This is a genomic window from Vagococcus bubulae, from assembly GCF_003950315.1.
GTDB classification, from domain to species: Bacteria; Bacillota; Bacilli; order Lactobacillales; family Vagococcaceae; genus Vagococcus; species Vagococcus bubulae.
In genome coordinates this window covers 1-57671 of record NZ_NGJT01000012.1, presented here as the reverse complement: position 1 = coordinate 57671, position 57671 = coordinate 1, and the positions used below count along the sequence as shown (strand labels likewise).

65 protein-coding genes, 2 tRNA genes and 1 riboswitch (1 of these 68 running past the window's edge) are annotated in these 57671 nt (G+C 33.9%); of the genes, 10 read left to right on the top strand and 57 right to left on the bottom strand.

What is annotated here, in order from left to right:
- The 6 genes from der to CBF36_RS07660 all read right to left on the bottom strand — a co-directional run.
- Positions 1 to 1282 carry the 5' portion of a ribosome biogenesis GTPase Der gene (gene der / locus CBF36_RS07685; protein ID WP_125957872.1) on the bottom strand. Its footprint begins 29 nt before the window's first position, so 1282 of the gene's 1311 nt are visible here — the first part of the coding sequence; the start codon lies at positions 1280 to 1282; the stop codon falls past the left edge of the window.
- Positions 1283 to 1404: 122 nt separating this feature from the next.
- Entirely contained in the window at positions 1405 to 2574 is a 1170-nt protein-coding gene (rpsA, locus tag CBF36_RS07680; protein ID WP_125957871.1) for a 30S ribosomal protein S1, read from the bottom strand.
- A gap of 102 nt (positions 2575 to 2676) precedes the next feature.
- Positions 2677 to 3348: a (d)CMP kinase gene (cmk, locus tag CBF36_RS07675; RefSeq protein WP_125957870.1), complete on the bottom strand. Its 672-nt coding sequence runs from the start codon at positions 3346 to 3348 to the stop codon at positions 2677 to 2679.
- A 63-nt stretch (positions 3349 to 3411) separates the two neighbouring features.
- Positions 3412 to 4038, bottom strand: a complete 627-nt coding sequence (locus CBF36_RS07670; protein WP_125957869.1) for a LysM peptidoglycan-binding domain-containing protein — start codon at positions 4036 to 4038, stop codon at positions 3412 to 3414.
- 62 nt (positions 4039 to 4100) lie between these two features.
- On the bottom strand, positions 4101 to 5537 hold the full coding sequence (locus CBF36_RS07665) for a RecQ family ATP-dependent DNA helicase (RefSeq protein ID WP_165865421.1): 1437 nt from the start codon (positions 5535 to 5537) through the stop codon (positions 4101 to 4103).
- Position 5538: 1 nt separating this feature from the next.
- Positions 5539 to 6582, bottom strand: a complete 1044-nt coding sequence (locus tag CBF36_RS07660) for a YpbB family protein (RefSeq protein ID WP_125957867.1) — start codon at positions 6580 to 6582, stop codon at positions 5539 to 5541.
- 27 nt (positions 6583 to 6609) lie between these two features.
- Between CBF36_RS07660 and CBF36_RS07655 the strand changes: the two genes are divergently transcribed.
- A complete protein-coding gene (locus CBF36_RS07655; RefSeq protein WP_125957866.1) occupies positions 6610 to 6816 on the top strand; it encodes a ferredoxin in 207 nt (68 codons plus the stop codon).
- A 38-nt stretch (positions 6817 to 6854) separates the two neighbouring features.
- Here CBF36_RS07655 and CBF36_RS07650 read toward each other — a convergent pair whose 3' ends face one another.
- From CBF36_RS07650 to xerD, 6 genes are all read right to left on the bottom strand, one after another.
- Complete coding sequence (locus CBF36_RS07650; protein WP_165865420.1) at positions 6855 to 8717, bottom strand: acyltransferase family protein; 1863 nt, start codon at positions 8715 to 8717, stop codon at positions 6855 to 6857.
- 148 nt (positions 8718 to 8865) lie between these two features.
- Positions 8866 to 9444: an ECF transporter S component gene (locus tag CBF36_RS07645; RefSeq protein ID WP_125957864.1), complete on the bottom strand. Its 579-nt coding sequence runs from the start codon at positions 9442 to 9444 to the stop codon at positions 8866 to 8868.
- Positions 9445 to 9570: 126 nt separating this feature from the next.
- Positions 9571 to 9701: riboswitch (FMN riboswitch) on the bottom strand.
- A gap of 55 nt (positions 9702 to 9756) precedes the next feature.
- Entirely contained in the window at positions 9757 to 10479 is a 723-nt protein-coding gene (locus tag CBF36_RS07640) for a pseudouridine synthase (RefSeq protein ID WP_125957863.1), read from the bottom strand.
- Between the two features lie 5 nt (positions 10480 to 10484).
- A complete protein-coding gene (gene scpB / locus CBF36_RS07635) occupies positions 10485 to 11075 on the bottom strand; it encodes an SMC-Scp complex subunit ScpB (RefSeq protein ID WP_125957862.1) in 591 nt (196 codons plus the stop codon).
- Positions 11056 to 11826, bottom strand: a complete 771-nt coding sequence (locus CBF36_RS07630) for a segregation/condensation protein A (protein ID WP_125957861.1) — start codon at positions 11824 to 11826, stop codon at positions 11056 to 11058. The genes scpB and CBF36_RS07630 overlap by 20 nt, the downstream gene beginning before the upstream one ends.
- 9 nt (positions 11827 to 11835) lie before the next feature.
- The gene (gene xerD, locus CBF36_RS07625; RefSeq protein ID WP_125957860.1) at positions 11836 to 12735 is read right to left on the bottom strand and encodes a site-specific tyrosine recombinase XerD; all 900 of its coding nucleotides are present in this window, start codon (positions 12733 to 12735) and stop codon (positions 11836 to 11838) included.
- Between the two features lie 151 nt (positions 12736 to 12886).
- Here xerD and CBF36_RS07620 point away from each other — a divergent pair, with 151 nt between their 5' ends.
- Positions 12887 to 13684, top strand: a complete 798-nt coding sequence (locus CBF36_RS07620) for a hypothetical protein (protein WP_125957859.1) — start codon at positions 12887 to 12889, stop codon at positions 13682 to 13684.
- 44 nt (positions 13685 to 13728) lie between these two features.
- Here the strand turns inward: CBF36_RS07620 and CBF36_RS07615 are convergent, their stop codons facing one another.
- From CBF36_RS07615 to CBF36_RS07605, 3 genes are all read right to left on the bottom strand, one after another.
- Positions 13729 to 14616, bottom strand: coding sequence for a hypothetical protein (locus CBF36_RS07615; protein ID WP_125957858.1), 888 nt, complete (start codon positions 14614 to 14616; stop codon positions 13729 to 13731).
- A 179-nt stretch (positions 14617 to 14795) separates the two neighbouring features.
- Positions 14796 to 15254, bottom strand: a complete 459-nt coding sequence (gene fur, locus CBF36_RS07610; RefSeq protein WP_125957857.1) for a ferric iron uptake transcriptional regulator — start codon at positions 15252 to 15254, stop codon at positions 14796 to 14798.
- A 98-nt stretch (positions 15255 to 15352) separates the two neighbouring features.
- Complete coding sequence (locus tag CBF36_RS07605) at positions 15353 to 16225, bottom strand: CvfB family protein (protein WP_125957856.1); 873 nt, start codon at positions 16223 to 16225, stop codon at positions 15353 to 15355.
- Between the two features lie 164 nt (positions 16226 to 16389).
- Between CBF36_RS07605 and CBF36_RS07600 the strand changes: the two genes are divergently transcribed.
- Genes CBF36_RS07600 through CBF36_RS07585 form a run of 4 tightly spaced genes read left to right on the top strand, consistent with a single transcriptional unit; the run spans position 16390 to position 18983 of the window.
- A complete protein-coding gene (locus tag CBF36_RS07600) occupies positions 16390 to 17262 on the top strand; it encodes an ABC transporter ATP-binding protein (protein WP_125957855.1) in 873 nt (290 codons plus the stop codon).
- Entirely contained in the window at positions 17259 to 18125 is an 867-nt protein-coding gene (locus CBF36_RS07595) for an ABC transporter permease (protein ID WP_125957854.1), read from the top strand. Before CBF36_RS07600 ends, CBF36_RS07595 begins: the two co-directional genes overlap by 4 nt.
- 5 nt (positions 18126 to 18130) lie before the next feature.
- Positions 18131 to 18583 carry a LytR/AlgR family response regulator transcription factor gene (locus tag CBF36_RS07590; protein WP_125957853.1) on the top strand — a complete coding sequence of 151 codons (453 nt, stop codon included), beginning with the start codon at positions 18131 to 18133 and terminating at the stop codon, positions 18581 to 18583.
- On the top strand, positions 18576 to 18983 hold the full coding sequence (locus CBF36_RS07585; protein ID WP_125957852.1) for a DUF3021 family protein: 408 nt from the start codon (positions 18576 to 18578) through the stop codon (positions 18981 to 18983). Before CBF36_RS07590 ends, CBF36_RS07585 begins: the two co-directional genes overlap by 8 nt.
- A 99-nt stretch (positions 18984 to 19082) precedes the next feature.
- On the opposite strand, the gene CBF36_RS07580 is transcribed toward CBF36_RS07585, so the two are convergent.
- From CBF36_RS07580 to CBF36_RS07525, 12 genes are all read right to left on the bottom strand, one after another.
- Positions 19083 to 20300, bottom strand: a complete 1218-nt coding sequence (locus CBF36_RS07580; protein WP_125957851.1) for a multidrug efflux MFS transporter — start codon at positions 20298 to 20300, stop codon at positions 19083 to 19085.
- A 312-nt stretch (positions 20301 to 20612) separates the two neighbouring features.
- A complete protein-coding gene (locus CBF36_RS07575) occupies positions 20613 to 21974 on the bottom strand; it encodes an MFS transporter (protein WP_125957850.1) in 1362 nt (453 codons plus the stop codon).
- A gap of 162 nt (positions 21975 to 22136) precedes the next feature.
- Positions 22137 to 22853, bottom strand: a complete 717-nt coding sequence (locus CBF36_RS07570) for a gamma-glutamyl-gamma-aminobutyrate hydrolase family protein (RefSeq protein ID WP_125957849.1) — start codon at positions 22851 to 22853, stop codon at positions 22137 to 22139.
- 55 nt (positions 22854 to 22908) lie between these two features.
- Complete coding sequence (locus tag CBF36_RS07565) at positions 22909 to 23289, bottom strand: hypothetical protein (RefSeq protein ID WP_125957848.1); 381 nt, start codon at positions 23287 to 23289, stop codon at positions 22909 to 22911.
- Between the two features lie 713 nt (positions 23290 to 24002).
- The gene (gene rpmG, locus CBF36_RS07560; RefSeq protein WP_071457069.1) at positions 24003 to 24152 is read right to left on the bottom strand and encodes a 50S ribosomal protein L33; all 150 of its coding nucleotides are present in this window, start codon (positions 24150 to 24152) and stop codon (positions 24003 to 24005) included.
- Positions 24153 to 24295: 143 nt separating this feature from the next.
- Positions 24296 to 26413, bottom strand: coding sequence for a penicillin-binding transpeptidase domain-containing protein (locus tag CBF36_RS07555; RefSeq protein ID WP_125957847.1), 2118 nt, complete (start codon positions 26411 to 26413; stop codon positions 24296 to 24298).
- Positions 26414 to 26598: 185 nt separating this feature from the next.
- Complete coding sequence (locus CBF36_RS07550; protein ID WP_125957846.1) at positions 26599 to 27093, bottom strand: dihydrofolate reductase; 495 nt, start codon at positions 27091 to 27093, stop codon at positions 26599 to 26601.
- A 27-nt stretch (positions 27094 to 27120) separates the two neighbouring features.
- Positions 27121 to 28068: a thymidylate synthase gene (locus tag CBF36_RS07545; RefSeq protein ID WP_125957845.1), complete on the bottom strand. Its 948-nt coding sequence runs from the start codon at positions 28066 to 28068 to the stop codon at positions 27121 to 27123.
- 24 nt (positions 28069 to 28092) lie between these two features.
- A complete protein-coding gene (locus CBF36_RS07540) occupies positions 28093 to 29982 on the bottom strand; it encodes an ABC-F family ATP-binding cassette domain-containing protein (RefSeq protein WP_125957844.1) in 1890 nt (629 codons plus the stop codon).
- Between the two features lie 148 nt (positions 29983 to 30130).
- Positions 30131 to 30685: a ribosome hibernation-promoting factor, HPF/YfiA family gene (gene hpf / locus CBF36_RS07535; protein WP_125957843.1), complete on the bottom strand. Its 555-nt coding sequence runs from the start codon at positions 30683 to 30685 to the stop codon at positions 30131 to 30133.
- 144 nt (positions 30686 to 30829) lie between these two features.
- Positions 30830 to 31516 carry a ComF family protein gene (locus CBF36_RS07530; protein ID WP_125957842.1) on the bottom strand — a complete coding sequence of 229 codons (687 nt, stop codon included), beginning with the start codon at positions 31514 to 31516 and terminating at the stop codon, positions 30830 to 30832.
- Complete coding sequence (locus tag CBF36_RS07525) at positions 31513 to 32817, bottom strand: ATP-dependent helicase ComFA (RefSeq protein ID WP_165865419.1); 1305 nt, start codon at positions 32815 to 32817, stop codon at positions 31513 to 31515. Before CBF36_RS07525 ends, CBF36_RS07530 begins: the two co-directional genes overlap by 4 nt.
- 98 nt (positions 32818 to 32915) lie before the next feature.
- On the opposite strand from CBF36_RS07525, the gene CBF36_RS07520 reads away from it, so the two are divergent.
- Positions 32916 to 33839 (top strand): alpha/beta fold hydrolase, encoded by a 924-nt coding sequence (locus CBF36_RS07520; RefSeq protein WP_125957840.1) that lies wholly within the window; start codon positions 32916 to 32918, stop codon positions 33837 to 33839.
- Positions 33840 to 33881: 42 nt separating this feature from the next.
- Here CBF36_RS07520 and CBF36_RS07515 read toward each other — a convergent pair whose 3' ends face one another.
- Entirely contained in the window at positions 33882 to 34451 is a 570-nt protein-coding gene (locus CBF36_RS07515) for a hypothetical protein (RefSeq protein ID WP_125957839.1), read from the bottom strand.
- Positions 34452 to 34501: 50 nt separating this feature from the next.
- On the opposite strand from CBF36_RS07515, the gene CBF36_RS07510 reads away from it, so the two are divergent.
- On the top strand, positions 34502 to 35146 hold the full coding sequence (locus CBF36_RS07510; RefSeq protein ID WP_125957838.1) for a YigZ family protein: 645 nt from the start codon (positions 34502 to 34504) through the stop codon (positions 35144 to 35146).
- Between the two features lie 26 nt (positions 35147 to 35172).
- Here CBF36_RS07510 and CBF36_RS07505 read toward each other — a convergent pair whose 3' ends face one another.
- The 28 genes from CBF36_RS07505 to CBF36_RS07370 form a co-directional block, all read right to left on the bottom strand.
- Entirely contained in the window at positions 35173 to 35880 is a 708-nt protein-coding gene (locus tag CBF36_RS07505) for a GntR family transcriptional regulator (RefSeq protein WP_125957837.1), read from the bottom strand.
- A gap of 131 nt (positions 35881 to 36011) precedes the next feature.
- Positions 36012 to 36203, bottom strand: coding sequence for a hypothetical protein (locus CBF36_RS07500; RefSeq protein WP_125957836.1), 192 nt, complete (start codon positions 36201 to 36203; stop codon positions 36012 to 36014).
- 97 nt (positions 36204 to 36300) lie between these two features.
- Positions 36301 to 36372: transfer RNA gene (locus CBF36_RS07495), tRNA-Gln, on the bottom strand.
- 8 nt (positions 36373 to 36380) lie between these two features.
- A tRNA-Tyr gene (locus tag CBF36_RS07490) sits at positions 36381 to 36461 on the bottom strand.
- Positions 36462 to 36542: 81 nt separating this feature from the next.
- Entirely contained in the window at positions 36543 to 36749 is a 207-nt protein-coding gene (locus tag CBF36_RS07485; protein ID WP_165865418.1) for a DUF2969 family protein, read from the bottom strand.
- An 85-nt stretch (positions 36750 to 36834) separates the two neighbouring features.
- On the bottom strand, positions 36835 to 37485 hold the full coding sequence (locus CBF36_RS07480) for a CBS domain-containing protein (RefSeq protein ID WP_125957834.1): 651 nt from the start codon (positions 37483 to 37485) through the stop codon (positions 36835 to 36837).
- Between the two features lie 4 nt (positions 37486 to 37489).
- Positions 37490 to 38194 (bottom strand): ABC transporter ATP-binding protein, encoded by a 705-nt coding sequence (locus tag CBF36_RS07475; protein WP_125957833.1) that lies wholly within the window; start codon positions 38192 to 38194, stop codon positions 37490 to 37492.
- The gene (locus tag CBF36_RS07470; RefSeq protein WP_125957832.1) at positions 38194 to 38970 is read right to left on the bottom strand and encodes an ABC transporter ATP-binding protein; all 777 of its coding nucleotides are present in this window, start codon (positions 38968 to 38970) and stop codon (positions 38194 to 38196) included. Before CBF36_RS07470 ends, CBF36_RS07475 begins: the two co-directional genes overlap by 1 nt.
- Complete coding sequence (locus tag CBF36_RS07465; protein WP_125957831.1) at positions 38963 to 39916, bottom strand: branched-chain amino acid ABC transporter permease; 954 nt, start codon at positions 39914 to 39916, stop codon at positions 38963 to 38965. The genes CBF36_RS07470 and CBF36_RS07465 overlap by 8 nt, the downstream gene beginning before the upstream one ends.
- Positions 39917 to 39925: 9 nt before the next feature.
- The gene (locus tag CBF36_RS07460) at positions 39926 to 40801 is read right to left on the bottom strand and encodes a branched-chain amino acid ABC transporter permease (RefSeq protein ID WP_125957830.1); all 876 of its coding nucleotides are present in this window, start codon (positions 40799 to 40801) and stop codon (positions 39926 to 39928) included.
- 61 nt (positions 40802 to 40862) lie between these two features.
- Positions 40863 to 42032 carry an ABC transporter substrate-binding protein gene (locus tag CBF36_RS07455; protein WP_125957829.1) on the bottom strand — a complete coding sequence of 390 codons (1170 nt, stop codon included), beginning with the start codon at positions 42030 to 42032 and terminating at the stop codon, positions 40863 to 40865.
- A gap of 143 nt (positions 42033 to 42175) precedes the next feature.
- Complete coding sequence (gene yidD, locus CBF36_RS07450; RefSeq protein ID WP_125957828.1) at positions 42176 to 42463, bottom strand: membrane protein insertion efficiency factor YidD; 288 nt, start codon at positions 42461 to 42463, stop codon at positions 42176 to 42178.
- A 57-nt stretch (positions 42464 to 42520) separates the two neighbouring features.
- Entirely contained in the window at positions 42521 to 42700 is a 180-nt protein-coding gene (locus CBF36_RS07445) for a DNA-directed RNA polymerase subunit beta (RefSeq protein ID WP_125957827.1), read from the bottom strand.
- A 26-nt stretch (positions 42701 to 42726) separates the two neighbouring features.
- Positions 42727 to 44025 (bottom strand): UDP-N-acetylglucosamine 1-carboxyvinyltransferase, encoded by a 1299-nt coding sequence (gene murA, locus CBF36_RS07440; RefSeq protein WP_125957826.1) that lies wholly within the window; start codon positions 44023 to 44025, stop codon positions 42727 to 42729.
- A 103-nt stretch (positions 44026 to 44128) separates the two neighbouring features.
- Positions 44129 to 44371 carry a DUF1146 family protein gene (locus CBF36_RS07435; protein ID WP_125957825.1) on the bottom strand — a complete coding sequence of 81 codons (243 nt, stop codon included), beginning with the start codon at positions 44369 to 44371 and terminating at the stop codon, positions 44129 to 44131.
- 56 nt (positions 44372 to 44427) lie between these two features.
- Complete coding sequence (locus CBF36_RS07430) at positions 44428 to 44847, bottom strand: F0F1 ATP synthase subunit epsilon (protein WP_125957824.1); 420 nt, start codon at positions 44845 to 44847, stop codon at positions 44428 to 44430.
- An 18-nt stretch (positions 44848 to 44865) separates the two neighbouring features.
- Complete coding sequence (gene atpD / locus CBF36_RS07425) at positions 44866 to 46269, bottom strand: F0F1 ATP synthase subunit beta (RefSeq protein ID WP_125957823.1); 1404 nt, start codon at positions 46267 to 46269, stop codon at positions 44866 to 44868.
- Between the two features lie 21 nt (positions 46270 to 46290).
- Complete coding sequence (locus tag CBF36_RS07420; RefSeq protein WP_125957822.1) at positions 46291 to 47205, bottom strand: F0F1 ATP synthase subunit gamma; 915 nt, start codon at positions 47203 to 47205, stop codon at positions 46291 to 46293.
- A 16-nt stretch (positions 47206 to 47221) separates the two neighbouring features.
- Entirely contained in the window at positions 47222 to 48760 is a 1539-nt protein-coding gene (gene atpA, locus CBF36_RS07415) for a F0F1 ATP synthase subunit alpha (RefSeq protein WP_125957821.1), read from the bottom strand.
- A 35-nt stretch (positions 48761 to 48795) separates the two neighbouring features.
- Positions 48796 to 49335, bottom strand: coding sequence for an ATP synthase F1 subunit delta (gene atpH, locus CBF36_RS07410; RefSeq protein ID WP_165865417.1), 540 nt, complete (start codon positions 49333 to 49335; stop codon positions 48796 to 48798).
- Complete coding sequence (gene atpF / locus CBF36_RS07405) at positions 49328 to 49849, bottom strand: F0F1 ATP synthase subunit B (protein WP_165865416.1); 522 nt, start codon at positions 49847 to 49849, stop codon at positions 49328 to 49330. The genes atpH and atpF overlap by 8 nt, the downstream gene beginning before the upstream one ends.
- A 65-nt stretch (positions 49850 to 49914) precedes the next feature.
- Complete coding sequence (gene atpE, locus CBF36_RS07400) at positions 49915 to 50127, bottom strand: ATP synthase F0 subunit C (protein ID WP_071456694.1); 213 nt, start codon at positions 50125 to 50127, stop codon at positions 49915 to 49917.
- A 37-nt stretch (positions 50128 to 50164) separates the two neighbouring features.
- Complete coding sequence (atpB, locus tag CBF36_RS07395) at positions 50165 to 50887, bottom strand: F0F1 ATP synthase subunit A (protein WP_125957818.1); 723 nt, start codon at positions 50885 to 50887, stop codon at positions 50165 to 50167.
- Positions 50888 to 51391: 504 nt separating this feature from the next.
- Positions 51392 to 51862 (bottom strand): SsrA-binding protein SmpB, encoded by a 471-nt coding sequence (gene smpB / locus CBF36_RS07390; RefSeq protein ID WP_125957817.1) that lies wholly within the window; start codon positions 51860 to 51862, stop codon positions 51392 to 51394.
- Between the two features lie 10 nt (positions 51863 to 51872).
- On the bottom strand, positions 51873 to 54218 hold the full coding sequence (gene rnr / locus CBF36_RS07385; protein WP_125957816.1) for a ribonuclease R: 2346 nt from the start codon (positions 54216 to 54218) through the stop codon (positions 51873 to 51875).
- An 8-nt stretch (positions 54219 to 54226) separates the two neighbouring features.
- A complete protein-coding gene (locus CBF36_RS07380) occupies positions 54227 to 54970 on the bottom strand; it encodes an alpha/beta hydrolase (protein ID WP_125957815.1) in 744 nt (247 codons plus the stop codon).
- A gap of 82 nt (positions 54971 to 55052) precedes the next feature.
- The gene (gene secG, locus CBF36_RS07375) at positions 55053 to 55289 is read right to left on the bottom strand and encodes a preprotein translocase subunit SecG (protein ID WP_125957814.1); all 237 of its coding nucleotides are present in this window, start codon (positions 55287 to 55289) and stop codon (positions 55053 to 55055) included.
- Between the two features lie 86 nt (positions 55290 to 55375).
- Positions 55376 to 55552: a 2-hydroxymuconate tautomerase gene (locus tag CBF36_RS07370; protein ID WP_125957813.1), complete on the bottom strand. Its 177-nt coding sequence runs from the start codon at positions 55550 to 55552 to the stop codon at positions 55376 to 55378.
- A gap of 206 nt (positions 55553 to 55758) precedes the next feature.
- Here CBF36_RS07370 and CBF36_RS07365 point away from each other — a divergent pair, with 206 nt between their 5' ends.
- Positions 55759 to 56583, top strand: a complete 825-nt coding sequence (locus CBF36_RS07365) for a transporter substrate-binding domain-containing protein (protein ID WP_125957812.1) — start codon at positions 55759 to 55761, stop codon at positions 56581 to 56583.
- A gap of 2 nt (positions 56584 to 56585) precedes the next feature.
- Complete coding sequence (locus tag CBF36_RS07360; RefSeq protein WP_125957811.1) at positions 56586 to 57233, top strand: amino acid ABC transporter permease; 648 nt, start codon at positions 56586 to 56588, stop codon at positions 57231 to 57233.
- Between the two features lie 52 nt (positions 57234 to 57285).
- On the opposite strand, the gene CBF36_RS07355 is transcribed toward CBF36_RS07360, so the two are convergent.
- Positions 57286 to 57671 (bottom strand): LPXTG cell wall anchor domain-containing protein (locus tag CBF36_RS07355; protein ID WP_125957810.1); only part of this gene is annotated, 386 nt, incomplete at its 5' end.

Genomic DNA, 57671 nt, shown 5'->3' with positions numbered 1-57671 from the left:
TTGGCGTTCCTTCAAACTCAAAGGCACGTCTTATTTGGTTTTCTAAGAATCTTGAGTATGAAAAATGCATTAATTCTTCTTCATTAACAAACACAACAAAAGTTGGTGGTTTGATGGCAACTTGTGTCGCATAAAATATCTTCAAACGTTTTCCTTTATCTGTTGGTGTTGGGTTAATTGCCACCGCATCCATGATAACATCGTTTAAAATAGATGATGGGATACGTAGTGTTTGGTTTTGACTCACTGTTTCAATTATTTCTGGTAATTGATGCAAACGTTGTTTTGTCTTAGCTGATACATACACTATTGGAGCATAATCAAGATATCTAAATTCAGAGCGAATGTCTTCTTCAAACTCTTTCATCGTATGATTATCTTTTTCTAGTGTATCCCATTTATTTACGACAATCACAATACCTTTCCCTGCATCATGAGCAAATCCAGCAATACGCTTATCGTACTCACGGATTCCTTCTTCAGCGTTCAATACGACTAATACCACATCAGAGCGATCAATCGCACGCATTGCACGCATTGCACTATATTTTTCCGTATTTTCGTAGACTTTACCTTTTTTTCTCATACCGGCAGTATCAATCATGATAAACTCTTGGCCTGTATTTGATACAAAAGAGGTATCAATCGCGTCACGAGTTGTTCCGGCAACGTTAGAAACGATTACTCTATCTTCGCCTAACATCGCATTAATAAGAGAAGATTTCCCAACATTTGGTCGACCAATTAAACTAAAACGAATAATGTCGTCTTCTTCTTCCACTTCAACTGGACTAAAATGTTTAATGGCTTCATCTAACACGTCTCCTAAACCGATACCATGACTTCCTGAAACAGGAATTGGTTCGCCTAATCCAAGTGAATAAAATTCATAAATATCACTACGCATTTCAGGATTATCTACTTTATTTACTGCTAAAATGACTGGTTTATCACTTTTATATAATATTTTAGCGACATATTCATCTGCATCAGTCACGCCTTCACGACCACTTGTCACTAAAATAATCACATCTGCTTCTTCAATAGCTATTTGAGCTTGGTGTTTAATTTGATCCATAAAAGGCTCATCACTCATCTCGATTCCACCAGTATCAATAATGCTAAATTCACGTCCCAACCATTCAGAATGGGCATAAATTCTATCACGAGTGACACCAGGAACATCTTCCACGATAGAAATTCTCTCTCCAGCCATACGATTGAACAGGGTTGATTTTCCAACGTTTGGACGTCCAACAATCGCTAGTGTAGGGATTGACATAGTCATTCCTCCTTTATCCTTTTACTTTTTTATCCTTATGTAGTTTAACCCGAAGCCACGGTTGGCGCAAGGTAAATGTCAAATAATTCATAAAAAAAGTCAGCTCGCAAGCTGACGTTTTTTTATTTACCTGTTAAATCTTCACCTAACACATCACCTAATGTAAAGCCTGTTGACTCTTCGGGCATCACATAATCGTCTTCTTCTACGACTACTTCATCTTCTTTTTCTTGTAAGGCTTTAATGCTTAAACCAATACGTTTGTTTTCTTCAGACACGTCTAGAACTTTCACTTGAACGACGTCACCTTCATTTAATTCTTCATGAGGGGTTGCAATGTGTTTATGTGAAATTTGAGAAATATGAACCAATCCTTCAACACCTGGTAATACTTCAACAAATGCGCCAAATGTTGTTAATCGTTTCACTGTTCCTTCTAAAACTGATCCAACACTTGCTTTTGATTCAATATCATCCCATGGACCTGCTAATGTTTCTTTAATTGACAATGACACGCGTTCTTTTTCTGGATCAATGCTTAATACTTTAACAGTTACTTCATCTCCTGAATTTAATACATCAGAAGGTTTAGACACATGGGCATGAGAGATTTCAGAAACGTGAACTAATCCATCCACACCACCTAAATCAACAAACGCACCAAAGTCAGTTAAACGAGCTACTTTACCAGTTACCACGTCACCTGCAACTAATTTACCAAAGACTTCTTCTTTTGCTTTTGCTTTTTCTGCTTCTAATACGGCTCTATGAGAAAGAATCAAACGATTTTCTGATGGTTCAATTTCAACAATTTTGAATGTTAATGTTTGACCTTTATATTCAGAAAAATCGGATACGAAGTGATCAGATACCATTGATGCTGGAACAAATCCTCTAACACCCACATCAACAACCAATCCGCCTTTAACCACATCTGTTACAGGTCCTTCGATTAATTCGCCTGCTTTGAATTTATCTTCAATTTCTTGCCATACTTTACGTGCATCTAGGCGACGTTTAGATAATAAGTAGCTACCATTTTCTTTATCTTTTCCGATTTCAGAAATAACAACTAAATCAATAATATCACCAATTGAGACAACGTCTGTCACGTTTTCTACTGGAATAGTTGATAATTCTTTTAAAGGGATAACCCCTTCAACACCAGCACCGATAATTCCAACAACTGCTTGTTTATTATCGTCAACGGCTAAAATCTCACCTTGTACTAAATCACCAACTTTTACATCTTGAACACTTTCAATTGCATCTAACATTGTTTCATCTGCCATAATATCCTTATCCTCCTAAGCAACACTTACTTGATTTTTACTACATACTTATATTCTACATAAAATAAAAAGACTTTACTAGTATTATCTATTATTTTGAGATTAAATTACCTTTTTTAGTTCATTTTCTATGACTTTTACAACTTCTTCTATAGATAATCCTGTTGTATCCACTTTTATTGCATCTTTTGCTTGAATTAATGGTGATTCTTTTCGATGTGAATCATAGTAATCTCTATCTTCTATCTCTTTTTGTAACACTTCTAAACTGGTCATAATTCCTTTTGAGACATTTTCTTTATAGCGTCTTTCGGCCCGTTCTTTCACACTTGCGACTAAAAATATTTTTAAATCAGCATCAGGTAAGACAACTGTTCCAATATCTCGTCCATCCATTACAATACTTTGTGATGCGGATATTGCTTTTTGACGATTGACTAATTCGTGTCTGATTTCTTTAATAGCTGCTACTTCAGATACATGATTGGTTACATCAGGCATGCGAATATCTGTTGTCACGTCCACTCCATTGGCGTAAACATGTTGTACTCCCTCGACATAATCAAACGAAATATCTAAATGATTTAAAGCGTTCATTAATTCTTCAACATTTTTTAAATCAATCTTATTTTCTAAAGCATGAAATGTTACCACTCGATACATCGCACCTGTATCACAATAAATATATCCCATTTTTTTTGCTAAAATTTTTGCTACAGTACTTTTTCCAGCAGAAGCTGGCCCGTCAATTGCCACTTGAATCTGTTTACTCATCTACGTCTTGCCTCTTTCTATTCACTATAATTAAAAAGCCGCCCTAGGACGACTTTTAATTATTTATCTTACTCTAATTGGTTGACCTGGTTGAACGTTACTTGCTGTCACACCTGGATTTAGTTGATACAATTGATCCAATGAAATCCCCGCTTCTTGTGAGATTTTCCATAATGATCTTGAGCTATCACCTTGTCCATAAGCAACCGTATCGCCACCTGTTGTTTGTGCTGCTTGGTTTTGTTGTGTTGTATTATTTTGTTCTGTTTCGTTTTGTGCCACTTGACCTCTTGTTGCTGGATCATCTTTTGGCACTTCTACATCAGCAAACGTCTCAGATGTACTGGCTACTGTTGATGAAGATGTTGTTGTTTGAGTACTTGACTCAGTTGATTTGGTTTCTGATTCTTTTGTTGAACTGCTAACAACAGTTGTTGAACTAGAAACAGATGCCGTTTTACCATTATTTAAATTGCCACTCATTTGAGAATAAATGATTGCTCCAGTAGGAATTAATACGATTAAAAATAGGATGACAATAATACTGACAACAAACCATGTTCTCTTTTCAGATTTAGTTCGACGATTCGTTCTAGAGCCATCTTCTTCATAAATCTCTTGATCCCAATTTTCCTTTTCGTTTAATTCTTGTTTTTTATCTTCATTATTTACATTATTTTCCTTACTCAAAAATAAAACCTCCTAAAAAAATATCTTTAATTATTTTATCATAATTAATACAAGATGTCGCTCTAAATCCCTAAAAAAAACATTTTTTCTAATTTTTCTTGTGACGTCAATTGGTTGTTTTGTTGTTTTTCCTCTACCGGTTCACTATTAATATCCGGTTGTTCATGACAACAATTATCACAACAAATCGTTTGTTTCTTAATACTTTGCTCATTAAAATAATGTTGAATCATCTCACGCCGACAAGCACTGGTTTGGCAATAATCCATCATTTTAAAAATATTTAATTCTTGCTGTCTTTTCTTTTTGGTGAGCGTTTGCTTATAGCCATTCCATCCTTCTTGACTTGTTTCAATCTGATTTAGCCATTTTTTTTGACTGTCTGTCATGGCCGACAAAAATGTTTGTCTATCAACAGCAGATTTGTTTTCTAAAAACAATAAGTCTTGTTTTTCTTGATATGTCTGTTCTTGTAAGAAAAAATGAATTTGTTCATCACCTGGTTGGTATAAAACAAGTGATAAGCTTTGTTTTCCATCTCGTCCAGCTCGCCCAGATTCTTGGACAAAATTTTCTAAACTGTTTGGCACGTGATAATGTACAACAAATCGAATGTTTCCTTTATTTATTCCCATACCAAATGCACTTGTCGCACACAACACTCGAATGTCATCGTGGATAAACTGTTCTTGAATTCTAATCCGGTCATCATTAGACATATCTGCGTGATAACTTTGAACTAAATACGGCAAACGAGCATTTAACCAATCCGACACGCGGTCCGCTTCTTTTTTACTTGAAAAATAAATAATGCCAGGCACTTTTTTATCTTGTAAAAACGTTTCTAAGTAATCCAATTTGTCCTCTGTCTCCACCACTTCATAATAAATATTTTCACGATTAACAGACTGGCACACCTCGGCGACTTCTTCCACATCAAATAGTTGGTGATAAATATCCTCTTTCACTTCAGGTGTTGCGGTGGCAGTTAGTGCCAAGGTCAAAGGATGAGATAATTGAGCTTTAATTTCTTTTAAAGCAAGGTAGCTTGGTCTAAAATCGTGACCCCATTGAGAAATACAATGAGCTTCATCCACAACAAATAATCCAATCTGTAATTCTTTAAAATAACTTAATATCTCAGGTTGGCTTAATGACTCAGGACTAATGAAAATGAAACGATAGTGATTTAAGCGACTCATCACATACTTCTTAGACCTTTTTTCTAAAAGGCTGTTAATTGCTACAACTGATTTTTCCCCATTTTTTCTAAGTAATGATACCTGGTCTTCCATAAGTGAAATGAGTGGTGAAACAATCACTGTTTGACCTGTCTGCTGATAATAGCTTGGAAACTGATAACAAAGTGATTTACCAGCACCCGTTGGTAAGATGGATAATGTAGATTTACCTCTTAACAAATTCTCTATCGTTTCTTTTTGCCCCTCATGAAAACGTGTAAAATGAAACGTCTTCTCCAAAAATGCTTCAAGTGTCATGTTAGTTGTCACCTTCTTCCAACAAATAAAATTGATAAAATTTAAATTCATAAAACGTTAATGATGGCATTATTTTTATAACATCAGAAAATTTCCATGATTTATATACAGGATTATCAGCCAAGTACGCTTTTAGTTTGGTTTGATGATCTATTGTGACGTAATCAATTAAATCCATTCCCTTTTTAGATAGACTCATTTCGATAAAATGATCTGTAATCGTGCTTTCTTTTAATCGTCTCATATGAGAAATTTGATCAATCGAATAACCTTTTTCTATTAAAGAAGAAGTTACATCAACTGTATCATTTTCCCTTTCTTCTTCAATAGATGCCAAAATAGAAAAGATTAAGGGAAAATCATTTACTCCTAATAACAGTTGCTCAATCATTTTATGTAGCGAACTTTTATACAACAGATAAACATATAACACATCATGATTGGTCTGTTTAGCAAATTGAGACAAGGTGTATCCCACCACGTCATGTCCTACTAATTGGGAAACCAACACGTCTTGTTCTTCCTGGGTTAATGACCCCATCAACTGTTTCCATTCATTAAAAAAATCTATAACCAATGTATCGCTAGTATGTTGGCGTAGCCACTGCTTTATTTTTAATTGATGGATAGGGTCATTATCAATCGGAAGATAATCTGCGTTCTGATAACTTTTATAAGAAATAACCTGTGATATAAATAATAAACGTTGCCAGAACAAGTCATCAAATTTATAATAATCAAATCCCTTTATAGAAAATTGATTTAAGGCACTATTTTGGGACCTAGCTTTTCCTTTATCTGTTAGTTTAACAAACTGATCATCCAGTTGGTGTAAATCACCTGATTCAACCAAAAAATGAATACTTGAATCAAATAACGTTTTGGATAGTTTTGGAAACAAATAAAAATAATCTAAAATGGCATACAATTTACCATAACTCAAAACAGAGGTTGTTTTCTTACCTTTTAAAAGATGATACAATGTAGAATAGCGCATCACATCACCTGATTTAAAACAATATAATATCACATCTTCTATGAACAAAAACTATCACCTCAAAGGAGTTTTTTTATGCTATGTAAAATTATACCAGAAAAATGCATTGCTTGTGGTCTATGCCAACTAAAAGCACCAGACGTCTTTGATTATTATGATAACGGTATCGTAAGATTTAAAGACAGCGAACAATTGGAAGTTAACTTTAAAGATCCTTTACCTGAAGAAATCTTAACGGCTTATCAGAAGTGTCCTACACGAGCGATTGAATTAAAAAAATAAATCTATCAGCTTTCTAAATCGAAGGCTGATAGATTTTTTTAATTCGGTAATACTTTTAATACTTCTGTTGCAACTAATTCACTAAATTTTTCGCCACCATCTGGAACAAGATGAATCCCATCTTCATCAAACCACTCTCTATGACCTTCTGCATAAGATTTCCAATCAATCAAATGGGCATTATCATATTTGTTTGTTGACTTAACTAATGTCTCATTCACAGATGCTTGCCATGGTCTATCAACTAATGTATTTACAAAAAAGGTTTGTCTATTACCAATTCGTTGCATAATTTTATCAATGTCACTTTCTTTAAAGCTACCATTTGTCCCTAAAACAACTAAGACGACATCACCAAGTTGTTTGTTTTTATCTAATTCATCAAACACTTTTTGACTATCAACTAACTGACGTCCCACTTCTGCATCAATGTGACTATTTGGAAAATAAGTTTGCAATTCAGGAGCAGCACTTAACAACACAGAATCTCCCACAGCGCCAAGAGCCACTTTCGCAACTCTTTCTTTTTGAGCTTGACTAAGTCCTTCTGATGACTCTTTTGTTGAAGTATCAGACGTTTCTGTTGTGCTTGTCTTTGTATCACTAGACGTTTTTGTGGACGATTCTGTCGGTTTATCACTTGCTTTAGAGAGCTCTTTATTATGTTGCTCGATTGCTTGTTTATTTTGCTCCAATTTCTTTTGAAGAGCCACAGCGGAATCCATCTTTCCTGATGGAGAAACGGCTACTCCGTAAATAAATGTCCCTAAAAACAACGATAAAATAACTAAAACAGGAATATTCTTTTTGAAAAGTGACTTGATTAACTCAAATAATTCTTTCATATTCGCTACACGTCTTAAACGACTAATTAAGCGATACGTCAATTCAGATAACACACCAATCAGGACAAGTTGAATAACACCATGCATTAAAGCATTTGTCCCATCCCATTTTAATTGATCTGTATAAACCACCATAACTGGTAATTGCCATAAATAGATTTCATAACTTCTAGAACCTATCCAACGAATAATGGGATTAGTTAATTCACTACTAAATTTTTCTACTTCAACAATTAAACCTAAAACGATTGTGGCAATGATACTAAACAGCAACATACCACCACGATAAACAAAAGCATTACTATCAGAAAAAATGACCATTGATCCAATCATTAACATTAAACCAGTAATAAAGACAAATAATTTCTTCCAAAAATGAATGGTCTCAATTTTTTCTGCATGTGTTCTCAATATAAAGGCTAATGATGCTCCTAACATCACTGAGAATAATCTAGTATCCGTTCCATAGTAAATACGATTAATCGATTCAGGTGTATAAAAGGCCATCATCAACACAGCTGATAGAGCCGTAATAAACAAAATAACTTGATTTATTTTTTTATAATCTTTTAATTTATATAATAAAATCGCCAAAATAATCGGCCAAAATATGTAAAACTGACCTTCAATTGATAAAGACCATAGATGAGTAAAGGGTGATTCATTCGCAAAACGATCAAAATAAGAGAAACCATTTGCTATTTGCCACCAGTTATTAACATTAAACAAACTTGATGCCATGATGGCTTTAAAGTTCAATAGGTATTTGCGAGAAATAAACGCAAACACACTTCCTGTCACAATAAATAAGACAATGAGCGAGGGATAAATCCGCTTGACTCGCCTAAAATAAAAATCTCTAATTTTAATTTTTTGTCTGTTTTCCCACTCAAATAGGAGTATGTCTGTCATTAAATAGCCCGAAATGACAAAAAATAAAGGAACCCCTAAAAACCCTCCCGATACCGATTGGGGCATCAAATGGTATAGGATTACCCCGATGACTGCAATCGCCCTTAAGCCATCAATCCCTTTGATATATTTTCTTTTGTGCATGTTCATACTCCTCTATAATAAAACAATATATATCATATATTAAATTAAGTTTACAAATATTTCAAACATATTTGTCTAATTTTTACGATTTCTTATAAATTATTTTATTAAAAATAAAAAAACAACCATCATCTGGTTGTTTTATGTTTTAATTACTAACCTTTTTTGCTATTCTCTTTTCAAGTACTGGAATAACTTTTTTATAAACAACAAAGAATGCTACTCCAACTGCTGTTCCTTTAATTAGGTTAAATGGTATAATTCCGTAAAGAATCATTGTCGCAATTGACATACCAAAATCCATACCTAGTACATTTAAATAAAATGGTGTAATAACAAAATAATTTGCTACACTCATGAAAATGGTCATCAAAACTGTTGCATAAATAATGCCTTTAACTAAATTTTTATTTGTATGTTGTTTTTTCATTAAACCATAAATTGGTAACAAATAACATACTGTTGCTAAGAATCCTGCACCATTTCCGATTAGCGCACCAAGATTCCCTCCGCTTGTCACAAAATTTAATGTCGAACGAATAAATGCAACCAAAATACCACTAATTGGGCCATATAAAAAAGTACCAATTAAAATAGGTATATCACTAAAATCTAGTTTTAGCCAACCAAATACTGGTAAAATTGGTATTTCAATAAACATTAATAAATACGCAATCCCCGCTAGTAGTGACAATGTCACCATTTTTTCTGTCTTACCTGTGTTCATAAGAAAATCCCCCTATACAGGACCATCCCCGGAAAAGACTTGCATTAAGCACACAAAAAAACTGCTTTTTTGCCGTTTTACGCGCACAAAAAAACAGTGGTTTACTTGATTGTATACTCAAATAAGCCCTATCTTCTTTACTCCAGACTCTAACTGTCGGTATTGGAATTTCACCAAATCGGCTATTTATCATAGGATAAACAGTTCGTGGACTTTAACCACCGGTCGGGAATTACACCCTGCCCGTGAAGACGACCTTTAATATTTTTATAAGTTTATTATATCCTATTTATTTAAAAAATCAATAAAAACTTACTCTTTATTAGCCAAAACATATAACTGACTAACTTCTTTTTTTGTCAACTCTCTATAATCACCTGGATTTAACCCGATTAAGTCAAGTGTCCCAACTTTTTCACGTTTCAATTTCATTACTGGAAATCCAACAGCAGCCAACATATTTTTCACTTGATGATTGCGTCCTTCGTGAATAATCAGTTCAACCACAGATGTTCCTTTTCTATGATCAGTTGATAGCACTTTAAATCTTGCAGGAGAGGTTTTGCGTCCATCAATACGAACACCATTACGCAATGGTTTTAACTCTTCTTTTGTTGCAATACCTTTTACTTTTGCCACATAAACTTTATCAATCTCATGTTTTGGATGAGTCAGTAAATTGGCAAATTCACCATCGTTAGTCATTAATAATAAACCAGATGTATCATAGTCCAAACGACCTACTGGAAAAATACGTTCTGGTACTCTAGTAAAGTAATCATTCACTACTGGACGATCCTTATCATCTGATACTGCTGAAATCACATTTTTTGGTTTATAAAATAGATAATAAACAGGTTGTTCTTGATAAATTGGGACACCATCGACTTCAATTTTATCTGATGGGTTCACTTTAACACCTAGTTCTGTTACTTTCTTTCCATTAACCGTCACACGTCCTGCTTGAATTAATTCTTCTGATTTTCTTCTTGACGCCACACCACAATGTGCCATCACTTTTTGTAATCGTTCCATTTATTTCACTCTTCTTTCTTATCATCAAACTGCTCTTTAAATCGGTCAAAAAATAAATCAGTTGACTCCACTTCTGCATCTAATTCTTCATCCAACTCGTGAATGTCTGGTAAATCATCCATACTTTTTAACCCAAAGTAATCAAAAAAGTAAGCCGTTGTCCCATATAAAATCGCTCGGCCAGGTCCATCGACTCGGCCCTTTTCTTCGATTAATTGTTTATGTACTAATCGTTGAATGGATCCTGAACTTTGAACGCCCCTAATTTGTTCAATCTCTGAACGCGTAATCGGTTGTTTATAGGCAATAATCGCCAAAGTTTCTAAGGCAATTTTGGATAATTTTTGATTAATGGAAGATTGTGCATAGTTTTTTAATAACTCTGCCATCTCTTTTTTAGTTGTCATCATAAATCGATCGCCGACTTCTAAAATAGTCAACGCGCTACCCATATCGCTATTATATTTTTCTTTTAACTCTTCAATTACCTGATAAATATTTGCGGTTGTTTCTTGCGTTAAATGGCTTACCTCACTAATGCTAATGCCTTCTTCACCTGAAACAAACAATAATGCTTCAATTTTCTGAACTAACATCTGTTGTACCTTCTTTTTTATAAATCTTAATCATCTCATCACTACTTGATTGCTTAACAATTAATTGTCGATTCTTTATTAACTCTAACATAGCTAGAAACGTCATGACAATCTCTGAACGGGTATAACTCGTAAATAAATCTGTAAATAACACAGACTCTCCACTAGATAACTTCTTTATCTTAGACATCACAAAACCAATTCGATCATCAATCGTATAATCTTCCATTACCACACTTGTTTCTAGTGGCTCCATCTCTTTAGCTCGCATCATCACATCATGTATCGCTAAAAATAAATCAATCGTGGTAATTTCATTTGGTTCAAGTGGGGTTGCTTCTTTTTGATACATCGATAAATCAGTGGCTTCTTTTGTAAAGTAGTCACCGCGTTCTGTTTCCATTTCTTTTAGAACAGTTGCGACAAACTTAAATTTTTTATAATCAAGTAACTGCTGAACTAAAGCCTCTCTGGGGTCAACTGCTTCAAACTCATTGTCTTCAGCTAATTCAATGACCTCTTGTGGTAACAGCATTTTACTTTTTATTGACATCAAAGTAGCCGCCATCACTAAAAATTCTCCCGCGACTTCTAAATCAAGTGTCCGCATGGTTTGAATGTACGTCATATACTGTTCTGTAATCTCAGCAATTGGAATATCATAAATATCAATTTCCAATGTCTTGATTAAGTGAAGCAATAAATCAAGCGGCCCTTCAAAAATATCTAATTTTACCTGTAATTCTTCCATTTCTTTCCCTCACGCTCTTGGAAAATGCTCTTTATAGACATCAGCCAAACGTTGTTTACTTATATGTGTGTAAATTTGTGTTGTTGAAATATCAGCATGACCCAACAACTCTTGTACAATACGCAAGTCAGCCCCATTTTCTAATAAGTGAGTGGCAAAACTATGACGCAATGTATGTGGTGTCACATCTTTGTTTATCCCAGCTTGACTCACATAGACTTTTAAATTTTTCCAAATCCCTTGTCTTGAAAAACCTTTCCCTTGATAATTTAAAAATAAATAATCATTTGCGACATCGGTTTTATTTTTAATCACAAGTTCTGGTCTAGATTCTTCTAAATATTTATTAATCCAATAAATCGCTTGATCGCCTAAAGGAACGATTCGTTCTTTATCCCCTTTTCCAAGCGTTTTTAACAACCCAATAGATAAATGCAAATCATTTAAAGTTAAGGTAATTAATTCCGTCACACGAAGTCCTGTGGCATACATCACTTCTAAAATCGCCCGGTCACGTATACCTAATACACTAGTTGTATCAGGTGCTTCTATAATTTTTTCAACTTCTTCTATAGATAATGTTTTAGGCAACGTTTGTCTTTTTTTCGGTGTATCAATATATTGCATAGGATCTGACTCTGTATAACGTTCTTGACGAAGAAACTGATGAAATTTTCTCAGACTAGATACCATTCGAATGATGGTTGTAGATGATTTCCCCGACTCTTTTAGGTAAGTCAAAAAATCCATAATCACAAACCGATCAACCTCATCTATCGAAGAGATATTTTGTTCAAGTAAATACGCTTGATATTGATTTAAATCTCGTTGATAACTAACAATGGTATTCTGCGACAAGCCACGTTCTATCTTTAAAAAATGCAAATATTCTTCAATATATGTCTTCATAACGAGCCTCCAGTCAATAGTAATTATTTTAACAGTTTTTAAGGGCAAATACTATCTTTAAAATATCACATGAATTTTTTTATTTTACATAGACATTTCAATCGTTAAATTATACAATAAACATATTGGTCTAAAGGAAGGAGGAACATATGTGTTTCCAAAAAAAGAAACATATAAAAACATCGAGCTATTAGATTTTTTAAAGATAAATAGTCAAAATTATACAGATGAATTTGATGCAATCTATCAACAAAAAAAGAATTATTTTTATCTGTCATTAATTTTTTTCATACCTGTTTCTCTCATCCTGACATTTTTTGTGATAATTGATTTATCCATGCCATGGTGGTCTCTACCACTTTTTTTAATTATTTTTTCATTGATGGGATTTTTCTTCATATCATTGCCTCTTTATCAATCATTTATTAAAGAGTGCTTAATTGCTGAAAAATACGTGTGTGAACGAGTTGATGCACATTTATCTGAACTAGCTAAACAAGAATTTTTTAGCAAAGACGCTAAAATTAAACGATTACTAAATCAAGAATTTGAACTCATCGCCCTAACAAGTGCGACAAGAGAAGACTTAAATGTCATTTTAGATAACCAATCACTGACAACTGCTAATTGCCCCATCATCAATATAAACAATCCTGATTATAGACAAACAAAGCGTATCTTTTTTGAGAAACGCCCACTTAGTCCAGTGATTGTCATAAAAATTAATTTAATTAATCGAACAACCAAAAAATTATCCAAACAAATTATTTTGCCGATAGAATTTGAGTTAGTTAGAGGATTGGTTAGTGAACAAATTATCTTTTTTGAAAAAGACAATTATTTAGTTAATCCATACATTCATATTGATGCAGATAACTTTAAGTTACTTTATGTGGCAGACCGAGATGAATTTCTAAAAAGAGAACATGCCCCACTTTATATCACATAAAAAAACAAGTGATCTATTAATCAGACTCACTTGTTTTTATTTTCTTATTTTTCATTGTTTAATAAAATTAATAGGTAGTTAACAATCCAGTAAATAACTAAAAGCATGCTAATCACTGTAGTTGTTAAAGAAAAGCCGTTACCATATACAACGTACGTAATAATTGGTAATTCCACTGAGCAGATAAATAAATAGGTAAATAATAACCCTATTCTCTTGATTTTTTTTTCATGACCACCAAAATAATAAATACCTAAAATCATAGTCCCTGTCAATCCGAACAACAGGGTAATCACATTAATAATACCATTTAATGATAGATTATCAATGGATACTTTAATAAAGTCATAATTCAAGATAATAATAAAAAATGAAATAATCGAATTGATAATAAATAATGAAAATTTCAACGAATTAATTCGTTCTTTTTTCGATACCCCTTGGATAGCTTGAACGTCCTCTTGATTATCTCTTTCCATAATAAGGAGAACATAGCTGACAACATTATCTACATTCTTTTTAACTCCTGCTATATCCACATCTTTTTTCAAATATCTTTCTAGTTTATGAATCTTACTCCACAATTTAAAATCATTTTTGTATCGAGATTTGTCTTTCGTCTTAATTTGAGGGTATTTATCCATATAACCCAAATCATTTAAATCCATTTTTAATTTGTCTATTTTTTTCATTAAATAAAATTTGACTTCAACATTGGTCATATAACGAACTTTATCATTACCAAGCTTTATTTGACATTGAGAGATATCACACATAATCTCGCACGTGTCTTTAATACTTTGTCTGGTGCTTTTGTTTTCTTCAATTAGTTTTAAATTTTGATTTTTTTTATTATAATTCATTCTAGCAACTATAAAGATTAGAATAAGAAGTATTAATAAAACTATTGTCATAAATATAATATCTGTCATATAAATCTCCTTTTAACCATACATCTCTTTCTTGTTAGTACTAGTTTAAAACAATTTCAATAAAAAAGATAGGTTAAAAATAAAAATGAAATAAATTTAATATGACTTTTTTAGGAAAATGAAAAAAACATATTCCACTAAATTCAAATTTCTTGAACTTAAGAGAACATGTTTCTTTCTTATTCTTCTAATTTTTCTTGACAAGATTGACAAATACCATGAAACGTTAGACGATGATCGGTTACTTTAAAGAAATAGTTATTTTCCACTATCCTCTCAACATCGCCTAATAAATCTTCTTCGATTTCATCAATGTTTCCACATTCTAAACACAAAAGATGGTGGTGAAAATGTTTGGCTCCTTCTTTTCGCATATCATATCTTGCTAAGCCATCATTAAAATTCACTTTATCTAAAATACTTAATTCTGTTAACATTTCAAGCGTACGATAGACAGTCGCCAAGCCAATATCTGGTGTTTTTAATTTTACGAGCATATAGATTTCCTCAGCAGATAAATGATCTTTTTCATTTTCTAACAACACCAATACTGTGGCTTCACGCTGTGGTGTTAACTTATAGTTAGCTTCATGCAATTGATCCTTTATCCGTTGCAAAGCAAGACCTTGCTGTTCCATAGTAGCTTGCACATCCTTATTTATAATTATTATCATCAAGATACTTTAATGACTTCATATAAATTATAATTTATCTAATGTACAAAATCAACCTATTCTCAATTAGATGAGTCATCTTTTACTAAATACGTTTTACCATCTTTTTGAGTGATGCGTTTTTCTTTCATTAATGAGCCTAATGCTCGTTTAAATTGCCCTTTACTAATCGCAAAAGTTTGTTTAATTTCCTCTGGTGTTGATTTATCACTAAATGGAATCATTCCATCTTTAGAACGCTCTAAAAATGTTAAAATCATTTGTGCATCAGATGAGATGACTTCATACGCTCTTGGTTTTAATGACATATTTAACATGCCATCAGGACGAACGCCAATCACTCGGCCTTCAACAATTTGTCCAAGTCTAGGTTCTTCGTATCTCTCAGATGGATGGATAAAGGCCACATAATGCTCATCAGTAAACACAAACGTTCCCACCATCTTCAAACGATAGACAACACCTGTAATATTTTTATTTTTCATTGTTTCTTCGTCCGCTGCTTTTGACATAGCTAAAAACGTCATATCATCCGCCAAGTTAGCCCAAAGTCTCGCTTTTTCATCTACTGACAATCTCACCAATAATTTATCACCTTTTTTAGGCCATAATGGCTTCATCTCTGGTAATTCATCTAGTGACACAACCACTTCTTTATCTGGCAAACCAATATCAACAAACACACCTAAATCACGTCTTGAATCAACCACTTCGGCAAATCCAAATTTATGCTGTTGAATCTCTGGAATATTTGTTGTAAAAATGCGGTCATGTTTTTGATTTTCATAACCAAATCCTTCTACGATATCTCCTATTTTAAAGTCACCTTCAGATTTATTTAAATGAAACGTCACACCATTTTTTTGAACAAAAAATAACTGGTCGTTCTCATCAATAATCAATCCACTCCACACGCTACCTATTAAATCTTTCATGTATTCTGCCCATCCTTTCGTTGTTCTCACATTATATCACAGTTTATTCTTCTGTTTATTAAAAATTAATAGCAAACCTCTTGTCGCATTTTTTCGACCTGTTGTCTTAAATCTATTCACTTCTGTTTATCTACACATTATCATAAGTATCAGAGGTGATAACAATGAAACTTATTGAAGTTAAAGATTTAACTAAAACATATGGGGACTTTACTGCCTTAAGGCACTTATCAATGGATATTTATGCCGGACAATTAACAGCATTTTTAGGAACAAATGGAGCTGGAAAATCGACCACTATCAGTTTATTAACTGGCATTCAGCAAGCAACATCTGGAACAATTCACTACAATACAGCATTACATCCATCTATCGGTGTTGTCTTTCAAAATAGTGTCTTAGATGACCAATTGACAGTTTGGCAAAATCTCTACATACGTGCTTCTTTGTATAAAAACGTAACTAAAAAAACCATCATGCTATTAATGAACCAAACAGGAGTATCTGAATTCGCTCAAAAACGTTATGGTGATTTATCTGGTGGAATGAAGCGTAAAGTCGATATTACAAGAGCATTGCTCAATCAACCAACACTTTTATTTTTAGATGAACCAACTGCCGGCTTGGATGCACAATCCAGAATAGATATCTGGCAACTCCTGAAAGAGTTACAACAAACTAAAAATCTTGCTATTTTTTTGACTACCCACTATTTAGAAGAGGCAGAATACGCTGATAATATTTACATTATACAAAAAGGAAAGCTTATCGCACATGGTTCTGCTAATTCATTAAAAGAAACATATGGTCAACAATACTTATGGATAACACCTTCTTCGCGTTCCTTATTCTTACAAAGTGTATCCTCAACGCAGTATCTACTAGATAACAATAAAGGTATTGGTATCCCTGTTAAAAACTACGATGAGGCTATTCTATTACTAAACCACTATCATCATCAAATAACTGATTTTATTTTTCAACCAATTACATTGACAGATGTATTCATTCAACTAACGAAAGAGGTGTTAACATGATAACTATTGCTAAACGAAATATTTATTTATACTTAATCAATCCAGTCAACGTCTTTTTTTCTTTGCTGGGTTCACTCATTGTGTTTTTTCTATATCTATTATTTATAAAACAAAACATCGTATCTCAGTTTCAAGATATAGCTCATTCGACCACTTTAATTAATCTATGGATGTTAGGTGCATTACTATCAGTTACCGCACTGACAACCTCATTTTCAGCAATGGGACAACTTATTCAAGATAAAGCCTCTAATAAATTTATTGACTTCACCATTACTGATACTTCAAACTTTTATCTATTGAATGGTTATTTTCTTAGTTCATTTATTATTTCACTTGTCATGCAATGTCTTATTTTCCTATTTGTTCTCATATTCTTTGCTATCTCTAAAGAGCCTTTAAGTCTGTCTATTAATCAATATATAACACTTTTTCCAATCATGCTCTTAACTTCTCTGACCTCAACAACTTTTAATCTATTACTTTGTGCGATTATTAAAACAGAAGCAACGCTAAGAACAATCGGTAATATTATGGGGGCTTTATCTGGTTTTCTTACAGGCGCTTATATTCCAATAGGTGCTTTAAATGATTCAGCGAGAAACGTCATTCGCTTATTTCCCTTATCCTATTCTTCGAGCTTATTTAGATATACGTTAATGACTCCTCTGCTAAATGATTTATCCAATGAGCAATCATTCTTTCTAGAAAAATTTTTAGGTTTAGATTACGACTGGCAGATATCATTAAGTCCTTCTCTAATAAGTTTGACTGTCCTTTTCTTATTTTCTTTTGCTTGTCTTGGTATGGTATTCTTAATGAGTAAACGCATTATGGCAACTACTCTATCTGAAAGGAATTAATCGTTGTGCATATTTTCTTTAAACAAAACAAACAGTTATCTAAAGAAGACATTCATGTCCAAATTGAATCTATGGAGTACACTGATAATATCAAACAATTGGAACAATATATTACTCACTTCAATCAGAAACAATTAATGATTTCTTCTGAAGGACGGTATTATACCATCGATGTTACTGATATACTCTATGTAGATGTATTAGGTGATTTTTCTACAATCCATTTAAAAGAGCACTCTTTAACTTATCGAAAAAGTCTCTCACAATTAGAAAAAGAATTACCAAAACAACACTTTGAAAGAATTTCTCGCTACTCTTTAATTAATTTAAGTGCGATTAAACACATTGATAATAGTTTGTCAGGTAATATGAGTGTGCAACTCATCAATCACGAAACATTGACGATTAGTAGAAGATACTGGAAAAATGTAAAAGAGAGGTTATTAAATCATGACTAAACTACTAAAACAACTTGTTCACTTAGCCCTTATTGGTTTAGGGGTTGGTTCGTTCTTTTATTTAATGACCAAACTATTTCTAGATAACCCCACGAGTATCTCTCGTTATGAAGTAAGTCACTATTTAATCATGAGTATTTTCATTTCATGGTACACATTACTATTCAATAATAATAAATTATCCTATTATTCTATTTTCCCAATTCACTTTACACTAACTTTTATCACCGTTATTTTGACTAACTATTTAACTCTACCTATATACACATTAACCGATATCGTACAAACATTTATTATTTTTTTGCTTATTTATATTATTATTAATGTAGGTATTTTCCTTAAAAATAAACAGTCCATTGATCATATCAACCATATCATAACAAATAAAAGAGATAACTGAGTCGATGCTCAATTTTCTTTGTCTTATATGAACATAATTAATTGGTTAATCAAAAAGACAATAGACAACCAAACACATTTGGAAATCTATCGTCTTATTTTAATGTTTCAATTCATTAATCAATTCACGAATGGATAATTGATGTCTAAAGTTAAAGAAACTAATTGTAATGTTCATCAAAATTAAAAGACTCGTTGCAACGAAAACGGAACGATATCCCAAACCATTGGCGACAAGAGATCCCACCATTGGTCCTGCTACTTGTCCTAAACTCGTAAACATTTGATTAAAACTAAATATCCGCCCAACACCATTCATTGGTGTTATTTTGCTAATTAGGGTATTAACTGAAGGCATTAACGCCCCTGTTGAAAACCCTAAAAGAAAACGACACACACCTAACTGAAATGGTGATTGGACAAGTGACATGGGAAAAATAAATAAGAAGGATAAAATAAGTCCTCCAATTAGCACATATTGGCTACCAATCCTATCTCCTAATTTCCCTAAAAACGGCGCTGAGAAAAACTCAGATACCCCTGCTACTGATACAATCAACCCACTCACAAATAAAATATTATCTGTCTTTCCACCGAGCTGTCTAACATATAAAGTTAAGATAGGACTAATACTTGTCATTCCAATTTGAATAATCGCTGTTGTGATAAATAATCCAATCAATACTTTTGGCTGTTTGACACTTTTAAAAACATCCTTTGTAGACATCATATCCTTTTTTTCAACTGGCTCAAAATCTTCATGAATAAAAAAGATGGTTAGTAACGTTGTCACAAACAAAATACTACCTGTTACTAAGAAGACATTTTTTATCCCAACCGTTTCTGCTAATAAACCACCAAGTGATGGCCCTATCAAACTCCCTGCCACTGCACCTGTTGCAAGTGTTCCAAGTGCCATCCCATTTTTATCTCGTGGTGCTTGTGAAGCAATCATAGCTGTCGCATTTGGTACATAACCTGATAATAAGCCATTACAAAATCTCATAAACAACAACCAAAAAACATTTGGAACAAACGCTAACGATCCCATTGTAATCGTCATTCCAGCTGCAGCACGTATCATCATTAATTTACGGCCTTTTCTATCTGCTAAGTTTCCCCATAAAGGAGCCACCATTGCAGCAGAAAGTGCCGTTAAACTAATGGACAATCCTGCATAAAATTCCACTTTATTACTTGGTGCACCTAATTGTTCTATGTATATTGAAATAAATGGCATAACCAAACTATAACTAGCTCCAGTAAAGAAACACCCTATCCATGCAATATACATATTTCGTTTCCAGTCAACCTTCATCGAAATATTATTCACCCTCTCATTTATGCTTATCTATTATACGCCAATGACACCTAAATGAAAGCAAATTGTTCATTTATTATTTATTTTATCAAAAAAAATTTAATATTTAAACATAATTTGGATGATACCTATTTTATGTTAGTTTTTATCAGACAAATGCAGATAAACAGTTTCTACAGATTACTTAACTTGTTTAAAATAATGCTTTTTTTGATCATCTTATTCATATCATACGATAATATATAACGTTAATCTATATAAAACAGACACCTTTTATAATTACTACACATTAAAAAACCTCTAGAAATCCTAGAGGTTTTGTTTTTCTTTAAAGGTTTTAATAACAAAAAAACTACTAATAAGTAATAAAATGAATAGACTAATCAAGGCAACTTTCGATCCAGTGCTTGTCCCTTGAATAAAATCATTTTTTCCTGATTGGAATAATCCAACCACAATCGCAACAAATGAGGTTGAAATAGCTCCCATAAATTGTTGTAATGTACTAAAAATAGCATTCCCATCATCTTGTAACTCTTCTTTTATAGAAGATAATCCGACTGTCATGACATTGCTATAAGACAAACCAACACCAACCATAAAAATAACATGAGATAGAATAATTAACGCAATATTTCCAGTTTGAATAACCATAATTAACATCAACCAACCTAAGATAGCAAATAAAATCCCTATCCCTATTGGTTTTTTGAATCCTAATTTATCTAAAATTTTACCAGATACTGGCGCAAATAATGCCCCAACTAATGCTCCTGGGAACATCATCATTCCTGCATTAGATGCTGGAACTCCTTGAACAATTTGAATGAAGTTTGGCAACACAAACGATACACCTAAAAGTAAAATTTGATAAACTAAAAATGACAGTAAATAAACAGTAAATCGTTTATTTTTAAACACCACTAAATTAAGCAATGTTTTTTCTTTATTCGTTTTATAGAATAACCAAGCACTGATTAAACCAATGACTAACGCTACCCATCCTAATGGTTTTTCTAAATAACTAAAGAACATTAATAATCCTGTAAACATCACTGATAAATAAAGAACTGCTTTAGCATTAATTGAATCACTCACTGATGTGTCTTCTTCTGGAATAGCATATAAACCAACCAATGTAGATACAATTAAAACCGGGATCAACAACTTATAGATATAAGTCCAATCTAGTGTTGTTGTTAGTACACCACCATATGTTGGTCCCATTGCTGGAGCAATTGAGGTTGTTAAATTACCAATTCCTATCATCATCCCTCTTTTTTCCATGGGAACTTTGGTTAAAATGATATTAAACATTAGTGGTAGTGCAATCCCTGTTGCAATCCCTTGAAACACTCGTCCAACAAGCAGCATCATAAACCCACCAGCAAATGCATCAATCGCGACTCCGACTAAAAACAATAGACTTGAAACCGTAAACAACTTACGACGACTAACATTTTTAATTAAATAAGATGATAGTGGCACCACTATTGAAATCATCAATAGATAAATTGTTGTGACCCATTGTACTTGTGAGGTTGAAATGTTAAAATCCTCCATCAACGTTGGAAATGTGACGTTCATTGCTGTTTCTATCAGCACTCCCGAAAAAGCCATCATACCTGTTGCTAATACAGCTAGATTGACATGAAATTTTTTTTCTGACATAAAGTTCCCTCCATTTTTCCATAAAAAAAACGAAACTTATCCCTAAAGATAAATTTCGCCTCTCTCTCGACACAAGTCATCCTTGTGTTATCTGTACGATTTATTCCTTTATTAGTTTAAAAAAAAAAACATCACTTGTCAACCAATAAAAGTAAAAAAAACTTAAAATGAATTAACAACAAAATCAAAAACCTCTTTTTCTTGAGATAAAACATCATAAGAAAAATCCGGATGCCATTGTACCCCAAGAATACGATGCTTATTCGTTGAAGATTCGAAGGATTCAATCACATTATCCTCACTTTTAGCTGTCACTTTTAACTCGTTTCCTAATTTATCAACACTTTGAAAATGAAATGAATTAACTGTTGCTTTATCTCCGTATATGGGGGTTAACATACTTTCTTTATCAAAAAAGATATCATGTGTTGCTACCCAACGATCAACAGGGGCTTGCATATGTTTTATAGGTTCTGGTTGACGTGAACTTAAATCTTCATGGAGTGTTCCACCTAAAAAGACATTTAGTAACTGCATGCCACGACATACACCAAAAATAGGTTTCTTCTGTTTGATTGCTTCTTCAATCAGTGCCATTTCAAACACATCTCTTTCTAATAATGATAACTCCTCATTTGATGAATGTGATGTGTAAAGAGATGGTGACACATTTTGACCACCAGTTAAAATTAATTTATCAATCAAGTTTATGTATGTTCTTGCATCTTTGGGTTTGCCTATAGGTAATACAAGAGGTGTTCCCCCCACTTCTTGAACCGCACGAACGTAACCAGCTGGCAAATATGAAATTGGCAGATGATGTAGTATTTCTCCAGCATCCAGTATTTCATTAGCCGAAATCCCTATAATTTTTTTCATAAAATTCCCCCATTTATGTGTATTTCTAATAGTTTAGGGAAATTCATAAAAAATGTCAATTAAAACCATTTTGACTATACACTGGAGTTAAGGAGCCAAAATCAATCGGAACAATATTTTCATCTAATTTTGTGATTATTTTTTTCTTTTTAACACTGTAATAAAAATATTCAGTATCATCTGAAGATAATTCAATTACTCCAACATAACGACCATTAATATTGTAAATAGCCAATGGTAGCTCATCAAGACTCTTTTTATCCAAACCATAGTCTTCCTTGACTTCTTTTTTCTTCTCTGTGTCATATCCATCAATTTTAGTCATCAAAGCATTCTTCACTTCACCATATAAGGCTTTATCCCCTGTTGTTTTATTACCGCATCCAACTAAAAGAAACAGTCCAAATAAAACAATGATTAAATAGCGTTTTTTCATAGTTACCTCCAATAATGAACGTTTTCATTTAATATATCATATTTTTAAAATAAAGTGGCTATTTTTTATTTTTTTAGTTTATTTTAAGTTTAATTAGATACTATCATGACATCACAAAAAAAGAATTTAATAGTCAAATTATAAACAACTATCAAAGAAAGGAAGTATGTTATATGAAAGATTTACTATTTTTACCTTTATTAAAGATAAAACTATTTTTCTTATTACCATAAAGAGTTAGTCATCAAAATGATTTACTTCTTTATTTAAGTCAAATAAGGCTTTTAATAAATAACTATCACCTATTAAGACGATCATCCCAATTAAGTAGTGATTGTTTATTAAAGAAAATATTCCTAAAATCAAAAAGATTAGACTCATAACCCACATGAAAACCACATAGTATTTCAGTATCTTTTTTAAATTTATTTTTATTTTATCCTATGCTTATCTTTAAATTAACTTGAACATTGTATTTTTTAATGATTCACTACTATTTTAATGATAACATTTTCCTTTTTTAACATGAGCAATATTTTCTATTTACTTGTAACAAAGTGCAAAAAAAGGGGAGAATTTAATCTTCAGATAGTCTATTAAAACTAATCCTGTTTTCAAAATTTATCCAACAAACCGTACTCACCAAGTAAATTTAAGCACAAAAAAAGCTAGAACCTTTACTAAACAAGGTTTCTAGCTTATAATAGAAAAAATTATTTTGTTTCACGGTGTAAAGTAACTTTACGTTCACGTGGACAATATTTTTTAACTTCTAAACGCTCAGGATTGTTACGTTTGTTTTTGTTTGAAAGATAATTTCTTTCTTTACATTCTGTACATTCTAAAGTAATATTTACGCGCATTATTTTTCCCTCCGAAATAAATTAGATATTCAAGTATCATACTTGACACTTGAATATCATATCATGTTTTATTTAAAATTTCTAGTCTTTTTGGAAAATTTGTTAAGGAGTTCTCCTTTACAGTTTTGAATACAAAAACACATTTACTGTTTATTATATTCTTCGTTATAGGCATTAATGACTTCTTTTAAGATTAATCTATTTGTTGCCATGTTATCATCACTAATTTGTGGAATCATCACACTGACTGCAACTTTTGGATCGTTATAAGGAGCATATCCGACAATCGTACTATTTATCACGGAGATGGTTTTATTTGTTTGTGGATCTACTGCAAATGTTTCCGCTGTCCCTGTTTTTGCCGCAATTGGAAGACTCGCTCCTTGTAAAACAGTTCCTGTTCCCATTGAACCATTAACCACTTGATACATGCCTTCTTGGATAATTTCAAATTCATTTTCTCTGCCTTCAATTTTACTCATCACTTTAGGTTGAATCAATTCTTTTTCATCACCAAGTTCACCATTATCACTATTCCCATAAATACCTTTTACAACATGAGGAGCATAACGTGTCCCACCATTTGCTACAGTGGATACATATTGTGCTAACTGCATAGGAGTATATGCTTCATAGTTACCAAAAGATAAATCCAAGGCACTAGCCATAATACCAGGAATATAATTGCCGTTTTTATCTTTATAATTTGTATTCAATACCCCAACAGATTCTTGTGGAATATCAATTCCTGTTTTTGTTCCTAAGCCAAATTCTTCATATGTCTTTCTCAATTTATCAAACACACTGGTATCCATTGGTAAAGACATTCTTGGAACGTATTCTGCTCCCATCATACCTAAAGCAATTTTCATCATGTAAACGTTCGAAGACACTTCGAGCGCTTGTTCAGTTGTTAAAGGAATAGATGAGTATTGATTAAATAAAGACGATTTAATCGATCCATCACTAAATACTAACGGCTCGTCAATCATGGTTTGATTGCCTTTAATGATACCATTCTCATAACCAGCCATCACTGTTGCTGCCTTAATAGAAGAACCTGGCACAAAAGCTTTGTTTATTGTACCTAATGTATCATCCACCAATTCGCCTGTGTCTGGATCTTTACTAAGTCCTACCATTGATAGAACTTCACCATTGTTTGGATTGGTTACTACTACATAAACTCCAGGAGCATATTGTGCTTTGCCAGCCTGTTGCAGTGATTCAAAATTTCGTTTAGCAATCTCTTCTACTTTACGTTGAAAATCAAGATTGATGGTCAACATTAAGTTGTCCCCTTTTTCACTTGCTTTCACTTCTTTTTTCGATACAATTTTTTGATCTTTATCTGTCACAACTTCCGCTTGGCCTTTTTTACCTTTTAACGTGTCTTCATACGATTTTTCAAGGTAGCTTAATCCCACTCGGTCATTTCTCTGATAACCTTTTTTCAAATAATCATCAATTTCATCTTCAGGTAATCCTTGTTTTTCAGTTGATACTGTGCCAAGAATGGAACGAATTTGATCTTTTTCAGGATAATCTCTTTCCCAATCTGTCCCTGCTGATAATCCAGAAATAGCGGCTGTATTTTCTCCAACTTTTGCAATTTCTTCAGGTGTCACGTTATCATTTTTTATTGTGACAGGTTGCAAGGCAGCAGCACCATTTATCCGTTTAAAAATAGAGGCTTCTTTCATCTCTTCATCATTAAACTGAATCTCACTATCTTTCACCTTATCAACAGTTTTCGTATACAAATCACTATTAGATAATTCTTGTCCATTCGCGTTTACTTTGTCAGAAACAGTCAATCGTTTTTGTGCCTCAACTAGATTTTCTGGATTAGATAACCAATAATCTTTCTTATCTCTATCTGTTAATTTGTCAGGCTCCACATCAATTAGTTTCACAATATCCTGACTCACTTTACGAATATCGTTTGCGTTCATCCCTGCTGAACGAGTAAAGAGAATCGCTTGTGTGGCTTTATTTCCAACTAAAATATTTCCTTTTGAATCATATATATACCCTCTAGGTGCTTTTTCTTCAATAATTTTCTTTTGACCACTTGAGACAATTGTTTTATATTTTTCTTGATTTTTAATTTGCAAATCAGATAATTTCACAATTAACATAGTAAATAATATAAACACAATAAAAAACAAAATATCTAGTCTGATTGGGACATGAGATTTCGTTTTTTTCCCTTGTTTGTTTTTACTGAATAAAAATTTCCCTTTATTTCTCTGGCTCATTGATTGATTCTCCTCATTAATGGTCGCGTAAAATACCCCCATTATTATACTGTCAAAATAAAGTATCTCACTGTTAATTATTTTTTTCAATGAAAAAAAAGACGCTTTGTAAAATTTTTAATATTTCTTCTTTTATTCTAAATAAAAAGACTGGTGAACAAAATCATTCATCAGTCCTTTTGGTGTTACGATTGATGGCGTTGGTATGTCTCAAAATCATGTGGGTATGGATTGTCATCGTTAACAGAGCCTTCACTGGTACTAACGATATTCCACTCTCCCCAATCAATATAAGGAAAATAAGTATCTCCTTCAAATGTTGATTGAATCAACGTACGATATAATACATCAGTGTAAGGCAAGAACGTTTTATAAATCTCACCACCGCCAGTGATAAAGGTAATCCCATCAAATTCTTCGGCGTATTTCAATACGTCATCTACCGAATGCATGACAATCGCACCATTTCCATCATAAGATTGGTCTGATGTTAACACGATAGTTTGACGATTAGGTAATAGATTTTTACCCATTCCTTCAAAGGTTTTACGTCCCATGACAATCGTATTATTTTCCGTCATTTGTTTGAAAAATTGTAAATCATCTGGCAAATACCAAGGTAATTTATCGTCTTTCCCAATTAATCCATTCTCATCTTGAGCCCATATAGCTGCTATCATATTTCTTTATTTCCTCCCAAATTTCCCCTACACCGCAATCGGTGCCTTAATACTCGGATGTGGCTGGTATCCTTCGATTTTTATATCGTCCATCTCAAAATCAAATATAGATACTTTCTCTTTATTTAACCATAACGTTGGCAACTCTCTTACCTCACGTGAGAGTTGTTCGTTCATTTGTTCTATGTGGTTGCTATATAAATGAGCATCCCCTAATGTATGAACAAATTCACCAACTTCTAAATTTGTTTCATGTGCAATTAAGTGTGTCAACAACGCATAACTAGCAATATTAAACGGCACACCTAGAAACACATCTGCACTACGTTGATACAGTTGGCAACTTAATTTTCCATCTGCCACATAAAATTGAAATAACGTGTGACATGGTGGTAAAGCCATCGATGGCACATCTTCCGGATTCCATGCTGACACGATTAACCGTCTAGAATCTGGTGTGTTTCGAATCATGTCTATCACATCTTTTAATTGGTCGATGGTGTCTCCTGTTGATGTTTTCCAACGGCGCCACTGTGAACCATAAATATTTCCTAATTCACCATATTTTTCAGCAAATTCATCATCCGTTAGCATGTTTTCTCTAAAAGAAGCCATCTCTTTTTGATACGCTTCATTAAATTCTTCGTCTACTAAACATCGACGACCAAAATCTGTCATATCAGGACCGGTATATTCCTCGCTTTTAACATAGCGTTCAAACGCCCACTCGTCCCAAATATGATTGTTATTTTCTAACAGATATTTAATGTTTGTATCGCCTTTAAGAAACCATAACAACTCACTTTTCACTAAAGAAAATGGAATACGTTTGGTTGTCAACAGCGGAAATCCTTGGCTTAAATCAAAACGCATTTGGTAACCAAAAAGACTTTTTGTCCCAGTACCTGTACGATCTGTCTTTTCATGACCTTTATTTAATATCTCACGGCCTAATTCTAAATATGCTTCTTCCATAATTACCCCTCAAAAAATCATTTATTAATCAGCAAATTCACTAAGATATTCCCATCTCTCAAGTTTTTCTTCAAGAGTTTGTTCGGTAGTTGTTAGTGTCGCTTGCAAATCTTGTAATTTTATAGCATCACTACTATTGTCTAACATTTGTTCATTTAGTGACTCAATGCTTGCTTCTAATTGGGCAATATCTTCTTCAATTGTTTCCCATTCAATTTTTTCTTTATAGGTTAATTTCTTTTTCTCACTGTCATCAGATGCTACTTTTTCAACTTTTTTAGTTGGTGTTGATTTGATTTTCTCAACTGACTCTTGCTCGCCTACTCGCTCAACATAGTCACTCATTGAGCCATAAAAAGTAGTCATGTCACCTTGACCTTTAAAAATTAACAACTTATCCATTGTCTTATCTAAGAAATACCGATCATGACTCACGGCAATAACTGCCCCTTGAAAATCAGATAAATAATCTTCTAAAATAGTCAATGTTTCAACATCTAAATCATTTGTTGGTTCATCTAATAATAACACATTTGGTTGTTGGATTAAAATGCTAAGTAAGTATAAACGACGTTTCTCACCACCAGACAGCTTACTGATTAGTGTTCCATGAACATGTCTAGGAAATAAAAATCTCTCCAACATCTCTGTCACACTAATTACTGTACCATCTTGCTGCTTCACTTCTTCGGCAATTTCTTGTAGAAATGAAATAATGCGTTTGCTTTCATCTAATTGATCATTTCCTTGCGTGTAATACCCAATATTGACCGTTTCACCTAGTTCAATCACACCACTATCTAATGCAATTTTTCCAGAAATAAGATTTAACAACGTAGACTTACCAGAACCATTTGCTCCTGTAACCCCCAATCGTTCATGTGATTGAATTAATAAATCAAAGTCATCTAATATAACGTTGTTTTCAATACGATAATTGGCTTTTTCTATTTCAATGACTTTTTTACCTAATCGTTTTGTTCCAGCTGAAAATTCTAAATTTCCTTTATCACTTGAACCACTTACTTTATCTTTCAAATCATTAAAACGATTAATTCTAGCTTGTTGTTTCGTTCCACGAGCTTTTACGCCAGCACGCATCCAAGCAAGTTCTTGCTTAAATAGCTGTTTATTTTTGTGTAAACTTTTCTTTTCTTGTTCTTCACGTTCTGCTCGTTGCAATAAATAAGCTTGATAATTTCCCGTGTATTCGTGTAATGTTCCATCAGCTAATTCAAATATTCGATTCGTCACACGATCTAAAAAGTAGCGATCATGCGTAATCACGATGAGTGAGCCTTGATAGTGATTCAAGTAATCCTCTAGCCATTGAATCGTTTCATAATCTAAATGGTTGGTTGGTTCATCTAAAAGAAGTAAATCAGGTGATTGGATTAAGACTTGTGCCAATCCTAGTCGTTTTTGTTGTCCACCAGAGAGCTCTGATACTTTTTTATCTAAAAATAAAATGCCTAATTTATTTAAAATGGTTTTAGCACTTGTCTCAGCTAACCAAGCATCTTCTTTATTCATTGCTTCTTCTGCTTTTTCGTATGCTTTTTGTACTGTTGGATTCTCTCCATCTTGTGCCAAATCAACCAATGCTTTCTCATACGAACGAATGGCCTTCATAACAGGTGTATCATCATCAAAAACAGCATCTAATACTGAAATATCTTCAGAAAAGATGGTATCTTGAGAGAGGTAACCAATTTTATAATCATTTGGGTAATCAATCGATCCTTTTTCTGCATGATCTTTTCCTGATAAAATCTTAATCAACGTTGATTTACCTGTTCCATTAATTCCGATTAATCCAATACGATCTTTTTCTTTTATTAAAAAAGAAACATCATCTAATAATTGTTTTGTTCCGTAATTTTTATCTAAATTATCTGCTCGTAACAGCTTCATTCGATCACCCGTCTCTATTTAATCCTAATCAGTTTATCAGATTTACGTTTTCTTCACAAGTTGACATACTGCACGTCAATCATATGTGACAAGTAAAAACACTTCGTAAAAAGTCTTTTCGACTTTCTACGAAGTGCTTATCTAATATCTAATTTGTTTCAATTAAACCATATTTACCATCTTTACGTTTGTAAACAATGCTTGTCCCATTTGTCTCAGCATCTTCAAAGATAAAGAAGTTATGACCTAACATATTCATTTGTAATACTGCTTCTTCGCTATCCATAGGTTTTAATGATAAACGTTTTGTCCGAACGATTTCTAAATCTGGTTCGTCAACTTTTTCTGTAGATTCACTTGGAGCAAATACCATTTCTTTGGTTACATCTAAGGCAGTCTCTCTTGATTTACGGTTAATTTTTGTTTTGTATTTTCTAATTTGTCGCTCTAATTTGTCGACCACTAAATCAATACTTCCGTATAAATCTGGAGATGTTTCTTCAGCTCTAAGTACTAAGTATGGTAATGGAATAGTTACTTCCACTTTAGCATTTTTATCAGAATAAACTTTTAAATTAACATGTGCTGTTGATTCTGGCACATTTGTAAAATATTTTTCTAATTTGCCAATCTTTTTCTCCACGTACTCTCTTATGGCTTGAGTAACTTCAATGTTCTCGCCTCTTACATTGTATCTAAACATAACTATTACCCCTTTCATCTATCACTAAAACTAAAAAGATAAGAACACTTAGGTCTTAATTTAATCCCTCTTATCTTCCTACCTTTATTATATCGAACTTATCATAAAATGACAAACACTTTGATAGAAAACGCTTCATTATTTTCATCTTGCTAGAGTAAACGTTATTACTTTTTTAGCATGTTTACTCAAAAGATAACGTTTTGCCTGTAATATCGTACTTCCTGTTGTATAAATATCATCAACCAAAACAATTCTTTTTTGAGTAATAGTTGGGTAATCTGATGGCTCAATATAAAATGGATGGATGGTTTTGAGCCGTTCTTCTTTCGTTTTCTCTGATTGCTTTCTCGTGTGTTTTCTTTTTTTCAATATAGGGACATACGGAATACATGCGTCTTCTAACAGTTGCTCTACTTGATGAAACCCACGATTAGATAATCGTTTTTTAGATAATGGGATTGGCACAACGATGTCATAAGTTAATTCTTTAAAAGCCTCATGTATGTCATAACTAAAAGCTTTTGCTAATGCACGATTTCCCTGAAACTTATAATGTGACATAAACTCACTCATCGCCTCATTATACTCATATAACACATGATGTGGCTCTAATATCATGTCGTTTGTTTCCCAGTATTGACAATCTCCACATATCGTTTCTTGTGATAATTTTTGACAGTAGACACATCTATTCTCAAACAATGGATTAATTCGCTGAAATTGACTATGGCATTTATCACAACAATGATTTTTCACCTCACTTCCTAATAATAATTCGCGAAATGTTACTTGATTCTTTAATGTCCCATCACACAACACACATTTCATTTGTTGGCCTCTTTATTCATGTATTTAATTTCTTTTATAGCCGATATGATTGCCTGATTTTTTCCCTCATGTAAAAAGATAACCTTTCCTGTTGGATAATCAAGATTCCGTCCGACACGCCCCGCAATTTGCACTAAACTTGCACGATTGTAGACACGGTGATCTGCACAAACTACCATAACAGAAATATTTTTAAATGTGACTCCTCGTTCTAAAATTGTTGTACTTAATAACAAATCAATCTCTCCTTCTCTCATTTGTTTCACCACTTTTTCTCTATCTTTCGATGAAGCATGTACCATTGCGACTCTCTTTTTCCGACATGTTTCCTTAATAATAGGGTAAACGATAGACATTAAAGCGATATCTGGAAAGAAAAGAATATAAGATTGCTGGCTTTCTTCTATTTCAATAAGCATTTTTTTAGGTAATTTCCCTTGTCGCAAGTTTATAGCTAAATGTCGACAATAGACTGTTGTTGGAACAGGCAAGTCTTTGCCATGAAACCGTCTGGCTAAAATACTTTTTTGCGTATTAGGATATTTTTCTAACCCTTGATTGCTAGTCGCTGTTAAAAAGACAAAACATCCTTTCTTTTCTAACGCCTGTTTTGCTGCATACTGTAATTCATCAGAATAAACATAAGGAAATGCATCTGCCTCATCAATGACCAATACATCAAAATAATGATAAAAACGCATAAGCTGATGTGTCGTACAAATAATAAATGAGGCCCCATTATATGTTTGAGAAGAGTGACCATACAACAAATTGATTTCCGTATCTTGAAATGCCGCTTCCATTCTAGGATAAAGTTCTAAACACACATCAATGCGCGGTGTTGCTATTCCAATAACTTTGCCATCTGTTAACACTTGTTGTATTAAAGGGAACAGCATCTCCGTTTTACCAGCCCCTGTCACAGCATGGACAAAATGATGTCTTTTGTGATGATAAGAATCGACTATTTCCTGAGAGATACGTGCCTGTTGTGTAGTTAGTTTTCCTTGCCAAAAACAACGCGTTTTTTTCGCCTTTTCTTGATGAATTTTGGGTATACGGTATAAATAATCGTTGCTTGTCACTCTTCCCATGTTAAGACAATACTCACAATAAAATCCAGTCTCTATCTGGCAAGAAGCCTTGCTATTGATATGACCACAACGACGACAAATGATGTCTTTTTTACGAGATGTCATAGCGTTAACCTTTTTTACCGTATGCTCTTTTTTCAATTGTTTCCATAATGAACTTGGAATTTCTTGTTTTAATAACTGACGCCCCTGTAATTTTTTACACAACCTCATCCCCTCCTATAAATAATCTACGCATTATACTAGTGACTCACTTTTAAATAGACTATAATAAGAGTAAGTTTAATTACGGAAAGGGTATAATTATGAAGAAAAAATTTGTTATTGAATCGTTAGACAGCAACACAGATTTAAATGGCGTTATCTGGCATACTTCGACTAAAAAACCAAAAGCAATCTTACAAGTTGTCCATGGTATGGCAGAGTATATTGAACGATACGAACCACTGGCTCAGTACTTATCTACTCATGATATATTAGTCATTGGACACGATCACCTAGGTCATGGTGAATCAGTTGATATGGATAATCCACTTCATGGTTTTTTCTGTGAAGGTGACAGTGCCTCTATTGTAGTGGAAGATACCTTCCAGATTACTCAATACGCGAAAAGTCGTTATCCAGACACTCCTTTATTTATTTTAGGTCACAGTATGGGGTCATTTGTTGTGAGAAATTATTTAAAAAAATATTCACACCTTGTTAAAGGTGCTATCCTAATGGGAACAACAAACCGACGTAAAGACATAACATTAGGTGTCAAAATGGCAAAAGGATTGAACACTGTTTCCCCTAAAACTAAAAATCCTGCCCTAGATAAATTACTGTTTGGCTCATTTAACCAGACCTTTAAGCCGGCTCATTCTCCATTTAGCTGGTTGTCTAAAAATCCTGATAACGTTGAATCTTACGAACAGGATGAAAAATGTGGGTTTATCTTTACAAATAACGGATACTATACATTGCTTTCACTTATGGATGAGGCTACAAAAAAACATTGGTATATTACAATTCAACGTGATTTACCACTATTAATTATTAGTGGCGAAAAAGACCCTGTCGGAAACTATGGAAAAGGTCCCAGAAAACTTGCACTTGAATTAAGCGATAATTACTTTAAGGATGTCACACTTCGTTTGTATAATGATTTAAGACATGAAATACTGAACGAGAAAGAATCTCTAGATGTTACACTAGATATTTATGACTGGATGTGCCACCGACTATAGAAAAAAGCATGACTTTTCGGTTAATGAAAAGTCATGCTTTCTTTATTCTTTATCTTTAAAGGTTGATAAAATATCATCCAGTCCTTTAATAGTTGTTTCTTTCGGATTTTCTTCACTTGTCCATGCGCCAAGATTTATAAAGTAATCTGGTGTTTCAATCAAATAAATGCGATAGGTTAATACGCGATCTTTAGCATCTTTCATTTCAACTCCAAGATAATAAGCATCCCAGCCATTTAACGCTTTTTTTTCTGGCTCAATCACAACAGTTGCTTTAGCGTCAGCCAATTTTTTTAGATACTCTTGTTTGTAATCCTCTAATGTCTTACTTCCTTTTTCTTCAAATCCAGCAGACATAAAAGACTTAGAATCTTTGTTCCCTATTAGAAATGCAATTGACTTATCACTGTTTGGAAATTTACGCCAGCCATCAAGCATGTTAAACTGATATTGATGGTGATCATATTCTAAGGTGTAAACAAGTTTGTCTTCCTTATTCGCTTCACTTACATCTGTACTTGATTCACGTGTGGTGTCATTTTTTGTGGATGTACAGGCACTTAAGACGAAGACTAGTACTAGTACTAATAACCCTATTCGTTTTTTTTGCATAACCATTCTCCTTTTAAAGACATTCTACTAATTATTTTTGGGGGTTACATATGCTATCAAATTACTATACCATAAAACAGGACGGCGATTATGAAATCGTCATAAAAAAATCGTCTTTTATTTGTCACTTAAGACGAATTGAATCAGAAGAGGAAGCCAAAGAAATCATTCAACAGATAAAAAAAGAGCACTGGAAAGCCAATCACAACTGTGTCGCCTATGTCCTTGGTGATAAACAGGAAATTCAGCGTTCTAGCGATGACGGTGAACCAAGCGGAACGGCTGGTGTGCCTATGTTAGAGGTGCTTAAAGTAAAAGAATTACGAAATGTTTTAGCCGTTGTCACAAGATATTTTGGTGGTACTAAGCTTGGTGCTGGTGGCTTAATTCGTGCGTATAGTTCCTCTGTTTCTGAAGCCATTGAACACATCGGTTTGGTCGAAGGAAAATTGCAACAAGAGGTGATTGTAACAGTCGATTACGCCACTCATGGTAAGTTAGAACACTTTCTAACTAATCACCCAGAATACACTCTTAGCGACACTAGCTTTAGTGATACGGTCACATTACACATCATGGTAGATGAAGCCAGTGTGACGACTTTTGAAGAAAGTATTACAAACTTACTAAATGCGCAATTTTCATTAGAAAAAGGAATATTAGACTACTGTGAAGTGCCAATAAATAAATCCTAGAGCCTCAATGCTCCAGGATTTATTTTTTATTTTTCTAAATAAAATTCAAAACGCTCACCAGCATATTGACTTCTAACGTATTCAAATGGCGTCCCGTTATCAAAATAAGATACCTGACGTAAACGTAATACCGCATCCCCTTTTTTTAATTCGAGATAATGCGCAATTTTTTCAGATGCATTTAATGCTGAAATAGTTTGAGATGATTTTCCAATCACTCGATGTCCTTGGCTAGCTAACACATTATATAAAGAACGAGTAATTTCTTCTTTACTAAAATCTTCAATCAAATGATGGGGAATACTTGCCACTTCAAAACAAATTGGTATATCGTCTGAATAACGAATTCTCTCCATTTTTAAAATTTTTTGATCCTTAGTTAATCGTAATTTTTCCATCTCACTAGAGCTAGGTGCTGTAACAAAGTAAGACAATGTTTTACTAGAAGGTTGACTACCTTGAGAGCGAACAATATCTGAAAAACTAGTGGTTCCTATCATCGTCTCTTGTACTTTTTGTCTTGCGATATAAGTCCCTGACCCGATTTTCCTCTCTAGTATTCCCTCATCAGCTAATGTTTGAATAGCTTGTCTTAATGTCATACGACTAACACCAAATACTTCAGATAACTCCCTTTCAGAAGGCAATCTGTCACCAATCTTCCAGATACCATCTTCAATCTCTTGTTTTATCTTATCATGTATCTGAATATAAACAGGTAACTTCGGAGTCATTTATTCACGTCCTTTTAAATTTCATTATCTTTATTATAGCCATTTTTATAATTAATGACAACATTATATACAACCACTAGAAAAAATAAAAAAAGGAGTAGTCTTCCTACTCCTAATGTCTTAATAAATGATTAGTAATGATTTTTCGCATGCCATTTGCGTTGATTATGTTTTAACTTCTCAGTTTTTGTTGGTTCAACATACTCTTTTATTGGGAATACCATTTGAGCTTTGTCCTTGATATTTTCCATCACTTCATTACTTGATAAAATATCACGATACTCTAGAATTTGAGATACTAATTTTTCAGATAATTCGCCCATGTGATTAAATCTCCTTTATAGTTAAGTTAATATACATTTATCATACCACAAAAGAAAATAAAAAAAAATCTAACACCGACTTCAGCGCTAGATAATACTGGGCTAGCTGGATTCGAACCAACGAGTGACGGAGTCAAAGTCCGTTGCCTTACCGCTTGGCTATAGCCCATTAAAAAATGGAGGGGGGCAGATTCGAACTGCCGAACCCGAAGGAGCGGATTTACAGTCCGCCGCGTTTAGCCACTTCGCTACCCCTCCGTATCAATCAAGTTTATCAACCCGACTTCCATATAATAACGAATTTCAAAAAAAAAATCAAGTACTTTTTTAAACTTTTTTTTAATTATTCAAATTCCAATATTTTAAAGCTTCTTCATAAGCGTCATCTTGTGTTTTATATACACCTAAAATGCCGTCTGTTGTTTCAACTTGGAATTTCTTATCTGACAACTTTGTTACTTTCCCAATCATTTTTTTCCCAATTAACAATTCATCATGAGTTGATAATTCTTTAATTTCAACTTCAACTGGTTTATTTTTTTTCATCTGTAATGTTTCAGTCCTTTCATGCATCGAACTTATATAGAATACCATATATTTTTGCCTTTGTTAAGAGAAAAAAAGAAGCTTTCTAGCTTCTTTCAGTCTCTAAACACATAATGACATCATACTTATTGTCAGTTAGTACTTTTTCTAATTTCGTCGCATCTTTTTCGACAACTTGTATCACGATAATAACATTTTTTTCCTGGCGATACACCACAATTTGAACAATATTAAACAGATTTTGAGCTAATACTTTCGTTAAATCAGCTAATACACCTGGGTGATCATCTTTAATTGAAATCGCCACACGTGTGCCATTTTCACCATATCCAGTAATGGCTAAAAAGGCATCAAACGCATCTGTGCTAGTTATTATCCCTTTTATTTCTTTTTTATCATCCACAACTGGTAATACCCCAATATTATACTCACGCATAATTTTAATGGCTTCTTCAATAAATTGATCTGCTGTAATTGTATAAACCTCTTTAATCATCACATCAGAAACAGTCATTTTATTTAACAGATAATTCACTTCATACACACTTAAACTTGTTGCTTTTGATGGCATTGCCTCTTGAATGGTTCCTTCCGTCACAAGGCCTACTAATTGGTTATTTTTAATAACTGGTAAACGATGAATACTCTTTTGCTTCATCAAATCCATCGCTTCAAAAACAGGTGTTTCAGGGGAAATGGTAATGACGTCTGTTGACATATAGTCTTTTACTAACATAATGCTATCCTCCTAAATAAGCTTTTTGCACTTCTTCACTTTCTAGTAACTCTTTTCCACTGCCTTTTAATACGACTTGTCCTGTTTCTAATACATATCCTCTATCAGAAAGTTTCAAGGCCATATTAGCATTTTGTTCGATCAAAAGAATGGTTGTCCCTTGTTTATTAATTCGTTCGATTATATTAAATATCTCACGAATAAAAATTGGCGCAAGTCCCATTGATGGCTCATCTAGTAACAATAAATCTGGCTTAGTCATCAGCGCTCGTCCCATTGCTAACATTTGTTGCTCTCCACCAGAAAGCGTTGCAGCATCTTGTTTTAGTCTCTCTTTCAGCACAGGAAATGTTTCGAAAATATACTCTAAAATTTCTTTTTTGTCGTCATTATTATTATGAATAAACCCACCAAGCTCCAAATTTTCCATGACAGTCATTCCAGCAAAAATATGACGTCCTTCTGGTACTTGGACTAATCCACTTTTTACAATAGCTGGAGCAGATTTTTTTGTTAGGTCATCATTGTTGAACGTCATCGACCCGCTTGATGGTTTAACAAGGCCTGACAAACTTTTTAAAATAGTTGTTTTTCCAGCACCATTAGCCCCAATCAAACTGACAATCTCGCCTTTATTTACTTCAAAAGACACATCTTTTACCGCTTGAATCATCCCATAATGAACCGATAAATTTTCCACTTTCAGCATTACTCTTCACCACCTAAATACGCTTGAATCACGCGTTTATCTTGCTTAATTTCTTCTGGCGTTCCAGAGGCAATTAACGCTCCATACTCTAAAACATACAATCGTTCACACACTTCCATTACTAATGACATATCGTGTTCAATCAACACAATCGTTAATCCAAATTCTTTTTGGATTCGTTTGATTAATTTAGTTAATTCTTCAGTTTCTTGTGGATTCATCCCAGCAGCTGGTTCATCTAAAAAAAGAATATTTGGTTTCGTTGCTAGAGCTCGTACAATTTCCAACCGACGTTGTTCACCATAAGGCAAATTTTTAGCGAGATTTTCTTTTTTATCTTCTAAATCAAATAATCCTAATAATTTTGTTGCTTCTTCTACCATTTTATCTTCTTTTTTGTAAAAGGAAGGCAAACGCAACATACCAGATAGCACACTTTCTTTGGCATTAGCTGTCATAGCAATTAACACATTATCAATAACAGTTAAATCTTTAAACAAGCGAATATTTTGAAATGTTCGGCTAATTCCTAACTGTGCAATTTTAAAAGGAGCAACTCCGTTTAGCGTTGTTGTTTTTCCATCGTGTGTTAATTCAATGCTTCCTGAACTTGGTTCATATACACCTGTTATCAGGTTAAAAAGTGTTGTCTTACCAGCACCATTTGGTCCGATTAACCCGATTAATTCATTATCGCCAAAATGCAAATTCAAATCTTGAATAGCAGCTAATCCACCAAAGTTCTTTGTCAAATGACTAATGTTTAACTCAGACATGTTGTTTCCCTCCTTTACTCAATAATTTTTTCACTGAAAATTCTTTTGTTCCTAGTAACCCAGAAGGTTTAAAAATCATGATGATAACTAAAGCAAAAGCATAAATAATCATACGAATCGCACCAAAATCTTGTAGGTACATATTCAATACACCTAATAAAATAGCAGCGACCACTGTTCCTGTCATACTTCCAACACCACCAAACACCACGATGATTAAAATATCAATAGATTTCATGAAATCAAAGTTTCCTGGCACGATTGTTTGAACATAACTTGAATACATACCACCTGCAACAGCCGCTGTCATTGCCCCAATAACAAAGGCAACAACTTTATACTTCGTAACATTGACACCCATTGATTCTGCTGCAATTAAATTTTCACGAACAGATAAAGTAGCTCTACCTGCCGCACTATGAATATAATTTGTAATCAAAATCAATGTGATACAAACAAATAGATAAACCATTGACCATGTGACAAAAGGAGGAATTCCAAATAATCCAGCAGGTCCATTTGTAATGTGATCCATATTCATAATCAATGAGCGGATAATTTCAGACACTCCTAGTGTTGCAATAGCCAAATAATCCCCAGAAAGACGTAATGTTGGGATACCCACAAGTAATGCGACAATCCCTGAAAGAATACATCCTAGTGCTAAACCTGATAAAAAACCAACAATCGATGGCATTTTTAATGTCATAATGGCTGTTGTATAAGCTCCAATAGCCATAAATCCAGCATGTCCTAAAGAAAACTGACCAGAGATACCAATCACTAAATTTAACCCTGCTGCTAAGATAATATTAATTCCAATCATAACAAGCGTATTTTCAACAACAGGTGACATTAATCCAGCTGAATAAGTTGCTCCTAAAATGGCAAATACCACGACCATAATAGCAAGCCAGATACCATTTATTTTCAATCGTTCTTTCATTGTTATCACCTACACTTTTTCCTTTATATTTTTACCTAGAAGCCCTGATGGTTTAACGAGTAGTACAATAATTAAAATTAAGTAGACAACCGCATCGCGATAAGCCGTAAAACCTAAAGCACTCACGACTGTTTCGATAATCCCAATAGCAAAGCCACCTAATGCTGCACCAGGGATAATACCAATTCCTCCAAATACCGCAGCGATAAACGCTTTAAGACCAGGAGCAACTCCCATCATTGGATCAATACTATTATAATAAAGTCCAATTAACACACCACCTGCTGCTGCTAGTGATGAACCTAGAGCAAAAGTAAATGAAATAGTATAGTTAACGTTTATCCCCATTAATTGAGCTGCTTCCGGATCAACACTCGCCGCACGCATCGCACGTCCCATTTTTGTTTGTTGAACAATAAATTGTAATAATATCATTAAGAAAATAGAAGTAGCGATAATCACGATTTGAATTTTACTGATTTGGAATATTCCTAAATCATATGTTGTATTTTTCATCAATTGTGGGTACGGTCTTGTATCTGCCCCCACGAAATAGATCATTAAAGATTGTAATAAGAAAGACACACCAATCGCTGTAATAAGTGCTGCAATACGTGTTGAATTTCTAAGTGGTCGATAAGCTAAAAACTCAATTAACATTCCTAAAATAGCACAGATAATCATTGACGTGATTAGAGTTAAAACTAAACCAAAGCCAAAATTATTGGCAACGTAATACCCAATAAAAGCACCTATCATATAGATTTCACCATGGGCAAAATTGATTAACTTTATAATTCCATACACCATTGTATACCCTAAGGCTAATAGTGCGTAAATACTTCCTAATGAGAGTCCATTGATTAATTGTTGAAGGACATTCATTGTTTCCCCTCCTTTTGAAAAACCAAGGAACTAGTCAAAGTTCCTTGGCTTTCATGTTTTCTTACGGATTAACAACTTCCGCTGATTTTTCTTCGCCTTTTTCAAGTCCGATAACGACTGCAGGTTTCTTAGGATTGTGATTTTCATCCATTGTCATAGTACCTGTTACACCATCAAAATCTTTCAATGTCGCTAAACCTTTTGTTAAAGCGTCACTTGTATTTTCTTTTTCAGCTTCTAGAGCTGCTTTAATCATGTAAACTGAATCATAAGATAATGCATTGAATGAACTTGGAGATTTACCATATTCTTCTTTAAATGCGTCAATAAATGTTTTTACTTTATCTGAAGCAGGTGCTTTTTCAGAGAAATGAGCTGTGTAATAAATATTGTTCATATTTTCAGCACCGGCAATGTCAATCAATTTAGAATCAGAAAAGCCATCTGCTCCAATAATTGGTTGTTCAATTCCCATTTCACGAGCTTGTTTGATAATTAATCCTGCTTCTTCGTAGTATCCTGGTAAGTAAATGAAATCAAAATCTTTGTCTTTAATTTTTGTTAAGATTGCTTTGAAATCTTTGTCTTTTGCATTAAATTTCTCATCCGCTACAATTTCACCTTTAAATGTATCCTTAAATGATTTCGTTAATCCTTTTGCATAATCACTTGATACATCTCCAATAATAACAGCTTTTTCAGCCTTTAAATTATCGCTTGCATAGTTTGCTAAGATAACCCCTTGGAATGAATCTTGGAAACATGTTCTAAAAATATATTCTTGCACTTTATCATTTGCTACAGTAATTGAATCATCTGTCGCTGATGGTGTGATAATTGGAACTTTCGCTTTTGTTGCATTTGGACTAGCTGCTTTTGTTGCACCTGATGTTGCTGGTCCAACCATCCCGATAACATTGTCACTGGTTGTTAAACTGGTTGCAATAGTAGCCGCTTCGGCTGTGTCACTTTTGTTGTCTTTTACAACTAATTCAACTTTTTTACCATTAATACCACCAGCATCATTGATTTCTTTAACGGCTAATTCAGCACCTTCTTTTTCTTGGTTACCATAACCCGCAACAGTTCCAGATAATTCCATATTCAACCCGATTTTAACTGTATCTGCCTCTTTTTGCGATTCTGTATTTTGAGCTGTTCCTCCACCTGGTGTTCCACAAGCAGATAACAATAGTGTTGCTCCCATAAGCATTCCTATAATTTTTTTCATATTACTTTCCCCACTTCTTTATTAGATTTAAATAAGTTATTTATTAATATAAATTAATATTAGGTATAAGTCAACAGAATTTTCAGACAATTCTAAAATAAAAAAATAGACCGTTAATTAAAACAAGTCTACTTGACATTTTTTTATTTATTGTTATGTTTGTGTTCTCTTTTATAGGGACCTCGATACGTTTCATCAGGATTTTTTCTAATAGTAAATTTTTGTGGAACATAGTCAATACCACCTTTAACAAAAGGATGACATCTTAAAATACGTGCTGTTCCCATGATAAACCCTTTAATTGCTCCATGATAATTTACCGCATCAATCATATACTGAGAACACGTTGGATGATAACGACAACTTTTAGGAAATAAAGGAGAAATAAATTTTTGATAAAAACGAACAGGTAAAATGATAATTTTTTTCATAATATCTTCCTAACAATTTAAAAAATAACCACCAACACAAACGTTGATGGTCATTAGTTATTTAACAAAATCTAATATATGGTGCCAAGTTGCTGGATTAAAGGCATCACTCGATTGCCCTTTTCCAACATAGACATACCCTATAAAAATTCCTAGGAAAAATAATCCTATCAATAATAGAATCACAAAAACAACTAATATGAATTGTATGACTACTCTTTTAGTTATTGAACTCAATTAATTTTCCTCCTTAATTACAGAGTTTAACTTACTACTTTTGCAACTGGCTCTTGAATAGTTTTTTCATCTACTCTTTCAATTGTTGCACCAAGGCTTGCTAATTTTTCATGGAATTTGTAGTATCCACGGTCTAAATGTTCTAATCTAGTCACTCGAGTTTCATCTGTTGCCACAAGTCCTGCGATAATTAATGCCGCAGCAGCACGTAAATCTGTTGCACTAACTTGTGCTCCTTGAAGCGTTGGCACACCACTAATATATGCCACACTATTTGAAATACGATATTTTGCTCCCATACGTTGTAATTCATCTAAATGTTGGAATCTATTTTCAAAAACGGTTTCTGTTAACACACTATCCCCTGAAGCCAATACCATCAAGACACTCATTTGTGCTTGCATGTCTGTAGGGAATCCTGGATGTGGTAATGTTTTAATATCTGTTGGTTTTAAATACTCAGGTCCAATCACTCGAATCCCATTTTCTTCATTAATGATATCAACACCCATTTCTACTAACTTAGAAATCAAAGGACTGTTGTGTTCCGCCACTGCATCTTCAATAAAAATATTTCCTTGAGTTGCTGCAGCTGCTACCATAAAAGTTCCTGCTTCTATACGATCTTGGACGACACTATGTTCTGTTCCGTATAAATCAGTTACTCCTTCAATACGAATGGTTTCTGTCCCAGCACCAACGATTTTAGCACCCATTTTATTTAAATAAATTGCTAAATCGACAATTTCAGGTTCTCTTGCAACATTTTCAATGACGGTTGTTCCTTTTGCACGAACAGCAGCCATCATAATATTTTGAGTCGCACCGACACTTGGAAAATCTAAATAAATTCTTGCACCGACTAATTCATCAGCGACTGCCTCAATATACCCATTTTGTTGTGTAATTTTAGCTCCTAATGCTTGAAACCCTTTCAAATGTAAATCAATTGGTCGTGTTCCAATTGCGCAACCACCAGGCATGGCAACTTTCGCACGTCCTGTACGAGCTAAAAGTGGTCCCATCACAACAATAGAGGCTCTCATTTGACTCACGTATTCAAAAGGTGCTTCAGTTTCCAATTCTTTTGTTGCATCAATTTTAATCGTATTTTCTTCTTCAATAAACTCGATATCTGTATTTAAATATTTAATAACATTATTCATCGTAAATACATCAGAAAGTATTGGAGCATTAGTAATCGTTGTTTGTCCTTTATTAGCAAGTAATGCACCAGCTAAAATAGGCAATACAGCATTCTTTGCTCCTTCAATCTTAACGTTTCCTTCTAGGCGATTTCCACCGCGTACTGCTATATATTCCATTAATTTTTCCCTCCATAAATATAAGGAACTTATTACAAATCTAAATCAGTATATCATGATTTTATGGAAAAAGAAATTCATTAAGATTTTCCTAATAATTTTCTTAGAGAGTCATTCCTTCAAAAAAATTACGTACTAAAAAGATTACCTCTAAAAAGAAATTACTTACTTGAAAGCCTATCGCTACAGATAAAAAAACATAAGCCAAGCGAATTTGTTTGTCATATTGTATCCCTTTTTTAAATAACACATCTAATCGCAATGAATTTAACGTCCAAAAAGTTAAATAAATAAAAATAAAGTGACTTAAAATTCTAACTAACGCATCAATTCCAAATACTGACATATTTTCACCTCCACATTCATTATAAAAGAGAAGAAGGTAAAGAAACAAATGTTTCTTTACCTTCTTTTATTCGCCACATTAAGCCTATTTAACGCTCTGTAAAGCGCCACTTCAGCTCTAGCCATATCAATTGATTGATTTTGCTCGTTTTTAGCAGCTTCAATTTTTTGTTCTGCACGTTTCTTAGCTTGTTCAGCTCTTGAAATATCAATATTTTCTTCTGTTTCAGCACTGTTAGCAACAATTGAAACCACGTTGTCACGCACTTCAATGACACCACCATTTACTGCAATCCAGTCGTTAATATTTTCTTCTCGATCGATACGTACAGCATCAATTTTTAAAGGGGCAATCAACGGGCAATGTTTGGGCAAAATACCAAGCGATCCCGCTTGAGTATTTGCAACCAAAAATTTTGCCTCATGCTCATAAATCAATCCATCTGGCGTAACAATATTAACCATAAAGGTACTCATAATGATTTTCCCTCCTTGTTAGTAGCCCATTTTTTCTGCTTTTTCAACTGCTTCTTCAATGCGCCCAACACTTCTGAATGCTTCTTCAGGTAAGTGGTCATATTCGCCGTCTAAGATTGCTCTAAATCCTTTAATTGTTTCATTTAATGGCACGTAGCTACCAGGTTGACCTGTAAATTGTTCTGCTACGTGGAAGTTTTGTGATAAGAAGAATTGAACACGTCTAGCACGACCTACTACTACTTTTTCTTCATCACTTAACTCATCCATACCAAGAATCGCAATAATATCTTGCAATTCTTTGTAGCGTTGTAATAAACGTTGCACTTCTGTTGCCACTTTATAATGTTCTTCTCCAACAATATCTGGCTCTAAGGCACTTGAAGATGATGCCAACGGATCTACCGCTGGATAAATCCCTTGTTCTGTCAAACGACGTTCCAAGTTAGTTGTAGCATCCAAATGCGCAAAGGCTGTTGCTGGAGCCGGGTCAGTATAGTCATCGGCAGGAACGTAAATCGCTTGAATTGATGTGATTGATCCATCTTTTGTCGAAGTGATACGTTCTTGTAGTTGACCCATTTCAGTTGCTAACGTTGGTTGGTAACCAACGGCTGAAGGCATACGTCCTAAAAGGGCTGATACTTCAGAACCCGCTTGAGTAAAACGGAAAATGTTATCAATAAATAGTAACACATCTTGTTTTTCCTCATCACGGAAATATTCTGCCATAGTAAGTCCTGTTAAGGCTACACGCATTCTGGCACCAGGTGGCTCGTTCATTTGTCCGAACACCATCGCTGTTTTTTTGATAACGCCTGATTCCTTCATTTCAAAGTATAAGTCATTACCTTCACGCGTACGTTCACCTACTCCGGCAAACACTGATAATCCACCTAATTCTTGAGCAATATTATTGATTAACTCTTGAATTAAAACTGTTTTACCTACTCCGGCACCACCAAATAGTCCGATTTTACCACCTTTTAAATAAGGCGCTAATAAATCGATTACTTTAATCCCTGTTTCTAATATTTCAGAGTTTGTGCTTAATTCATCAAAAGCAGGTGCTTTTGCATGAATACTATCTCTTTCAATTTCGTCTCCAATAGGTTCACCTAAGTCAATAGTTTCACCTAATACGTTAAAGACTCTACCCAATGTTTCAGGACCAACTGGAACACTGATAGGACCTCCTGTATGAAGAACTTCCATTCCTCTTTGTAGTCCGTCTGTAGATTCCATTGCAATTGTTCGAACGATTCCATCACCAATTTCAAGAGTTGTTTCTAACACAACTTTCTCTTTGCTTCCAGCTTTATAAACGATTAAAGCATCATTTATATCAGGTAATGCTTGGTCTAATGGAAAAGCCACGTCAACAACGGGACCAATGACTTGGGCTATTTTTCCTACTTTCATCTCAACAATTCCTCCCCGTCATTATTCTAAGGCAGCTGCTCCACCAACAATTTCTGTGATTTCTTCTGTAATGGCTGCTTGACGTGCTCTATTATAAGAAATGGTCAAATCATCAATGATATTTGTCGCATTTTCTGTGGCACTCTTCATAGCAGTCATACGTGCAGCGTGCTCTGCAGTTTTAGAATCTAAAACTGCTCCATATATTAAACTTTCAGCGTAAAGGGGCAGTAACGTATTTAAAATAGCGTCTGCTGAAGGCTCAAGAGTATACTCTTGTTCGTACGTTTCAGCTTCTTTAGCATCTAAGTCAACGATTGGTAAGATTTTTTCTGCTCTAAATGATGATGACAGTGTATTAACATGATGGTTATAACATACGTATAGCTCATCAAACATTTCACTATTATACATCTGTAAAGCAGAGTTCACGATACGTCTTACTTCACTATAACTTGGGTAGTCACTTAATCCTCTTAATTCATAAGCTACTGGTAAATCACGATGCTTGAAGAAATCTGAACCTGTTCCTCCAATAGCCATTAACACCACATTCATGCCTTCTTCTTCGTCTTTTTTGATGATTTCTAACATGTTTTTTAAAATCGAACTGTTATAGCCACCTGCTAGACCTTTATCAGAAGTAACCACAATATAACCAATTGTTTTAACTGGTCGAGCGATAAGCATTTGTTGATACATTTCCATATCTTGCTCAAAACCAGAAAAATCAGAATTATCTATCGCAGTTAACTGTGAAGAAGCCAAATGAGTTGTCATACTTCTTACTTTAGAAGCATACTCTTGAAAGCGTCTTGATGATTGTTCAGATTTCGTCAATTTAGAAGCTGCTACCATTTGCATGGCACTTGTAATTTGACTGGTCTTTTTTGTTGAAGCTATTCTCTTCTTAATATCAATAAGTGAGCCGCCCATGTTCAATCACCACTTTCTAAGATTGTTTTACTTCATCTGCAACAGAGAATTCACTTGAACTAAAAATTCCTTTAAATTCGTCAATTGCTTTATCCATATCTTCTGGATTTGGTAATCCTTTTGTTGTACGGATAGTATCAAAGATTGCTGGATAGTTATTATCCACGTATTCAAATAATTCACGTTCAAAACGTAAAATATCCACTACAGGAATAGTATCCAAAAATCCATGAGTCAAGGCATAAAGAATTAAGACTTGTTTTTCAACAGCCAATGGTTCATGCACGTTTTGTTTTAATACTTCTACAGTTCGTTTACCACGGTTTAATTTAGATTGAGTTGCCTCGTCCAAATCAGAACCAAATTGAGTAAAGGCTTCTAACTCACGGTAACTTGCCAAATCAAGACGAAGTGTCCCAGCAACTTTTTTCATTGCTTTAATTTGAGCAGAACCCCCAACACGTGATACAGAAAGACCGGCATCAATCGCTGGACGAACACCTGAGTAGAACAAATCACTTTCTAAGAAAATTTGTCCATCAGTAATAGAAATAACGTTTGTTGGAATATAAGCAGAGATATCTCCCGCTTGTGTTTCAACAAATGGTAAGGCAGTCATAGAACCGCCACCTAATTCATCACTTAATTTCGCTGCTCTTTCAAGTAAACGAGAATGTAAGTAGAAGACATCCCCAGGGAACGCTTCACGACCTGGCGGACGACGTAATAGTAATGAAATTTCACGATAAGCTGCTGCTTGTTTTGATAAATCATCATATACAACTAATACGTGTTTTCCATTATACATAAACTCTTCACCCATACTTGCTCCAGCATAAGGTGCTAAATAAAGTAATGGGGCTGGTTGTGATGCACTAGCAGATACAACAATTGTGTAATCCATTGCACCATATTTTTTCAAAATTTCAACCTGATTACGTACAGTTGATTCTTTTTGACCAATTGCAACGTAAATACAAATCATATCTTGATCTTTTTGATTTAAAATTGTGTCGATAGCAATTGTGGTTTTACCAGTTTTACGGTCACCAATGATTAACTCACGTTGGCCACGTCCAATTGGTACTAATGCATCAATTGCTTTCCATCCTGTTTGTAGTGGTTCTGATACTGATTTACGAGCCATAACACCAGGGGCTGCTGCTTCAATCGGTCGTGATTTTGTTGTGGCAATTTCTCCCATTCCATCAATAGGTTGTCCTAATGGATTAACCACACGTCCAATTAATGCTTCACCAACAGGTACTTCCATAATACGTCGTGTACGTTTTACTTTGTCGCCTTCACGTATTTGTTCAAAATCTCCTAAAATGATAATACCGACACTATCATTTTCCAAGTTTTGAGCCATACCATAAACACCATTATCAAACTCCAATAACTCTCCCGACATGGCATTTTCTAATCCGTAAGCACGAGCAATACCGTCACCAACATAGGAAACTGTTCCAACTTCATCTACTGTTAACGATTCTTCGTATTTAGCAAGTTGTTGTTTAATATGCGAACTAATTTCTTCCGCTTTTATACTCATGTATCTCACCTCTCACCTTGTCGTTAAACCTAACATCAAGCCAATAATTTAGCATGAATATTATTTAATTCTGTTCTCACACTTTGATCAATGATTCGATGTTCTGATTCGACAATCATTCCACCCATTATGCTTGGGTCTAATTTTGGTCGTAAAACAACCTTATTTGCATGAAATTGTTTTGCCAAACGTTTTTCTAAATCATGTCTTTGTTCCAGTGATAATGCAACAGCTGTGGTTACATTCACTACAATGATACCAAATTGGTCATAGTATAGATGTTCATACTCATCAATAATATCAAGCATTTCATTCATACGACCATAATCATAGACAGTATGAATAAACTTAGCCATTGTATCACTAAAACTATTTTCTAAGTCTTTTACAATATTAACTTTTTCAAAAATTGATAAGCGGTCATCTGATAGGATATCCCCTAAATCTGGTACTTCATGATAAACTTCTCTAAGTTGTAACAACTCTTGATAGATTTCATTTACCATATTTAGTTGTGTTGCTTCGGTAAATAACGCTTTACCATAAGTTCTTGCGACACTAAATTTCTTATTCATTGTCATCAACTCCTAGCTTATCAATACTTGATTGAACCAACTCTTGATGAGCACTAGCTGACAATTCCTTTTTAAGTATTTTAGAGGCAATTTCAACAGACAAGTCTGCCACTTCTTTTTTCGCTTCTGCTAACAAACGTTCTCTTTCAAGACGTAAGTCTTCTTGCGCTTGTTTTTTCATTCTTGTTGCATGTTCTTGAGCTTCTACAATAATTGCATGAGCATTATTTTCAGCAACATCTTTTGCTTGAGCAATAATACTTTGTGCTTCTGTACGAGCTTCTTTTAATTCCACTTCTCTTTGTTTGGCTAAATTAGCAGCGTCTATTTTTGATTGTTCTGCACTATCAATATCGCCAGCTATTTTGTTTTCTCGTTCGTCTAACATCGTTGTTAGAGGTCCCCAGGCAAATTTCTTTAACGCTAATAACAATACAAGAAATGAAACAGAGACAAATAAAATGGTACTAAACGTTGTTTGTCCAGAACTTGCAATCACTAATTGATTAAACATGTGATTACTACACATCCTTCCCTGACTTTCATTTATTTACAACTTTTTAACCTTGCTTGTATATGTTATTTAAATAATAATAATAAGGCAATAACGACACCGATAATAGGAATCGCTTCAATTAAGGCAACCCCGATAAACATAGTACTTCTTAATTGACCTGATAATTCTGGTTGACGTGCCATTGATTCTAATGTTTTAGAGATAACTTTACCATTACCATAACCTGCTCCGATAGAAGCTCCTAAAACTGCGATAGCTGCTGCAATATATTGCATAACAATTCTCCTCCTAAAAATGTTTTTATACGTTTACTTATATTTCTTCTACTTCTACTTTATGTGAGATGTAAACCATCAATAAAGTAGCGAAAATAAATGCTTGGATTCCACCAATGAAAAGCGAGAAGGCTTGCCATATCACTTCAAGTGGCAGAGCCAAAATAAATTTCGTTGGACTACTTGCTCCTAACCCTGCAATTAACGATAGTAATACCTCGCCTGCAAAAATATTACCGTAAAGACGTAAACCAAGCGTTAACACGTTAGTAAATTCTTCTATTAACTTGATTGGTAATAAAAAGCCGACTGGTTTCATATAACTATTAACAAAATAACCTTTAACACCTTGTTTTTTGACCCCATAATAATTAGCCAAAATAATCGCAATAAATGCAAGTGTTAACGTTACTGTTGGATCAGCGGTTGGGCTCTTCCAGAATGCTACATCACTTGGGAATAAAGTCACTTTTGTAATTAGTCCTAAAGTATTTGATACTAGTACAAACATGAAAAAAGTAAATGCCAATAAATGATATTGTTTTACTTCGTTCTTCTCAACGTTGTCGCCAACGATACCACGAACAAAGTCAACAAGAGCTTCCATGACATTTTGTTTACCAGTAGGTTTAAGCTTTAAGTTTCGTGTACAAAAATACACCAATCCAAAGACAATCAAACAAGTTAATATAGTCATACTTACGACCGTTCCATCAAATGTTAAACCTCCAATGGTAAACAACCAGGATTTTTCTTCCACCACATTTCACCCCTTTTCTTCTCAATATTAAAACAAATTCAGAAGTTTTTTAGCTTCTGTAACAGTGTATGAAAAAATGTTTTTGCATACATACATTTTTCCACATAGGAATACCTCGATAGACTGTTACTATCGAAACTATAATACCACCAAATGATAAATAACACAAAGTAATTCGGTAGAATTCTCACAACTTTCATACAAAAAAATGGATGGATGAAAACTGGGTTAAAACATACTCAGAATAATAAATTTAAGCCTATTTTTAACCTAGTATTTTTTCAAAATACCACTTTTTCTATCACTACTTTTTATTCACCTCCATAAAAAAACATAAAGACACCTACCAAAATGATTATCTTTACACAAAGAACGAGTCTTTGGTCTTTTGACAATTCACTTTAGCAAGTGTCATTAGCCCAGATATTCCGAGCTTTTATAGGAAACACCATCCCTATCTACTATTCCATGCTAACATGCCTATCAAAAAAAGACAAACAACGACTAAAATGATCGTTGTTTATCTCTTAATGCACGATTGATTTCTCGGTTCATATCTTTTCGTTTTAAATCTTCTCGTTTATCGTATTGCTTCTTACCTTTTGCTAATCCTAGTAACACTTTAGCAAAACCATCTTTAATGTAGAGCTTCAATGGAATCAACGTCACACCAGGATTTTTCATTTCTGTTTCAATTTTGATGATTTGCTTTTTATGAAGCAATAATTTTCGTGTTCTTAGTGGGTCGTGATTAAAAATGTTTCCTTGTTCATAAGGACTGATATGCACATTCATCAAATAGGCTTCACCATTACGAACTCTTGCGAACCCATCTTTTAAGTTAACACGACGTTGTCTAATGGATTTTATTTCGGTTCCTTGAAGCACAATACCAGCCTCAAATGTTTCAAAGACTGAATAATCATGACGTGCCTTACGATTTTGAGCAATTAAATTTCCTTCACCTTTAGGCATAAGTCATCCCTCACTTTTTCTTTTTCTTCGGTTTTTTATTCACAGATTTATAAAAAGGTTTTTTACCATTCTTGCCTTTTTTACCCTTCTTAGAATCATCTGATTTACCAAATGATTTTTTTTGATCTTTGCGTCGACTTGATGAAGATGATTTTTTATTTTTTTTCGGTAACTCGATTTTTTCGGTCAATGGTTCGGCCGATAACAAGTCAAAATCAATTTCTCGTGTGTCGACATCTGCTTTAGTTAATTTTACACGAACTTTTTGACCAATTTTATATACTTTACCTGTTCGCTCACCAACAAATGCCATATGAGTTTCAATAAAGTGATAATAATCATCTTTCAACTGATTAACATGAACCAAACCTTCTATTGTATTAGGCAATTCTATGAACATACCAAATTTGGTAATGGATGTAATAATACCATCAAATTCTTCATCCACTTTGTCTTGCATAAATTCTGTTTTCTTCAGTTTATCGGTTTCACGCTCAGCTTCAACTGCTCGTCGTTCCATTTTAGAACTATGATCAGCAATATCTGGAATTAACTCGTCCCATTTTTGCTTGATTTTATCTGTTACTTTTTCTTTTTCATATGACTTGATTAATCGATGAACAATTAAATCAGGGTAACGTCTAATTGGTGAAGTAAAATGAGTATAATCATCTGCTGCTAATCCGTAATGTCCCACAGGATCTTCAGAATATTTCGCTTGTTGCATACTGCGAAGTAACATCATACTCACAACCGGTTCTTCTGGTCGTCCATTCACTTGGTCTAACACTCGTTGCAACTCTTTTGGTGATACCGCATCTTTTTTCCCTTTTACCATGATACCAAAATTTGTCATAAACTCTAAGAAACGCTGAACTTTTTCTTCTTTTGGATGCTCATGAATACGATAAATAAATGGTAATTGTTTATCCGTATAAGTTTTCGCGACTGTTTCATTTGCAGCAAGCATAAAGGACTCAATTAGTCTTTCGGCTGCTTTTCTTGTACGCAACTTGATATCCACTGGATGACCTTCTGCATCTACTACAATATAGGCTTCACGATCTTCAAATGAAATCGCTCCTCGATTAGCACGTTTCGTTTCTAAAATAGTATGCAAGTCATTCATTAAATGGAACATTGGAACTAGTGTTTCGTATTTTTGAGAAGTTACTTCATTTGTTCCTTCAATGATATCATTCACTTCATCATAGGTCATTCTAGCGGTTGAATGAATCACTGTTTCAAAAATATCATGCGAGACAACATCCCCATCACGATTTATCTCCATTTCACATGCCATGGCTAAGCGATCTACATTTGGATTAAGTGAACAAATACCATTTGATAATTTTCTAGGTAACATCGGAATGACGCGGTCAGTCAAATACACACTCGTTGCACGGTCACTTGCCTCAGCATCTAACGGGCTATTTTCTGTCACATAGTGTGACACGTCTGCAATATACACACCTAAAAAGTAATTGCCATTATCTAATTTTTCAACCCGAACGGCGTCATCTAAATCTTTTGCTTCCGCTCCATCAATTGTAACAACCACTTCTTTTCTTAAATCCACCCGATGCAGTAATTCACTTTCTAATACTTCATCTGGTAATTCTTCTGCTTGTTTTAATGTTGCTTCATCAAAATCAGTTGGGATACCTAATTGCAATACAATGGATAAAATATCCATTCCTGGATCATTCTTGTGGCCAATCACTTGTTTCACTAATCCTTCAAAACTATTAGTATAGCCTACTTCAGGATAATGCGTTACTTCAACTGAGACAACACTTCCATCCTCTGGTAATAGACCTTCTGATGCAATGAAGACTTTATAACGACTGAGTTTTTTGTCTTTTGGTGTTACGACACCATAAAGACCCGTTTCTTGTTGTTCACTTTCGGTAAATAACGTAAAAATCCCAACAATTTGACTCATGCCACGTTCGATTATTTTAACTACTTTTCCTTCTGGTGCTTGGTCTTCTAATGGATTACCAGGTTTTAAAATTTCTATCTCAACTTTATCCCCTTCTAGAGCATAAAACGTATCATCGCGACTGACAAACACATCCGATTCTTCACCTTCGACCGTTACGAAGCCAAACCCACGCTCATTTGAACGAAATACACCTTCTAAAACTGTATCTTTTGTCACTAATTTTATTTTTCCTTTTTGGTTAAACGTTACAAGTTGTTCTCTTTCCATCTGAGCGATAGCTTGAACTAATTCTTTAAAATCATTGCTTTTTTGTAAATCCAGCATTTCTGCTAATTGTTCAACTGAAAATGACTTTTTTTTACTAGAGGTCATTGTCTCTAAAATTGTTTCTTTTAATGTTTTTCTCATACTTCCTCCTATTCCCATGATAGTTTTTGAATAAATTGAACCACATCTTGTTCAAATTGAATCTTATCATGGCTCACTGTGATGACATGGGTACTATTTGGATACCAATGCACTTCAACAAACGCCTTTTTCAAATCTCTTGCTGCATCATAAACGCCTTCTGCACGCACCATTTCATCTTTGGCTGATTGTGCGAGAAAAATTGGTTTTTCTACATCAGATAATCCGTCATAAACGGTTTGGACTGTTCCAGTGATATCCTTTAGTTGAGTATCTAAAGGTTCTTTTATTGTATCAAGTTTTTTTGTTTTTTCGTCTAACGACAGATTTAATTTATCATAACGATATTCACAGTATTTTAAAAAATTCGGGTAAATATTGGTTGCATCCGTTGGGTCAAGCGGAGAGGAGAATGTCCCTCCACCAACAAATAAGTCAGGATAAGTTTCGAGTAACTTCATCGCAAACAATCCGCCCATTGATAAACCAAATACAGCAAACTGTGTATGTCCTTCCTCTTTCAAAAACTCAATAGCGCGTTTAGCATCTTGCCACCACACATCAGATGTTTGTTCTAAAATATCCATTGGTTCATTTGTTCCGTGACCAGTAAACATTGGGGCATAGACAGAATAGCCTGCTCGTTCAACTCTTCTAGCTAATGCTCTAACATCATTTGAACTGCCTGTATAAGCATGCAATAATAACACGGCTTTATTAGTTACTTTTGAATAAAATGGTTCTATCTTCATTTATTTAACTCCTTCCAAACACATCTGCTAAGTTATTATAACAATAAAAAAATCTCCTGTCATAACAGGAGATAGATTAACATTATTTTGATGACAAATACGCAAGCGCAATAGCCACTGCAACCCATGCAACACCTAAAACAGTTGTTGCACGTTTCATAAATGCTTCAAACCCACGAGCTTTTGTTTTTCCAAATAATTCAGTTGCACCACCTGAAAACGCACTAGCAGCACTATTTTGCTTACTTGGTTGCATCATCACAGCGATAATAATTAAAATGGATAACACTAACATTAGGGTTAATAGAAATTGATACATATTAACTCTCCTTATCTTGATCTCTAATCATCTGTTCAATTTTATCATACCTTTTTCAATAATACTAGTATGAAACAAACCGAAAACTATTTCATTTTTCCACCGACTGCGTAATTTCCTTTTGCCATATCAGAGATAACAATATGAACATTTTCAGTTTTGGCCCCAGTATTTTTAACAATGGCTTCTGTCACGTCTTTTACTAATGCTTCTTTTTGCTCTGGTGTTCTTCCTTCTAATAATTCAATATGGACAAGTGGCATATCAGACACTCCTTTTATTTTTTTACCTTATTATAACAAATTCCCTTATGATAAGTCTAAACTTTTAAAAACACAATATTGTTTCTATTTTCGACCTATTAACCTTATTTTTGACTAAAGTCATGGATAGTAAGCCAAACAAATAGATTTTAACATGAACTCTCACTATACTCATACATGCATTAAACATCAAAAGGAGAGACACCATGAAAAAAACATTACTTATTTTATCTGCATCTTTATTACTTATTTTAGGTGGTTGCACAAGTGAAAAGAACGCAACTGAATCAAACAAGAAACAATCAGACGAATTAGTTGTTGCCACATCTGGCACACTGTTTCCAAGTTCTTACTATAATGATAAAAACGAACTCACTGGTTATGATATAGAAGTAACAAAAGAAATTGGAAAACGGCTTAATAAAAAAGTAACCTTCAAAGAATTTAACGTTGACGGCATGCTATCAGCTGTTCAAACCAATAAAGCCGACGTCGCAGCAAATGATTTTTCAACCAATAAAAAACGCGAAGAAAAATTTAGCTTATCAGAACCTATTAAATACTCATTTGGTAGCATGGTTGTTAGAAAAGAAGATAACTCTGGTATCTCTTCTTTAGACGATGTAAAAGGAAAAAAAGCAGCTGGCGAAGCCTCTACTACTTACATGAAAGTTGCCGAGTCTTTAGGTGCTACCTTAGTGAATTACGACAACGCAACAAATGATCAATACATGACTGACTTAGTTAAAGGACGTACAGATGTTATCTTAAATGACTACTATTTACAAAAAATGGCTGTTGCTGCCCTACCTGATATGCCTGTCAAAATATTAGAAGATGTTTATTTTAACCCTTCATCTTCAGGACTTGTTATAAATAAAGACAATACAGAGTTAAAAAAAGACATTGATTCAGCTATCACAGATATGAAAAAAGATGGAACTTTAGCAAAAATTGCCACATCTTTTTATGGTGAAGATATTTCTAAAAAACCATCTGTCACCATTTCAAAAACAATTGAGGTTGACTAGACATGATAATTGATACAAAATTAATGGTTGAGTCTATCCCCTTTGTATTAAAAGGATTACCTTATACTTTATTAATCAGTATCGCATCATTTTTTCTAGGAAATATTTTAGCGAGTTTGATTTATTTATTACGATTACTCAATCATAAAATAATCAACCAATTTCTAATTATTTACTCGTCATTTTTTAGGGGGATCCCTGCTATCGTTTTACTTTTTGCCTTATATTTTGGTTTACCTATGCAACTAAATCCTATTGTAGCGAGTATTCTGTGTTTCGGTTTGACCAGTAGCGCTTTTTTATCTGAAATTTTTCGTAGTGCCATGAGTAGTGTCAACCAAGGGCAGTGGGAGGCTTCAAAAGCTCTAGGTATGTCAAAGTTGTTAATCATCCGAGAAATCATTATGCCTCAAGCCATCCGAATTGCCATTGGTCCTATGAGCAACGTCGCGATTGATTTAGTGAAAGGCTCTTCTCTAGCAGCAATGATTACGGTATCTGAAATTTTTCAGCAAGCAAAAATTATTGGTGGAAGAGAATTTAATTTCTTATCCATGTACTTTTTAGTCGCTTGTATTTACTGGGGACTCTGCATAGTCATTGAAAAAATTCAATATGCTTTAGAAAAAAGGTTCCCTATATTGTCTTAATCCTCTCAGATAGCGTAAAAAGCATGTCCTAAAAACTAGGGCATGCTTTTTATTATCTACCTTTCAACTTTAATCCTAATCCTAACATTGACAATAACATTCCTAAACTCATGATAAATAAATTGGATTTTTTATCAGATGTTTGTGGGAGACTTTTTTGTGTCTTCGTTTTTGTCTCAACTTGTTTTTCATCCATTACACGATGACTGACTGATGTTTTTATCTGATTATTTATAGAAGTGCCATGTTGTATTTGCTCATTTTGCCTTGATGTTTCCACTTCACTTGGTGTCTCCACTTCACTTGGTGTCTCCACTTCACTTGGTGTTTCCACTTCACTTGGTGTTTCCACTTCACTTGGTGTTTCCACTTCACTTGGTGTTTCCACTTCACTTGGTGTTTCCACTTCACTTGGTGTTTCCACTTCACTTGGTGTTT

Bases quoted from the DNA above. Each gene is read 5' to 3' on its own strand.
- rpsA (WP_125957871.1), bottom strand. From the start codon at position 2,574: ATGGCAGATGAAACAATGTTAGATGCAATTGAAAGTGTTCAAGATGTA.
- cmk (WP_125957870.1), bottom strand. From the start codon at position 3,348: ATGAGTAAACAGATTCAAGTGGCAATTGACGGGCCAGCTTCTGCTGGA.
- CBF36_RS07665 (WP_165865421.1), bottom strand. From the start codon at position 5,537: ATGACACTTGAAGCATTTTTGGAGAAGACGTTTCATTTTACACGTTTT.
- CBF36_RS07655 (WP_125957866.1), top strand. From the start codon at position 6,610: ATGCTATGTAAAATTATACCAGAAAAATGCATTGCTTGTGGTCTATGC.
- CBF36_RS07650 (WP_165865420.1), bottom strand. From the start codon at position 8,717: ATGCACAAAAGAAAATATATCAAAGGGATTGATGGCTTAAGGGCGATT.
- CBF36_RS07645 (WP_125957864.1), bottom strand. From the start codon at position 9,444: ATGAACACAGGTAAGACAGAAAAAATGGTGACATTGTCACTACTAGCG.
- CBF36_RS07640 (WP_125957863.1), bottom strand. From the start codon at position 10,479: ATGGAACGATTACAAAAAGTGATGGCACATTGTGGTGTGGCGTCAAGA.
- scpB (WP_125957862.1), bottom strand. From the start codon at position 11,075: ATGTTAGTTCAGAAAATTGAAGCATTATTGTTTGTTTCAGGTGAAGAA.
- CBF36_RS07630 (WP_125957861.1), bottom strand. From the start codon at position 11,826: ATGGAAGAATTACAGGTAAAATTAGATATTTTTGAAGGGCCGCTTGAT.
- xerD (WP_125957860.1), bottom strand. From the start codon at position 12,735: ATGAAGACATATATTGAAGAATATTTGCATTTTTTAAAGATAGAACGT.
- CBF36_RS07615 (WP_125957858.1), bottom strand. From the start codon at position 14,616: ATGACAGATATTATATTTATGACAATAGTTTTATTAATACTTCTTATT.
- fur (WP_125957857.1), bottom strand. From the start codon at position 15,254: ATGGAACAGCAAGGTCTTGCTTTGCAACGGATAAAGGATCAATTGCAT.
- CBF36_RS07605 (WP_125957856.1), bottom strand. From the start codon at position 16,225: ATGAAAGATTTAATAGGTAGCGTGTGGAGTGGATTGATTATTGATGAG.
- CBF36_RS07600 (WP_125957855.1), top strand. From the start codon at position 16,390: ATGAAACTTATTGAAGTTAAAGATTTAACTAAAACATATGGGGACTTT.
- CBF36_RS07595 (WP_125957854.1), top strand. From the start codon at position 17,259: ATGATAACTATTGCTAAACGAAATATTTATTTATACTTAATCAATCCA.
- CBF36_RS07585 (WP_125957852.1), top strand. From the start codon at position 18,576: ATGACTAAACTACTAAAACAACTTGTTCACTTAGCCCTTATTGGTTTA.
- CBF36_RS07580 (WP_125957851.1), bottom strand. From the start codon at position 20,300: ATGAAGGTTGACTGGAAACGAAATATGTATATTGCATGGATAGGGTGT.
- CBF36_RS07575 (WP_125957850.1), bottom strand. From the start codon at position 21,974: ATGTCAGAAAAAAAATTTCATGTCAATCTAGCTGTATTAGCAACAGGT.
- CBF36_RS07570 (WP_125957849.1), bottom strand. From the start codon at position 22,853: ATGAAAAAAATTATAGGGATTTCGGCTAATGAAATACTGGATGCTGGA.
- CBF36_RS07565 (WP_125957848.1), bottom strand. From the start codon at position 23,289: ATGAAAAAACGCTATTTAATCATTGTTTTATTTGGACTGTTTCTTTTA.
- rpmG (WP_071457069.1), bottom strand. From the start codon at position 24,152: ATGCGCGTAAATATTACTTTAGAATGTACAGAATGTAAAGAAAGAAAT.
- CBF36_RS07555 (WP_125957847.1), bottom strand. From the start codon at position 26,413: ATGAGCCAGAGAAATAAAGGGAAATTTTTATTCAGTAAAAACAAACAA.
- CBF36_RS07550 (WP_125957846.1), bottom strand. From the start codon at position 27,093: ATGATAGCAGCTATATGGGCTCAAGATGAGAATGGATTAATTGGGAAA.
- CBF36_RS07545 (WP_125957845.1), bottom strand. From the start codon at position 28,068: ATGGAAGAAGCATATTTAGAATTAGGCCGTGAGATATTAAATAAAGGT.
- CBF36_RS07540 (WP_125957844.1), bottom strand. From the start codon at position 29,982: ATGAAGCTGTTACGAGCAGATAATTTAGATAAAAATTACGGAACAAAA.
- hpf (WP_125957843.1), bottom strand. From the start codon at position 30,685: ATGTTTAGATACAATGTAAGAGGCGAGAACATTGAAGTTACTCAAGCC.
- CBF36_RS07530 (WP_125957842.1), bottom strand. From the start codon at position 31,516: ATGAAATGTGTGTTGTGTGATGGGACATTAAAGAATCAAGTAACATTT.
- CBF36_RS07520 (WP_125957840.1), top strand. From the start codon at position 32,916: ATGAAGAAAAAATTTGTTATTGAATCGTTAGACAGCAACACAGATTTA.
- CBF36_RS07515 (WP_125957839.1), bottom strand. From the start codon at position 34,451: ATGCAAAAAAAACGAATAGGGTTATTAGTACTAGTACTAGTCTTCGTC.
- CBF36_RS07510 (WP_125957838.1), top strand. From the start codon at position 34,502: ATGCTATCAAATTACTATACCATAAAACAGGACGGCGATTATGAAATC.
- CBF36_RS07505 (WP_125957837.1), bottom strand. From the start codon at position 35,880: ATGACTCCGAAGTTACCTGTTTATATTCAGATACATGATAAGATAAAA.
- CBF36_RS07500 (WP_125957836.1), bottom strand. From the start codon at position 36,203: ATGGGCGAATTATCTGAAAAATTAGTATCTCAAATTCTAGAGTATCGT.
- CBF36_RS07485 (WP_165865418.1), bottom strand. From the start codon at position 36,749: ATGAAAAAAAATAAACCAGTTGAAGTTGAAATTAAAGAATTATCAACT.
- CBF36_RS07480 (WP_125957834.1), bottom strand. From the start codon at position 37,485: ATGTTAGTAAAAGACTATATGTCAACAGACGTCATTACCATTTCCCCT.
- CBF36_RS07475 (WP_125957833.1), bottom strand. From the start codon at position 38,194: ATGCTGAAAGTGGAAAATTTATCGGTTCATTATGGGATGATTCAAGCG.
- CBF36_RS07470 (WP_125957832.1), bottom strand. From the start codon at position 38,970: ATGTCTGAGTTAAACATTAGTCATTTGACAAAGAACTTTGGTGGATTA.
- CBF36_RS07465 (WP_125957831.1), bottom strand. From the start codon at position 39,916: ATGAAAGAACGATTGAAAATAAATGGTATCTGGCTTGCTATTATGGTC.
- CBF36_RS07460 (WP_125957830.1), bottom strand. From the start codon at position 40,801: ATGAATGTCCTTCAACAATTAATCAATGGACTCTCATTAGGAAGTATT.
- CBF36_RS07455 (WP_125957829.1), bottom strand. From the start codon at position 42,032: ATGAAAAAAATTATAGGAATGCTTATGGGAGCAACACTATTGTTATCT.
- yidD (WP_125957828.1), bottom strand. From the start codon at position 42,463: ATGAAAAAAATTATCATTTTACCTGTTCGTTTTTATCAAAAATTTATT.
- murA (WP_125957826.1), bottom strand. From the start codon at position 44,025: ATGGAATATATAGCAGTACGCGGTGGAAATCGCCTAGAAGGAAACGTT.
- CBF36_RS07435 (WP_125957825.1), bottom strand. From the start codon at position 44,371: ATGTCAGTATTTGGAATTGATGCGTTAGTTAGAATTTTAAGTCACTTT.
- CBF36_RS07430 (WP_125957824.1), bottom strand. From the start codon at position 44,847: ATGAGTACCTTTATGGTTAATATTGTTACGCCAGATGGATTGATTTAT.
- atpD (WP_125957823.1), bottom strand. From the start codon at position 46,269: ATGAAAGTAGGAAAAATAGCCCAAGTCATTGGTCCCGTTGTTGACGTG.
- CBF36_RS07420 (WP_125957822.1), bottom strand. From the start codon at position 47,205: ATGGGCGGCTCACTTATTGATATTAAGAAGAGAATAGCTTCAACAAAA.
- atpA (WP_125957821.1), bottom strand. From the start codon at position 48,760: ATGAGTATAAAAGCGGAAGAAATTAGTTCGCATATTAAACAACAACTT.
- atpH (WP_165865417.1), bottom strand. From the start codon at position 49,335: ATGAATAAGAAATTTAGTGTCGCAAGAACTTATGGTAAAGCGTTATTT.
- atpF (WP_165865416.1), bottom strand. From the start codon at position 49,849: ATGTTTAATCAATTAGTGATTGCAAGTTCTGGACAAACAACGTTTAGT.
- atpE (WP_071456694.1), bottom strand. From the start codon at position 50,127: ATGCAATATATTGCAGCAGCTATCGCAGTTTTAGGAGCTTCTATCGGA.
- smpB (WP_125957817.1), bottom strand. From the start codon at position 51,862: ATGCCTAAAGGTGAAGGAAATTTAATTGCTCAAAATCGTAAGGCACGT.
- rnr (WP_125957816.1), bottom strand. From the start codon at position 54,218: ATGAGAAAAACATTAAAAGAAACAATTTTAGAGACAATGACCTCTAGT.
- CBF36_RS07380 (WP_125957815.1), bottom strand. From the start codon at position 54,970: ATGAAGATAGAACCATTTTATTCAAAAGTAACTAATAAAGCCGTGTTA.
- secG (WP_125957814.1), bottom strand. From the start codon at position 55,289: ATGTATCAATTTCTATTAACCCTAATGTTAGTGTTATCCATTTTAATT.
- CBF36_RS07370 (WP_125957813.1), bottom strand. From the start codon at position 55,552: ATGCCACTTGTCCATATTGAATTATTAGAAGGAAGAACACCAGAGCAA.
- CBF36_RS07365 (WP_125957812.1), top strand. From the start codon at position 55,759: ATGAAAAAAACATTACTTATTTTATCTGCATCTTTATTACTTATTTTA.
- CBF36_RS07360 (WP_125957811.1), top strand. From the start codon at position 56,586: ATGATAATTGATACAAAATTAATGGTTGAGTCTATCCCCTTTGTATTA.